At 72.7% G+C, this 55258-nt stretch carries 51 protein-coding genes and 2 tRNA genes (1 of these 53 only partly in view); 28 read left to right on the top strand and 25 right to left on the bottom strand.

The annotated features are described in order from the left end of the window. From B1759_RS10875 to B1759_RS10860, 4 genes are all read left to right on the top strand, one after another. Positions 1-381 carry the 3' end of a lycopene cyclase domain-containing protein gene (locus tag B1759_RS10875; RefSeq protein WP_095515025.1) on the top strand. Its footprint begins 441 nt before the window's first position, so only the last 381 of its 822 coding nucleotides appear in the window; its start codon lies off the left edge, out of view; it ends in the stop codon at positions 379-381. A gap of 67 nt (positions 382-448) precedes the next feature. After that, positions 449-2581, top strand: a complete 2133-nt coding sequence (locus B1759_RS19290; protein WP_143537344.1) for a PfkB family carbohydrate kinase — start codon at positions 449-451, stop codon at positions 2579-2581. A 108-nt stretch (positions 2582-2689) separates the two neighbouring features. Beyond that, positions 2690-4126 (top strand): L-serine ammonia-lyase, encoded by a 1437-nt coding sequence (locus tag B1759_RS10865; protein WP_198948816.1) that lies wholly within the window; start codon positions 2690-2692, stop codon positions 4124-4126. 74 nt (positions 4127-4200) lie between these two features. Further along, a complete protein-coding gene (locus tag B1759_RS10860) occupies positions 4201-4740 on the top strand; it encodes a hypothetical protein (protein WP_095515024.1) in 540 nt (179 codons plus the stop codon). Positions 4741-4773: 33 nt separating this feature from the next. On the opposite strand, the gene B1759_RS10855 is transcribed toward B1759_RS10860, so the two are convergent. Further along, the gene (locus tag B1759_RS10855; RefSeq protein WP_158225213.1) at positions 4774-7362 is read right to left on the bottom strand and encodes a serine/threonine-protein kinase; all 2589 of its coding nucleotides are present in this window, start codon (positions 7360-7362) and stop codon (positions 4774-4776) included. 118 nt (positions 7363-7480) lie between these two features. On the opposite strand from B1759_RS10855, the gene B1759_RS10850 reads away from it, so the two are divergent. Continuing rightward, a complete protein-coding gene (locus B1759_RS10850) occupies positions 7481-7891 on the top strand; it encodes a thioesterase family protein (protein ID WP_095515022.1) in 411 nt (136 codons plus the stop codon). A gap of 95 nt (positions 7892-7986) precedes the next feature. After that, complete coding sequence (locus B1759_RS10845) at positions 7987-8886, top strand: alpha/beta fold hydrolase (protein ID WP_095515021.1); 900 nt, start codon at positions 7987-7989, stop codon at positions 8884-8886. A 2-nt stretch (positions 8887-8888) separates the two neighbouring features. Here the strand turns inward: B1759_RS10845 and B1759_RS10840 are convergent, their stop codons facing one another. The 3 genes from B1759_RS10840 to B1759_RS10830 all read right to left on the bottom strand — a co-directional run bounded on the left by B1759_RS10840 (position 8889) and on the right by B1759_RS10830 (position 11982). Beyond that, positions 8889-9386: an ATP-binding protein gene (locus B1759_RS10840; RefSeq protein WP_095515020.1), complete on the bottom strand. Its 498-nt coding sequence runs from the start codon at positions 9384-9386 to the stop codon at positions 8889-8891. Positions 9387-9448: 62 nt separating this feature from the next. Beyond that, the gene (locus B1759_RS10835; protein WP_095515019.1) at positions 9449-11608 is read right to left on the bottom strand and encodes a M3 family metallopeptidase; all 2160 of its coding nucleotides are present in this window, start codon (positions 11606-11608) and stop codon (positions 9449-9451) included. 23 nt (positions 11609-11631) lie between these two features. Further along, a complete protein-coding gene (locus tag B1759_RS10830) occupies positions 11632-11982 on the bottom strand; it encodes an FKBP-type peptidyl-prolyl cis-trans isomerase (RefSeq protein ID WP_095515018.1) in 351 nt (116 codons plus the stop codon). A 115-nt stretch (positions 11983-12097) separates the two neighbouring features. On the opposite strand from B1759_RS10830, the gene B1759_RS10825 reads away from it, so the two are divergent. From B1759_RS10825 to B1759_RS10790, 9 genes are all read left to right on the top strand, one after another. Continuing rightward, positions 12098-12184, top strand: a tRNA-Ser gene (locus B1759_RS10825). Between the two features lie 66 nt (positions 12185-12250). Then, on the top strand, positions 12251-13726 hold the full coding sequence (locus B1759_RS10820) for a TolC family protein (protein ID WP_095515017.1): 1476 nt from the start codon (positions 12251-12253) through the stop codon (positions 13724-13726). Between the two features lie 105 nt (positions 13727-13831). After that, positions 13832-15259, top strand: a complete 1428-nt coding sequence (locus tag B1759_RS10815) for an HlyD family secretion protein (protein ID WP_095515016.1) — start codon at positions 13832-13834, stop codon at positions 15257-15259. A 48-nt stretch (positions 15260-15307) separates the two neighbouring features. Beyond that, positions 15308-16045 (top strand): ABC transporter ATP-binding protein, encoded by a 738-nt coding sequence (locus tag B1759_RS10810; protein WP_095515015.1) that lies wholly within the window; start codon positions 15308-15310, stop codon positions 16043-16045. Between the two features lie 104 nt (positions 16046-16149). Further along, positions 16150-16278: a hypothetical protein gene (locus tag B1759_RS20360; RefSeq protein ID WP_255380493.1), complete on the top strand. Its 129-nt coding sequence runs from the start codon at positions 16150-16152 to the stop codon at positions 16276-16278. A 204-nt stretch (positions 16279-16482) separates the two neighbouring features. Next, positions 16483-17112 carry a MarC family protein gene (locus B1759_RS10805; protein ID WP_095515107.1) on the top strand — a complete coding sequence of 210 codons (630 nt, stop codon included), beginning with the start codon at positions 16483-16485 and terminating at the stop codon, positions 17110-17112. A gap of 46 nt (positions 17113-17158) precedes the next feature. Next, on the top strand, positions 17159-17716 hold the full coding sequence (locus B1759_RS10800) for a hypothetical protein (RefSeq protein WP_095515014.1): 558 nt from the start codon (positions 17159-17161) through the stop codon (positions 17714-17716). Between the two features lie 65 nt (positions 17717-17781). Further along, entirely contained in the window at positions 17782-19350 is a 1569-nt protein-coding gene (locus B1759_RS10795; RefSeq protein ID WP_095515013.1) for a beta-N-acetylhexosaminidase, read from the top strand. Positions 19351-19470: 120 nt separating this feature from the next. Beyond that, the gene (locus B1759_RS10790; RefSeq protein WP_095515012.1) at positions 19471-21966 is read left to right on the top strand and encodes an alpha/beta hydrolase-fold protein; all 2496 of its coding nucleotides are present in this window, start codon (positions 19471-19473) and stop codon (positions 21964-21966) included. Between the two features lie 54 nt (positions 21967-22020). On the opposite strand, the gene B1759_RS10785 is transcribed toward B1759_RS10790, so the two are convergent. Beyond that, positions 22021-22911 (bottom strand): SDR family NAD(P)-dependent oxidoreductase, encoded by an 891-nt coding sequence (locus B1759_RS10785; protein WP_095515011.1) that lies wholly within the window; start codon positions 22909-22911, stop codon positions 22021-22023. 99 nt (positions 22912-23010) lie between these two features. Between B1759_RS10785 and B1759_RS19990 the strand changes: the two genes are divergently transcribed. After that, complete coding sequence (locus B1759_RS19990) at positions 23011-23256, top strand: MoaD/ThiS family protein (RefSeq protein ID WP_095515010.1); 246 nt, start codon at positions 23011-23013, stop codon at positions 23254-23256. A 112-nt stretch (positions 23257-23368) separates the two neighbouring features. Then, positions 23369-23441 (top strand) — tRNA-Ala (locus B1759_RS10775). A gap of 87 nt (positions 23442-23528) precedes the next feature. Here B1759_RS10775 and B1759_RS10770 read toward each other — a convergent pair. Together B1759_RS10770 and B1759_RS10765 are read right to left on the bottom strand one after the other, a co-directional pair. Further along, the gene (locus B1759_RS10770) at positions 23529-24062 is read right to left on the bottom strand and encodes a hypothetical protein (protein WP_095515009.1); all 534 of its coding nucleotides are present in this window, start codon (positions 24060-24062) and stop codon (positions 23529-23531) included. Between the two features lie 66 nt (positions 24063-24128). Then, entirely contained in the window at positions 24129-25013 is an 885-nt protein-coding gene (locus tag B1759_RS10765) for a DMT family transporter (RefSeq protein ID WP_095515008.1), read from the bottom strand. Between the two features lie 81 nt (positions 25014-25094). Here B1759_RS10765 and B1759_RS10760 point away from each other — a divergent pair, with 81 nt between their 5' ends. Next, positions 25095-27023 (top strand): sialate O-acetylesterase, encoded by a 1929-nt coding sequence (locus tag B1759_RS10760; protein ID WP_095515007.1) that lies wholly within the window; start codon positions 25095-25097, stop codon positions 27021-27023. Between the two features lie 37 nt (positions 27024-27060). On the opposite strand, the gene B1759_RS10755 is transcribed toward B1759_RS10760, so the two are convergent. From B1759_RS10755 to B1759_RS10740, 4 genes are all read right to left on the bottom strand, one after another. Continuing rightward, a complete protein-coding gene (locus tag B1759_RS10755; protein WP_095515006.1) occupies positions 27061-28722 on the bottom strand; it encodes a PP2C family protein-serine/threonine phosphatase in 1662 nt (553 codons plus the stop codon). 68 nt (positions 28723-28790) lie between these two features. Then, on the bottom strand, positions 28791-29300 hold the full coding sequence (locus B1759_RS10750; RefSeq protein WP_095515005.1) for a metallophosphoesterase: 510 nt from the start codon (positions 29298-29300) through the stop codon (positions 28791-28793). A gap of 98 nt (positions 29301-29398) precedes the next feature. Next, positions 29399-30370, bottom strand: coding sequence for a hypothetical protein (locus B1759_RS10745; protein ID WP_143537342.1), 972 nt, complete (start codon positions 30368-30370; stop codon positions 29399-29401). A 151-nt stretch (positions 30371-30521) separates the two neighbouring features. Beyond that, positions 30522-31154 (bottom strand): Rad52/Rad22 family DNA repair protein, encoded by a 633-nt coding sequence (locus B1759_RS10740; protein WP_095515003.1) that lies wholly within the window; start codon positions 31152-31154, stop codon positions 30522-30524. A gap of 221 nt (positions 31155-31375) precedes the next feature. Here B1759_RS10740 and B1759_RS10735 point away from each other — a divergent pair, with 221 nt between their 5' ends. Together B1759_RS10735 and B1759_RS10730 are read left to right on the top strand one after the other, a co-directional pair. Beyond that, positions 31376-32728: an ammonium transporter gene (locus B1759_RS10735; RefSeq protein ID WP_095515002.1), complete on the top strand. Its 1353-nt coding sequence runs from the start codon at positions 31376-31378 to the stop codon at positions 32726-32728. A gap of 201 nt (positions 32729-32929) precedes the next feature. Then, complete coding sequence (locus B1759_RS10730) at positions 32930-33541, top strand: septal ring lytic transglycosylase RlpA family protein (protein WP_095515001.1); 612 nt, start codon at positions 32930-32932, stop codon at positions 33539-33541. Here the strand turns inward: B1759_RS10730 and argH are convergent. From argH to argG, 8 genes are all read right to left on the bottom strand, one after another. After that, positions 33538-34857, bottom strand: a complete 1320-nt coding sequence (argH, locus tag B1759_RS10725; RefSeq protein ID WP_095515000.1) for an argininosuccinate lyase — start codon at positions 34855-34857, stop codon at positions 33538-33540. The genes B1759_RS10730 and argH overlap by 4 nt on opposite strands. Before the next feature lie 84 nt (positions 34858-34941). Continuing rightward, entirely contained in the window at positions 34942-36036 is a 1095-nt protein-coding gene (locus tag B1759_RS10720) for a M20/M25/M40 family metallo-hydrolase (protein ID WP_095514999.1), read from the bottom strand. A 35-nt stretch (positions 36037-36071) separates the two neighbouring features. Next, complete coding sequence (gene argB, locus B1759_RS10715; RefSeq protein ID WP_095514998.1) at positions 36072-36872, bottom strand: acetylglutamate kinase; 801 nt, start codon at positions 36870-36872, stop codon at positions 36072-36074. A gap of 4 nt (positions 36873-36876) precedes the next feature. Then, positions 36877-37896, bottom strand: coding sequence for an N-acetylornithine carbamoyltransferase (locus B1759_RS10710; RefSeq protein ID WP_095514997.1), 1020 nt, complete (start codon positions 37894-37896; stop codon positions 36877-36879). A gap of 73 nt (positions 37897-37969) precedes the next feature. Further along, positions 37970-39145: an aspartate aminotransferase family protein gene (locus B1759_RS10705; RefSeq protein ID WP_095514996.1), complete on the bottom strand. Its 1176-nt coding sequence runs from the start codon at positions 39143-39145 to the stop codon at positions 37970-37972. A gap of 98 nt (positions 39146-39243) precedes the next feature. Next, the gene (gene argC, locus B1759_RS10700) at positions 39244-40308 is read right to left on the bottom strand and encodes an N-acetyl-gamma-glutamyl-phosphate reductase (protein WP_095514995.1); all 1065 of its coding nucleotides are present in this window, start codon (positions 40306-40308) and stop codon (positions 39244-39246) included. Next, positions 40305-41441, bottom strand: coding sequence for a hypothetical protein (locus B1759_RS10695; protein WP_095514994.1), 1137 nt, complete (start codon positions 41439-41441; stop codon positions 40305-40307). Before B1759_RS10695 ends, argC begins: the two co-directional genes overlap by 4 nt. Positions 41442-41498: 57 nt before the next feature. Further along, the gene (argG, locus tag B1759_RS10690; RefSeq protein ID WP_095514993.1) at positions 41499-42710 is read right to left on the bottom strand and encodes an argininosuccinate synthase; all 1212 of its coding nucleotides are present in this window, start codon (positions 42708-42710) and stop codon (positions 41499-41501) included. A gap of 341 nt (positions 42711-43051) precedes the next feature. Here argG and B1759_RS19700 point away from each other — a divergent pair, with 341 nt between their 5' ends. Next, on the top strand, positions 43052-43537 hold the full coding sequence (locus B1759_RS19700; RefSeq protein WP_095514992.1) for a hypothetical protein: 486 nt from the start codon (positions 43052-43054) through the stop codon (positions 43535-43537). Positions 43538-43609: 72 nt separating this feature from the next. Further along, positions 43610-43852 (top strand): zinc ribbon domain-containing protein, encoded by a 243-nt coding sequence (locus tag B1759_RS10680; RefSeq protein WP_095515106.1) that lies wholly within the window; start codon positions 43610-43612, stop codon positions 43850-43852. Position 43853: 1 nt separating this feature from the next. On the opposite strand, the gene B1759_RS10675 is transcribed toward B1759_RS10680, so the two are convergent. Then, positions 43854-45314, bottom strand: a complete 1461-nt coding sequence (locus B1759_RS10675; RefSeq protein WP_095514991.1) for an NAD(P)/FAD-dependent oxidoreductase — start codon at positions 45312-45314, stop codon at positions 43854-43856. A gap of 77 nt (positions 45315-45391) precedes the next feature. On the opposite strand from B1759_RS10675, the gene B1759_RS10670 reads away from it, so the two are divergent. Both B1759_RS10670 and B1759_RS10665 read left to right on the top strand, forming a co-directional pair. Next, the gene (locus tag B1759_RS10670; RefSeq protein ID WP_158225212.1) at positions 45392-46129 is read left to right on the top strand and encodes an NUDIX hydrolase; all 738 of its coding nucleotides are present in this window, start codon (positions 45392-45394) and stop codon (positions 46127-46129) included. 66 nt (positions 46130-46195) lie between these two features. Continuing rightward, positions 46196-46681, top strand: a complete 486-nt coding sequence (locus B1759_RS10665) for an FKBP-type peptidyl-prolyl cis-trans isomerase (RefSeq protein WP_095514989.1) — start codon at positions 46196-46198, stop codon at positions 46679-46681. 1 nt (position 46682) lies between these two features. Here B1759_RS10665 and B1759_RS10660 read toward each other — a convergent pair whose 3' ends face one another. Continuing rightward, complete coding sequence (locus B1759_RS10660) at positions 46683-48200, bottom strand: bifunctional UDP-sugar hydrolase/5'-nucleotidase (RefSeq protein WP_095514988.1); 1518 nt, start codon at positions 48198-48200, stop codon at positions 46683-46685. Between the two features lie 132 nt (positions 48201-48332). Here B1759_RS10660 and B1759_RS10655 point away from each other — a divergent pair, with 132 nt between their 5' ends. Beyond that, positions 48333-48602, top strand: a complete 270-nt coding sequence (locus B1759_RS10655; protein WP_095514987.1) for a hypothetical protein — start codon at positions 48333-48335, stop codon at positions 48600-48602. 98 nt (positions 48603-48700) lie between these two features. Here B1759_RS10655 and B1759_RS10650 read toward each other — a convergent pair whose 3' ends face one another. After that, a complete protein-coding gene (locus tag B1759_RS10650) occupies positions 48701-49696 on the bottom strand; it encodes a YafY family protein (RefSeq protein ID WP_095514986.1) in 996 nt (331 codons plus the stop codon). A gap of 234 nt (positions 49697-49930) precedes the next feature. Between B1759_RS10650 and B1759_RS10645 the strand changes: the two genes are divergently transcribed. Next, the gene (locus B1759_RS10645) at positions 49931-50554 is read left to right on the top strand and encodes a porin family protein (protein WP_095514985.1); all 624 of its coding nucleotides are present in this window, start codon (positions 49931-49933) and stop codon (positions 50552-50554) included. A 173-nt stretch (positions 50555-50727) separates the two neighbouring features. Then, positions 50728-51426, top strand: a complete 699-nt coding sequence (locus B1759_RS10640) for a porin family protein (RefSeq protein WP_095514984.1) — start codon at positions 50728-50730, stop codon at positions 51424-51426. A gap of 12 nt (positions 51427-51438) precedes the next feature. Here B1759_RS10640 and B1759_RS10635 read toward each other — a convergent pair whose 3' ends face one another. Beyond that, positions 51439-52074, bottom strand: coding sequence for a 16S rRNA (guanine(527)-N(7))-methyltransferase RsmG (locus B1759_RS10635; RefSeq protein ID WP_095514983.1), 636 nt, complete (start codon positions 52072-52074; stop codon positions 51439-51441). Between the two features lie 88 nt (positions 52075-52162). Beyond that, entirely contained in the window at positions 52163-54097 is a 1935-nt protein-coding gene (mnmG, locus tag B1759_RS10630; RefSeq protein ID WP_095514982.1) for a tRNA uridine-5-carboxymethylaminomethyl(34) synthesis enzyme MnmG, read from the bottom strand. Positions 54098-54216: 119 nt separating this feature from the next. Here mnmG and B1759_RS10625 point away from each other — a divergent pair, with 119 nt between their 5' ends. Continuing rightward, positions 54217-54612: a hypothetical protein gene (locus B1759_RS10625; protein WP_143537339.1), complete on the top strand. Its 396-nt coding sequence runs from the start codon at positions 54217-54219 to the stop codon at positions 54610-54612. 19 nt (positions 54613-54631) lie between these two features. On the opposite strand, the gene B1759_RS10620 is transcribed toward B1759_RS10625, so the two are convergent. Next, positions 54632-55174, bottom strand: a complete 543-nt coding sequence (locus B1759_RS10620; protein ID WP_198948814.1) for a hypothetical protein — start codon at positions 55172-55174, stop codon at positions 54632-54634. Positions 55175-55258: the final 84 nt, after the last annotated feature.

Raw genomic sequence — 55258 nt, 5'->3', positions numbered from 1 at the left:
GTGCGGGCGATCGGGGCGAGCGTGTTCGGCGTGCTGGCGCTCCTCGGCGTCGCCTGCCTCGTCGCGGCCGGGCACTGGCTGTACCTCGGGCTGATCGTCGCCTGGGCGTTCCCCGTGCTCGCGGGCATGTGGTGGCTGGGCGGTCACCTGATCTGGGCCCGCCGCCGCCTCGTCGCCTGGGCCGTCGTCCCGATCACGCTCTACCTCTGGGTCGCCGACCGGATCGCCATCGGGCTCGGCATCTGGGACATCACCGACGCGACGCGGACAGGCTGGGAGATCCTCGGCCTGCCCGTCGAGGAGGCGCTGTTCTTCCTGGTCACCAACCTGCTCGTCGCCCAGGGGCTGGTGATGCTGGAGAGAGTCCGGAGAGACGGGTGAAGGGCTTCCCCCTCGCCTCTCGGCCATCCTCGCGAGCCCCCTGTCCCCTCACCGTTTCCCTTCACCCGTGACAGCCCTCGACCTCCTCCGCGACTCGCTGACCGAGGCGGGCTTCCTGGCGTCGCCCACCGACCGCACCAACTACCGGCGCGTCTGGGCGCGCGACGGCGTCATCTGCGGCCTCGCCGGGCTCGCCTCTGGCGACGACGACCTGGCGGAAGGGCTGCGCCGAACCGTAGAAACACTCTTCGCGCACGTCGGGCCTCAGGGGCAGGTGCCGTCCAACGTCGCCATCGGCGCCGACGGGCGGACGAAGGCGGTCAGCTACGGCGGGCTGGCCGGGCGCGTCGACGCCGGACCGTGGGCGGTGCTCGGCGCGGCGGTGTGGGCCCGGCACGCGGGCGACACCGCCTGGGCGGCACACCACGCGACGCGGGTCGACGGCGTCCTCAGACTGCTCGACGCCTGGGAGTTCAACGGCCGCGGTCTCGTCTACGTCCCCCAGTCGGGCGACTGGGCCGACGAGTACGACCTCCATGGGTACCTGCTCTTCGACCAGGTGCTCCGGCTGCTGGCGCTCCGGGCGTGGGCGCCGTTCGCCCCATCGCCCGCCTCGGTGACCGAGCGAGCCCACCACCTCCACGCCCTCATCGAAGCCACGTTCTGGCCGAGCGCCGACGGAGACGCCGCGGGCGCCTACCACCCCGCCGCGTTCGAGCAGGCGCAGGCCGACCCGTCCCCGTTCCCCTTCGCCGCGCTGACGCCCGGGGGGTACGCGCGCCGCTTCGACGCGCTCGGCAGCGCCCTCGCCGTCCTCGCCGACCTCTGGCCCGACCGACGCGACGCGCTCCTCGACCACGGGCTCACGCTGGCGGGGCAGACCGCTCCGGGCCTCGTCCCTGCCTTCGCCCCGACCGTCCGCGAGGGGGACGACGGGTGGGCGACGCTCCGCGGCAACACGCGCGACCACTTCTCGAACCGCCCCGGGCACTACCACAACGGCGGGTGCTGGCCGATGGTCAACGGCTGGTGGGTCGCCGCCCTCGCCCACGCCGACCGCACCTCCGACGCCGAGGCGCTCCTCGCGCGCACCGAGGCCGCCAACGCCGGGGTCTTCCCCGAGTACCTCGACGCGGAGCAGGGCGAGCGGCTGGGCACGACGCCGCTGGCCTGGAGCGCCGCTGGCGTCGTGCTCGGCCGCGCGGCGCTCCAGGGCGCGGGCCTCTCGGAGTGGACGGCCCCCGAGCCCCCCTCCGACTCGGCCCATGAGATCGACGGCCCGCCGAGCGTCGTCGTCGCGGGCGAGGTGCTGGTCGACTTCATCACCACCGAGACCGTCGACGACCTGGGGGCGGCGGCGCAGTTCGAGCGCCACGCAGGCGGGAGCCCCGCCAACCTGGCCACCAACCTCGCCCGCCTCGGCGTCCCCGTGACCCTGGTCGCGACCGTCGGCGACGACAGCCTGGGGCGCTTCGTGACGCGCGAGGTCGAGCGCACCGGCGTCGCGGCCCGCATGGGGACCCGCGTCGAGGACCCGACGAGCGTCGTCACGGTGGCACGGTCTGCCGGGACGCCCGACTTCGCCGTCTACCGGACCGCGGACCGCTACCTCACGCCCGACCAGTTGCCGGACCGCCTGCTGCGGCAAGCGGGCGTCTTCCACACGTCCGGCTTCGCGCTCAGCCGCGAGCCCGCCCGCGCGACCCTGTTAGATGCCGCCCGCCGGGCCGCCCGCCTCGGGGTGACGATCTCCATCGACATCAACTTCGCCCCCCGCTCGGAGGCCAGGAGGCTCGAGAAGCAGGACGCCGCCCGCCAGATCCTGGCCCTCGGCCCGCTCGTCAAGTGCAGCCACGACGACCTCGCCCGCCTGTGGGGCGCGGACGCCGCCAGCGACGACGCGGCGGCCGACCGCCTCGTGGACCTCGGCGCCTCGCTCGTCTGCCTGACCCGTGGGCCGGACGGTGCCCTCGTCGTGTGGGACGGCGGCCGCGCCGAGGTCGACGCCGAGCCGGTCGACGCCGTCGACGCGACGGGCGCGGGCGACGCCTTCTGGTCCGGCTTCCTGGCCGCGTGGCTCGGTGGGCAGACGCCCCCCGACTGTGCCCGCGCGGGCGCTCGCATGGCGGCCCTCAAGCTGGCCCGCGTCGGTCCTCTGCCGGACCGCGTCGACGCGGCCGCCGTGCTCGGGACGGGGTGACCGGCGCGCACTGACGACGCCGCGGACGGGAGGCGGCCGAAGGGCCCGCCAGTCGGGAGTTCAGCGAAAGGCCACGGCGGGCGGCCCCGCTGTGCCGACCTTGCGCGCATGACCGAGACCCCCAGACCGGAGGCGCTGAGCGTCTTCGACATGCTCAAGATCGGCGTCGGCCCGTCGTCGTCCCACACGCTGGGCCCGTGGCGGGCCGTGCAGCGCTGGCTCGGGGCGCTCGACGAGGCGGGCCTGGCCGGCCGCGTCGAGGCCGTGCAGATCCACCTCTACGGCTCACTCGCGCTCACCGGCCGCGGGCACTGCACCGACCAAGCCGTCATGCTGGCGCTCCTCGGGCACGACCCCGTGACCGTCGACGTGGACCGGATCGCGGCGTACATCGCCGACCTCCGCCTCGACCGGACCGTCGAGGTGGGCGGCCGGGCAGTGTCCTTCGATCCCGCAGCCGACATCGTCTTTCACCCGTCTGAGCGGCTGCCGGGCCACGCGAACGGAATGGCGTGCGAGGCCGTGATCGACGGCGAGAGGCAGCGGTCGGTCTACTACTCTGTCGGCGGGGGCTTCGTGGTGGCCGAGGGCGAGGCCCGGGCACAGGCCGAGGGCGTCCGCCTGCCGCGGCCTGCGCAGGTCCCGGCCGAGATGCTGGCCCACTGCCGCGACGCCGACTGCCGCATCGCCGACAGCGTCTGGGCCAACGAGCGGGCGTGGCGCACAGACGCTGAAATCCGCGCGGGCGTGCTCGCGCTGTGGGACGTGATGCGGGAAGGCGTCTTCCGCGGCTGTCACACCGACGGCGTGCTGCCGGGCGGCCTGGGCGTCGAGCGCCGCGCCGCCGCCCTCGCCCGCCGCCTCCTGCCCGACGACGACGCGACCACCGCGCACGAATGGATCTCCGCGATCCGCACGCAGACGTACCGCTTTCCACAGATCCTGCAGTGGGTGAGCGCCTTCGCGCTGGCGGTCAACGAGGAGAACGCGAACCTGGGGCGCGTGGTGACGGCGCCCACGAACGGCGCCGCGGGTGTCATCCCGGCCGTCCTGTTCTACCACGTCTGCTTCTCCGAGGAGCCCGTGACCGAGGACGAGATCGTCGACTTCCTGCTGGTGGCGGGCGAGGTGGGGACCTTCTTCAAGAAGGGGGCGACCATCTCGGCAGCGATGGGCGGCTGCCAGGCCGAGGTGGGCGTGTCGAGCGCGATGGCGGCGGCGGCGCTCTGCGAGGCCGAGGGCGGCACCCCCGCGCAGGCCTTCCAGGCGGCCGAGATCGCCATGGAGCACCACCTCGGCATGACGTGCGATCCCATCGGCGGGCTCGTCCAGATCCCCTGCATCGAGCGCAACACGATGGGCGCGGTCAAGGCCATCAACGCGGCGCAGCTCGCCCACGCCGGGATGCCGGAGCAGGCGCGCGTCTCGCTCGACGCCGTCATCCAGACGCTCCGCCAGACGGCCGAGGACATGTCCGACAAGTACAAGGAGACCAGCCAGGGCGGACTGGCGACCAACGTGTCGGTTCGCTTCACAGAATGCTAACGGAGCGCGAGCCGTCTGCCTGACAGCCGTTCGGGCGCTTCGCGGTAGAGTGGGGTAGACCTTACCCCTATCCCATGACACGGATTGCTCCCCTCCTGCTCGCCCTCACCCTTACGCTGGGCGCGTGCGACACGGCCGCCCCCTCCTCCGAGGCGGACGCCACCGCTGCCCCCGCCCCCATGGCCAACGCCAAGTCGGACGCCGTCCACCGCATCACCGAGGCCGTCAGCGTCTTCGTCGAAGGTGACCGCGTCTTGCTGGAGGTCGAGGGCCGGGTGGTCGACCTCGGCGCGGGCGAGGCCTACCTGATCGGCCAGACGCTCGCGCGCGTCGGCTACGAGACGCTCTCGCCTGAGATGGCCGAGGTGTTTCCCCGCGGTCCGCGCGGTGGCGACAAGTGCGAGCCCCCGCCGCCGGGCGCGGCTGTGCTGGCCGTCGGCGGGTCGGTCTTCGCCGGTGGTGGCGGGGGGTGCCCGCCGCCGCCGCCGCCGTTCGCCCTCCAGAAGGTCGAAGTCCTCTCGCAGTTCCTCGGCGGAGCGCCGGTCGAGATCGTCGGGGCCCCCGAGGGAGCGGAGTGGATGTCGATCCCGGGTGGCTTCACGGCGCCCTACTGATCCTCCCGCCGTCCGACTCTTGCGGGGTCGAGCCTACGACGGGCTCGGCCCCGCGTCGCGTTTGAGACCGTCGATCTGGCGCCGGACGCCGTCGGCGGCTCGCGCCTGCCCGCTGGCGTCGAGCGCCTGGGCGAGCTTCTCCAGCACACTGAGGCGGAGCCCGCCGGTCGGCTCTACCTGAGCCAACTCCGCGTCGAGCCGGCGAAGCATCGCGAGGCCCTCCGAGGCCCGGCCGGTTTGGGCGAGCGCGAGGGCACGCTGGGCGCGAGCCGCCTGCGTGCGGGGGTCGTCGGCCCCGAGATCTTCCGCGAATGTGGCGGCGCCGGTCGTCAGCAGGGGGAGCGCCTCGGTGGGCCGGTCGGTACTCAGCAAAAGGGCGCCCAGCCCGACGCGGGCGTACTCGCGCCAGAGGTGGTCGCCGTCCAGCGTCGACGCCTCGTAGGCGGTGAGGGCGTCGCGGTAGTAGCGCTCGGCGGCGGCCGGGTCGGCGGCGTGGTTGAGGACGGCGAGCGTGTAGAGGCTCCGCCCGGTGCGGTAGTCGCCGCGCCCGTAGGCGCGCTCGTACACTGCGAGCGCCTGCGCGTGCAGTTGCGACGCCTCCTCGGTGTCACCTGCGGTCTGGACGGCGTTGGCGCGGTCGTAGAGCGCATCGGCTGTGCGGGGGTCCGTCGGGCCGAAGGCCCGCACCGCAAGGCCGGTGGCCTGCCGGAACAGGGGAAGCGCAGCGTCGAGGCTGTCGCTGTCGGTGAGCTGGATGGCGAGTCCGGTGAGGGCCTCGACGCGGAGCGCAGGTTTCCGTGCATGGCGCACGGCGGACCGCATGAGCGCCGTCGCCGCCTCCGTGTCGCCGCGCCGCTCGCGGACGGTCCCGAGCACGACCTGCGCCTCGGCGAGCGCATCGGGGTCGCGCCCCTCGGCCAGCAAGCGGACGGCCTCCTCGCCCGCCTCGATGGCTTCGTCGTACCGGCGCTCGGCGATGCGCGAGCGGGCGAGGAGCGTCAGCGGGGCGGCGAGCTCGGCGTGGTCCGCCCCCTGCACGCGTCGGCGCACGTCGACGGCGCGCGACAGCACCGAGTCGGCGGTGGCGAACAGGCCCAGCCCGACGCCCAGGCGGCCCAGGCCTTCCAGCAGCGACGCCTGCACGAGCGGCTGGTCGTCCAGCGCGGCGGCCTGCCGCAGGCCCGGCGCCAGCAGGTCGGCCGGGCGGAGCTGCCCGCCCTCCAACTCGACCGGGTCGACGGCCTCGAACATGCCCAGCACGTAGTCGAGTGTGGCGTTCGCGCGGGCGGCCTCGCGCGCCGTCTCGCGCGCCTGCCACAGCACCGCCGCCGTGCCGCCCACGAGCGCGAGCGCGAGCGCGGCGGTGACCGAGACGGCCAGCGCGTGGCGGCGGACGAACCGGTTCGCGCGGTAGCCCCACCCGTCCCCCCGGGCCCGGACGGGGCGGCCCTCAACGTGGCGGCGGAGGTCGACCGCCAGTTCCGCGGCCGTCGCGTAGCGGCGCTCGGGCTCCTTGCGGAGCGCCTGCAGCACGATCGCGTCGAGGTCGCCCCGCAGGCGCTTCGGCGGCGCGGCCCAACGGTCCGGGTCCCCCCCGCGAGCGGGATTCTCGGCCTTGGGCGCGTCGGCGGGCAGAGGGGCGGCCGTGCGCGTCGTCGTGCGGACCGCCTCGCTGGGGCGCGTCGGCTGGGCCTCGCGGACGACGCGGGCGACCTCGGCCGGGGCGCGGCTCGCGAACCCGTACGGCCGCTTGCCGACGAGCAGTTCGTAGGCCATCACCCCGAGCGCGTACACGTCCGTGGCCGCGGTGACGGGCTCGCCCGCGACCTGCTCCGGCGCGGCGTAGGCCGGCGTGAGCGCGCCGCCGCCCGTCTGCGTGAGCAGTTCCTCGTCGTCCTCGTCGAGCGCCTTGGCGATGCCGAAGTCGAGCAGCTTGACCTGCGGGGCGCCGGTCTCGTCCTCGGCCACGAACACATTGGACGGCTTGAGGTCACGGTGGACGATCAGCAGCCGGTGCGCGTGGGCGACGGCGTCGCAGACGTCCAGCAGAAGCGCGAGGCGGGCGTCGGTGTCGAGGTCGTGCGCCGCGGCGTAGGCCGTCAGCGGGACGCCGTCGACGCGCTCCATGATGAAGTACGGGCGGCCGTCGGGCGTGACGCCGCCGTCGAGCAGCCGCGCGATGCCGGGGTGGTCCAACCGCGCCAGCACGCGGCGCTCCCGGGCGAACCGCCGCGCCGCGTCCGCGGTCGCCTTGCCGTGCTGGACCAGCTTCAGCGCGACCGTCTTCTCGAACGTCCCGTCGACCCGCTCGGCGGCGTAGACGATGCCCATCCCACCGCGCCCCAGCTCCCCCACCACGCGGTACCCGCCGACGCCCTCGACCGGCGGCGGCGCGAACAGCTCCTCCAAGCCCCCATCCAGCAGCGTGTGGGACTCCGCGTCGAACGCCATCAGGTCGTCGACGGCCTGGCGGAGCGCGGTGTCCTCGCCGCACGCCTCGTCGAGGAACGCCTCGCGGTCAACGGTCGGCACGTCGTAGGCCTCGCCCGCGATATCGAGCGAGCGGCGCAGGCGGTCGGAGGTCGGGTCGCGCTCGGCGACGGAGTCGTCGTCGGAGGCCATGGGGAGGACAAACCAGGGAGGCGCAGTATCGGGACGGACCGATCCCCGGACAACCGGCCGCCCCGCGGCGGAACGCGCCGCGCCGTCTCGTCGTGGAGGCGGGCCCCGCGACACCGCCATGCCAGACCCGCTCTACACCGCCCGCATCCCCGTCCGCTGGGGCGACCAGGACGCCCTCGGCCACGTCAACAACACCGTCTACCTGCGCTACGTCGAGCAGGCGCGCATCGAGTTCCTGGAGTCGCTGGCCGACGAGGGCTGGCCGGGCGCGCCGGACACAGGCCCGATCCTGGCCGCCGCCGAGTTGCAGTTTCGGCGCCCCATCCACTACCCGGCGACGGTGGTCGTGAACGTCTTCAGCGCCGGCCCCGGGCGCACGTCGTTCCCGCTCGACAGCGTCCTCACGGTCGAGGGTGACGAGGAGACGGTCTACGCCGACGTCAAGGCGACACTCGTCTGGGTCGACAGCCGGACGGGCCGGCCGACGCCGCTCCCCGACGTGATCCGGGACGCGCTAGACGGCCAGTAGCCAGCGGGGCCGGGCCAGTGGCAGACAAACGCCGCCGGCTCTGCCACTCCCCACTGCCCACCCTCCACTGCCCACTCCCTACTGGCCTCCTCCCGATGTTCGGCTTCCTCCGCGCCCTCGACCCCGTCGCCCGCGCCGTCGACAAGGCGCGCCGCGACGCCCGCGCCGCGGCCGGGCTGGAGCGCCGCGCCGTCCGCCTCGGCGACGGCCGCGAGGTGGTGTACCTCGACCAGGGCGGCGACCGTCCGCCGCTCGTGCTGCTCCACGGCATCGGCGCGAGCAAGGACCACTGGCCACGCCTGGCCAAGCGGATGCGGGAGCGCGTCCGCGTGATCGCGCCCGACCTGCCGGGCTTCGGCGAGAGCGACTTGACCGGCGACCTGTCGATGGCCGGCCAGGGCGAGGCCGTCGTCGCGTTCTTGGACGCGCTCGGGCTGGACCGCGTCCACCTCGCGGGCTCGTCGATGGGCGGGCGCATCGCCGCCGAGGTGGCCCACCGCCACGCCGACCGCCTGCGGTCGCTCTGGCTCTTGGCTCCGGCAGGTGCCGAGGGCGAGCGGCCGAGCGAGATGATCGAGGGCTTCTTCGCGGGCGAGGGCGTGCCCCTCTTCGCGCGGACGCCCGCCGAGTACACGGCGTCGATCCAGTTCACGATGCGCCGCCCGCCCGCCATCCCGAAGCCCGCGCTCCGCGTCCTCGCCGCCGAGAGCGCCGCCGCCTACGACCACACCGTCCAGGTCTTCGTCGACATGACGTACGAGTTCGCGACCGGGGCCACGACGGAGGAGTTGCTGGACGGCCTCCCCATCCCGACGCTCCTGACATGGGGCGACGCCGACCGCGTCCTCCACCCGTCCGGCGCCGACTCGATCGCGGCCGTCCTCCCCGATGCCACGGTCCACCTCATGCCCGAGGTGGGCCACCTGCCGATGATGGAGGACCCGACCGCGACCGCCCGCGACGGGCTGGCGTTTCTGGACCGGGTCGGTGCCTGAGGTCAGCCCGTCTGGACCGCCGTGGCGACCGCTCGTTCGGACTCGGTGGGGCGCTCGAACCGGCTCTCCATGAAGTCGAACATCTCGGGCGTGACCTCGAACGCAAAGGTGTCGCCCCTGGTAGCGTTTCGGTCGAGCACGCGCCTCCTGCGAAGATCGTGGGGCGCCTCGACGATGTGCAGCCGGACCGGGAGCGCGGCGGCGCGGGTCCGCTCTGCGAACTCCGTGCGGCTGGCGACGGTCGTGAACCCCAGGTCCAGCACCACGTCGCCCCCGGCCGTCGCGCACGCGGAGGCGGTCGCCCAGATACGCTGCTCGCACCGCCGGACCCTCTCCATGATCCACGCGAAGTCGAGCGGTCGCGGAAGGTCCGGTCCGTAGAGCTGGTGCATCCACTCGTCGATCGAGAAGCGGACCCCGCCGGTCTCATCGGCGAGGCGGCGCGCGTACGTCGACTTGCCAGCACCCTGCGGCCCGATGATGAGGTGGACGGTTCCCATAGGAGTCTGGGGAGTTGGCCGTCCACTCTCCGCCTCGGGGACGCCACCGAGGCGGGCGCGGGCTACTCGGTGCCCGCCGGGATCGGAAAGCCGCGGTCGCGCATGAGCGGCGCGATGTCGGCGTCGCGGCCGCGGAACAGGCGGTAGGCCTCGGCCGGGTCGATGGCGTTGCGCGGCGCGAAGAGGTACTGCACCAGCCGCTGGGCGACCTCGGCGTCGTAGAAGCCGCCCGGCGCCTCGGCGAAGGCCTCCGCGGCGTCGGAGGTGAGCACGTCGGCCCACAGGTAGCCGTAGTAGCCGGTCGCGTAGCCCTCGCCCGAGAAGACGTGCCCGAAGTGGGGCGTCCGGTGGCGCATGACCAGCTCGGACGGCATGCCCAGCTCGGCCAGCGTCTCGCGCTCGAACGCGTCCGGGTCCACCTCGGACGGGTCGTCCAAGGTGTGGAGCTTCATGTCGATCAGCGACGAGGCCAGGTACTCGGTCGTCGCGAAGCCCTGGTTGAAGGTGCCTGCCCGGCGGATCTTCTCGACCAGCTCGGCTGGCATCCGCTCGCCCGTGTCCACGTGGACCAGGAAGCGGTCGATCACCTCGTCCGTCAGCAGCCAGCGCTCCAGCAGCTGGCTCTGGAACTCGGTGTAGTCGCGCACCCCGCCGTCGAGCCCGGGGTAGGCCACGTTCGAGGCCAGGAAGTGCAGCGCGTGGCCGAACTCGTGGAACAGCGTCTCGGCGTCGTCCAGCGAGATCAGCGACGGCTCGCCGGGCGCGCCGGGGACGAAGTTGGAGTTGTTGGACGCCAGCACCGTCTTCGGGCCGTCGAACGTCGTGTGGCTGCGGTAGGTCGTCGCCCAGGCGCCGGAGCGCTTGCCGGGCCGCGCGAACGGGTCGAGGTACCACAGCCCGACCAGCGCGCCGGTGTCGCGGTTGGTGACCTCGAACACCGTCACGTCCGGGTGGAAGACGGGCACCGAGCCGTCGGTGACAGGCGTGAACGCGAACCCGAACAGCTCGCCCGCCACGTAGAACATCGCCTCGTTGAGCCGGTCGAGCTGGAGGTACTGCTTGACCTCGTCCGAGTCCAGCGCGTAACGCTCCTGGCGCACCTTCTCGGCGTAGTAGCGGTAGTCCCACGGCTCGATGGTGATGTCTGCCCCCTCGGTATCCGCGACCGCCTGCATGTCGGCCACCTCCTCGCGGACGCGGGCGACGGCGGCGGGCCAGACGGCCAGCAGCAGGTCCATCGCCCGCTCGGGCGTTTGCGCCATCCGGTTCTCCAGACGCCACGCGGCGAAGGTTTCGTAGCCCAGCAGCCCGACGCGCTCGTCGCGGAGCGCCAGGATCTCAGTGATGAGCGCGTTGTTGTCGTTCTCGTCGCCGTTGTCGCCGCGGCTGTAGTAGGTCCGCCAGACGGTCTCGCGGAGGTCGCGCTCGTCGGAGTACGTCAGGAAGGGGTCCATCGAGGACCGCGTGTTGGTGATGGCGTACTCCCCGGCGCGTCCGCGCGACTCGGCCGCCGCCGCCGCCGCCGCGACCACCGAGGCGGGCAGGCCCGAGAGTTGATCGGCGGAGAGGTAGGTCACGTAGCCCTCCTCGTCGGCCAGGACGTGGTTGCCGAACGCCGTGTACAGCTCCGAGAGCCGCTGGTCGATGGCGGCGTAGCGCGCCTTCGCCTCGGCGTCGAGCGTGGCGCCGTTGCGCGCGAAGCCGTCGTAGGTCAGCTCCACGAGCCGGACCTGATCCGGCCGCAGGCCCAGCGTCTCGCGGGCGTCGTACACGGCGCGGACGCGGTCGAACAGCGCCGCGTTCTGCGTGATCTGGGTGCCGTAGTCCGAGAGACGTGGTGCCATCCGGCCCTGGATCTCGCGGAACTCCGGGCTGGAGAGGTTGGACGACCAGATGCCGTAGTACGTGAACGCCCGCTCGATGGGCTTGCCCGCCCGCTCCATCGCCACGATGGTGTTCTCGAACGTCGGCGGCGCCGGGTTCTGCGCGATGGCGTCGATCTCGGCGAGGTGGGCGGCCATGCCCGCCTCCAGCGCGGGCTCGAGGTCGTCGAGGTCCATCGCGTCGAACGCCGGGACGCCGCCATACGGGCCGGTCCACTCGGCGAGGAGCGGGTTCGAGAGGTCGGTCGGCATGGTGTCGGGGGCCTCGGTCGGCATCTCGGCAGGGCCGGCGCAGCCGGTGGCGAGGAGAGTCAGGGCGGCGAGGAGGGTCGGGCGCATCGAGACGATGAGGTGAGGGAGGACTACTCAATGTCGAGGATGGTCACCTCAAAGGTCAGCGTCGCGTTCGGCGGAATGCCACTGCCTGGAGGCGGGTTGGCCCCGTAGGCCTGGTCCGGGGGAATGTCGAACGTCTTCGTCTCGCCGACGGCCATTCCGAGAAGGCCCGCCTGGAAGCCTGGGATAAACCCTCTGATGTCAGAGCGATACCCTGGGCTGGCACTAAACACCGTGCCATCGGCAAGGCGGCCCTCGTAGGCGATCGTGACGGTGCTGTCAGCTTCGACGAAGCCGGAGCCGCCCGAATCGCAGGCGGTGACGAAGAGGGCGAGCAAAAGGAACGGGGCGACGCGGCGCCCGGCGAGCGAGATCATGGACAAAAGAGGTGGATGGAACCCAGGACCGGGAAACTACCGAGGCGGGCCAACGGAGACGCTCCCCCCGGCGGTGCCCTCCGGCGTAGGTTTGACGCGCTCCACCCCGAGCACCGGAGAGGTGGCAGAGTGGTCGAATGCGCCGGTCTTGAAAACCGGAGTGCCTTCACGGGTACCGTGGGTTCGAATCCCACCCTCTCCGCACGCGCACCGGACGCAACCCGCCGCCGGGTCGTCCGTCAACGGGCACGCCCCCCGCTCCCGACCGATGCTGCCATTCCCGCCCGCGGGTCGTCTCGCCGTCCTCCTCGTCGTCGCCCTGGCCGCGCCCGTCCAGGCCCAGGACTCGACCACGGTCACGCTCGCCGAGGCGGTCGCGCGGGCCGTCGAGCAAAGCCCCGAGGTGCGCCGCGCCGAGATCGCCGACCGCGGGCAGGCGCTGGCCGTCCGCGTGGCGCGTGCCGGGCGCCTGCCGACGCTCGACCTCCAGGTGTCGCCCCAGCAGCGCTACGGCCTCGGCTTCGACCAGACGACCGGCGAGGTGGTCTCGCAAACCGTCGAGAGCCTCTCTGCGGGCGCCTTCGCGTCGGTGCCCCTCTACGACGGCGGGCGGACGCGCGCGGCGGTCCGGGAGGCGCAGTTCTCGCGTGACGCGGCCTCGGCGGGACTGGCACGCACGCGCCAGCAGGTCGCGCTCGACGTGGCCCAGCAGTTCCTGACGCTCCTCCTCGACCGCGAGATCGCGGGCATCGAGGCGGGCAGCCTCGCCGACGCGCAGGCCCAGCGCGCCCGCGTCGCCGAGCTGGTCGACGCCGGAGCGCGGCCTCGCGGCGACCTCCTCGCCCAGGATGCCGTCGTCGCCGAGCGCCAGACGGCGGTCATCGTGGCGCGCGGCGCCGTCGAGCGCGACGAAGTGATCCTGGTCCAGCTCATCGGCCTCGACCCGCTCACGCCGTACCGGTTCGTCGGTCCCGACCTCGCGCGGCTGGAGGCCTCGGGTCTCCTCGACGCGCCGACGGCACCGCTCGCCGAGTTGCTCGCCGCCGCCCGCGAGGCCCGCGCCGACCGCCGTTCGCAGGTGCTCGCCATCGAGGCCGCCGAGGCCGCCATCGGCGGCGCCCGCGCGGCAGGACGCCCGAGCGTCTCGCTGAGCGCCAACGTCGGCACGGGGTATTCCAGCCTCCAGCAGCGCGTCGTCGGCGCGACGCCGAGCCTGCCGGTGACCCTGGACGACGGCACGCCGGTGCTCGTTGGCGGCGCCCCGCTCACGTTCCCGGGCACGTCCACCTTCGAGACGACGCCGCCCTTCACCCAGCTCAGCGACAACCGCAGCGGCGCCCTCGGCCTGACGGTCAACGTGCCGCTGTTCGACCGCTACCAGTCCCGCCGCGGCGTCGTGGAGGCCCAGATCCGCGCCGACGACGCCCGCCTCCAACTCGACGCACTCGACCGGCAGGTGGCCTCCGAAGTGCAGCAGGCGGTCGTGGAGGCCCGGACGGCGCGGGCCCGCCTCGACGCCGCCGAGGCTCAGGTCGAGGCCGCGACGGCGGCCGTCCGCGTTGAGCAGGACCGCTACCGCCTCGGCGCGGGCACGCTGTACGACGTGGCGTCCGCCCAGACCCGGCTGGCCGAGTCGCTCGCCGGTCGCGCCCAGGCTGCCTACGGCCTCGCCTTCCGCCGCGTGCTCGTCCGCCTCGCCGTCGGCGACGTGGACCCGGGCGCGCTGGCAGGGATGCTGGAGTGACCCCCCGCTGCCCGTCCCCGGATCGTCTCCCCCACACGGTCGCCGCGTAACCTCCTCCAGGCTCACTCGTCCACCCGGACATTCGCTCACCCGTCTCGCCCCTCGATGTCCCCAACCAAAAAGATTCTAATCGGCCTCGGCGTTCTGCTGGTCGTCCTCGTCGGCGTGGCGCTGACGCTCGGTGGCGGCGAGGAGGGCATCGAGGTGGAGACGGCCGAGGCGCGCGTACGGACGATCACCCAGACCGTGAGCGCGTCCGGGACGGTCGCGAGCGAGGTCGAGGTCGCCATCTCGTCCGACGTGTCGGGCGAGATCATCTTCCTGGCCGTCGAGGAGGGCGACCGCGTCCAGCAGGGCGACCTGCTGCTGCGCGTCCGGCCCGACTTCTACGCGACCGAGGCCGAGCGCGCCCGCGCCCAGGTGGCGACGGCTCAGAGCGGCGTCGGGGAGGCGCAGAACGCGGTCACCGAGGCGCAGCAGGCCGTCGAGCAGGCCCGTGCCGACCTCGCGCGGGCGACCGCCGAGCGCGAGCGCACCGAGCGCGCACTGACCCGCCAGCAGGACCTCTTCGACCGCGACGTGGCCCCGGCGATGGACCTGGAGGCCGCTCGCGGCGCCTTCGAAGTCGCCCGCGCCGCCGAGGCGTCGGCCCGGCAGGCCGTGGACGGCGCGCAGGCGCGCGTCGCGAGCGCGCAGGGCCGCGTCCGGAGCGCCCAAACGCAAGTGCAGGGCGCCCGCGCCGGGGCCCGCCAGGCCGGGCAGCAACTCGCCCAGACCGCCATCTACGCCCCCATGTCCGGCACCGTGAGCCAGCTCAACGTCGAGCTCGGCGAGCGCGTCGTCGGGACGGCGACCATGAGCGGCACCGAGCTGATGCGCATCGCGCGGCTGGACGCCATGACGATGGAGATCGACGTCAACGAGAACGACGTGGTGAACGTCGAGCTGGGCGACTCGGCGCGCGTCGAGGTGGACGCGTACCCGAGCGAGGCGCTGCGCGGGGCGGTCGTCGAGATTGCCAACTCGGCGCGCATCCAGAACGCCGGCACGTCGCAGGCGGTGACCAACTTCCCGGTGGTCGTCCGGCTGGCCGCCGCGGGCGACGACGTGACCGACGCCGAGCGGGCGCCCGAGGAGGGCGTCCCGGCCGCGCCTGGCCCCACCCTTCGCCCCGGCATGAGCGGCACCGTGGACATCTACACCCGCTCGGTGCCCGAGGCGGTCGTGGTGCCCATCCAGGCCGTCACCGCACGCGACTTCAACGAGGTCGAGCGCGAGCGCCGCCGCCGCGCCGAGGCCCTCGGCGAGGACGTGCCGGACACCGACATCCCCGAGGGCGAGGACATCCGCCGCGTCGTGTTCGTCGTGGTGGACGGCAAGGCGGAGATGCGCGAGGTCACGACCGGCATCACCGACGACACGCACATCGAGATCCGCGAGGGGCTGACCGGCGGCGAGACCGTCATCACGGGTCCCTTCCGCCTCCTCCGCACCGAGCTCGCCGAGGGCGACGCGGTCAAGACCGACGACTAGGGACGCCCGAGCTGCCCTTCCCCGCCCTCGCCTGCCCCCCGCATTCGCATGGTCATCGACATCGCCGACGTCTGGAAGACCTACCGGATGGGCACCCAGGAGGTGCACGCGCTCCGGGGCTGCTCGCTGGGCATCGAAGCCGGCGAGTACGTCGCCATCATGGGGCCGTCGGGCTCGGGCAAGAGCACGCTGATGAACGTCATCGGCTGCCTCGACGTGCCGACCTCGGGCACGTACCGGCTCGACGGGCGCGACGTGGGGCGCCTCACCGACGACCAGTTGGCGGAGGTCCGCAACAGCCAGATCGGGTTCGTCTTCCAGACGTTCAACCTCCTGCCGCGGCAGGACTGCCTGCAGAACGTGGAGTTGCCGCTCGTGTACGCGGGCGTCGGCCGGGCAGAGCGCAAGGCCCGCGCCGCCGAGGCGCTGACGCGCGTGGGGCTGGGCGACCGGATGGACCACAAGCCGAACGAGCTCTCGGGCGGCCAGCGCCAGCGCGTGGCCGTGGCGCGGGCCCTCGTGAACCGCCCCGCCATCCTCCTGGCCGACGAGCCGACGGGCAACCTGGACTCGGTGACCTCGGACGAGATCATGCGCCTCTTCGAGCAGCTCTACCGCCAGGGCAACACCCTCATCGTGGTCACCCACGAGGACGACATCGCCGACCATGCGCGCCGCGTGGTGCGCCTGAGAGACGGTGCGGTGGAGTCCGACACCGCGGTCGTCTCCCCCCGCCTCGGCGCGCTCACCGAGGCGGAGTTGGAGGCGGCGGAGGCAGCGGCCTGAGCCCCGGCACCAGGCATCTTTCGAGCGCACCGTCGGCGCGGCGTGGGCGGCGCCTACCTTGACCGGTGTCATGGTTCGAATCACATTTCTACGAGGACTCCGTCATGGGTGACAAATCCCCCAAGTCGACCAGCAAGAAGGCCGGGCAGAAGCAGGCGAAGGTGACCAACGACGCGCGCCTGAAGCGAGCCGCCGAGGACGCGAAGCACATCTTCCTGCCCAAGAAGAAGTAGGCGGCGGTGAGGGAGAGGGCGGCTCCCCACGGGGCATGCGGCCGGGACCGGGTGGAGACGGGCCGATCGGGGAGCGCGCGTGAACGCCCGGTAAGAGTTTGACGCGGCGCGGCATGGCGCGAAACATCCGGGCCGGGTGGGCGATACTCGCGCGCCTCATTCCCCTTGCCGCGCACCGTCGCGCGTCTGCCCGTGCCTGATTTCGTGACCGCCCTCATCGCGGCGTTCCTCCCGCTCTTCGTCGCCATCAACATCCCCGGCATCCTGCCGCTCTACATCGGGATGACGGAGACGTTCTCCGCGGACAACCGGCGCCAGTTGCTCGTCCGCGCGCTGCTGGCGGCGGCCGTGCTCGCCGTGCTGATGCTGTTCGCGGGGCAGGTCATCTTCGACACGCTCGGCATCACGCTCAACGACCTGCGCGTCGGTGGCGGCCTCATCCTGCTGGTGATCGCTGTGACGGACCTCGCCTTCGGCGACGTCAAGGAGCGACGTGGCGGCGGCAAGAAGGCCCGCGCCAAGCTCAAGGACCACCCCGTCGACGAGCCCGTGGACCTGCCGGTGGTCCCGCTCGGCATCCCACTCATCATCGGGCCGGGCGCCATCACGACCATCCTGATCACGGACGGCCAGTACGGCTGGATCGTGACGCTGGCGGCCATCGTGATCAACATGGCGCTGGTGTTCGTGTCGTTCACGTTCGGCCCGGCGATCCTGAAGCTGGCCGGCCGCGGCACCTCGAAGGCCGTCGCGAAGGTGGCGAGCCTGTTCCTGGCCGCCATCTCGGTGGCCATGATCCGGGCGGGCATCCTGGGCATGGTGGCGGCGGTCTAGGCGGCGCCGGGAATCAGGAATCCGGCGGCGGGCGTCTGACCGTGCCATGACCGATCTCCTCCGCACCACCGAAGTCCGCTGGTTTCTGGCGGGGCCACTCCCGCCTGCGGCGGATGCCTGGTTCGCCCGCCTCGGACCGCGCATCGAGGGGGAGACGCGAACGGACCACTACCTCGCCCCCACCGACGACGCGCTGGGGCTCAAGCTTCGCGAGGGCGCCCTCGAGCCGAAGCGGCGCGACGCCGTCGGCGGCCCGCTCACGGCTGGCCGCGCCCACGCGGCCGTGGAGACGTGGACCAAGTGGTCCTTTCCGCTCGCGGCCGACGCCGGGCCCGAGGCGGGCTGGGTCGAGGTGACGAAGACGCGCCGCCAGCGCGAGATCGTGACCGGCGCCGGTCGCTGCCGCCTCGACGTGTCGGAGGTGACCGTCGGCGGGGCCGTCTGGTGGTCGGTCTGCCTGGAGGCCGAGGGGCCGAACGACGACGCGGCCCGGTCTGCCCTCGGCGCAGGCGCGGCGCGATGGCTCGCCCGGACCGACGCGCCGGCGCTCCCGGCCGAAGCGGCGATGGGGTACCCGGCATGGCTGCGGTCGCAGGTCGGGTAGTCGCCGAGACGGGCGCACTCAGATGCGAGCGGTTCTATCCTCAGCGTCTCTCCCTTCCGTCATCCATGCGCCTCGCCCTCCTCGCTCTCGCCCTGGTGGCCGCCGTCCCCGCCGACGCCCAGCCCGCTCTGATTCCGCTCCCGGCCGAGATGGCGCTCCTGGGCGGGGCGCCGTTCGAGATGACGGGCGCCACGCCGATCCGTTTCGACGCGACCGACGCCGAGGTGGCCCGCATCGCCGCGATGCTGGACGCGCTGGTCGGCCCGTCACGCGGGGAGGTCACCAACCCACCCGGGGTCCCCGCCGATGGCCCCGACCCGCGCGCGGGCGTCGTCTCCCTGACGCTCGCCGAGCGGCCCGACCTCGGGGCCGAGGGCTACGACCTGGAGGTCACCGCCCGCGGCGTCGAGGTGGTGGCCGCCACGCCCGCGGGGCTGTTCTACGGCGTCCAGACGCTCCGCCAGCTGATGCCGCCGCGCGTCGAGTACGGCGCGGCCCTGCCGCGCGGCTTCGAGGTCCCGGCCGTCCGCATCCGCGACCGGCCCCGGTTCGCGTGGCGCGGCATGATGCTCGACGTGAGCCGCCACTTCTTCGGGGTCGAGGACGTGGAGCGGGTGCTCGACCTGATGGCGCTCCACAAGCTGAACCGGCTCCATCTCCACCTGTCCGACGACCAGGGCTGGCGCGTCTCCGTGCCGAACCGTCCGCGCCTCACGTCCATCGGCGGGCTGTCGGCCGTGGGCGGCGGGCCGGGCGGATTCTACACGGTCGCCGACATGGAGCGGATCGTGGCGTACGCGGCCGAGCGGTTCATCACGGTCATCCCGGAGATCGACCTGCCGGGCCACACGAACGCGGCGCTGACCTCCATCGCCGAGATCAACTGCGACGGCCGGGCGCGGGCGCCGTACACCGGCACGCGCGTCGGCTTCAGCTCGGTGTGCGTCGAGAAGGAAGAGACGTACGCGTTCGTCGAGGACGTGGTGGACGCGCTGGCGATGCAGGTGCCGGCCGAGGTGGTCCACCTCGGCGGCGACGAGGTGCAGCGGCTCTCGGGCGCGCAGTACGCCGCGTTCATGGCGCGCGCCCAAGAGATTGTGGCCGCCCGCGGCAAGACGTTCATGGGCTGGGACGAGATCGCCGAGGCCGACCTCGACCTGATCCCGGGCAGCATCGTCCAGGTCTGGCGCCCGCAGTCGCCGGAACGCGCCCGTCACGTCGCGGACGCCGTGGCCGCGGGCGCGCGCCTGGTCCTCTCCCCCGCCGACCGCATCTACCTCGACATCAAGTACGACGCCTCGACTGTCCTGGGGCTGACGTGGCCGGGCCTCAACGGCGTCCGCGACGCGTACGAGTGGGACCCCGGCACGCTGGTCCCCGGCGTGCCCGAGGCGGCCGTGCTCGGCGTGGAGGCGCCGCTGTGGTCGGAGACGCTGTCGACCGTCCGCGACATCGAGTTCATGGCGTTCCCGCGGCTGGCGGGCGTCGCGGAGCTCGGGTGGACGCCGCAGGCCGAGCGCTCGTGGACCGGCTACCGTGCCCGCCTCGGCGCCTTCGGCCCGCGCTGGGACGCCCTCGGCGTCGCCTTCTTCCGCTCGCCGGAGGTGGACTGGACGCTCGGCGGGGTAGAGTAAGCCCCTGGGGAGACGCGGCGCAGACTGGGGCTGGCCCCGGGATCGCGAGACGGACGCCGAAAGCGCTTGCGATCGAGGCTGCAGACGGCGACCATCGGAGAGAGCCCTCTCCAGATCCCGATGCGATCCCCTCTTCTCGTTCTCCTCGCTCTCCTCGTCGCCGGGGCGGCGTCCGCCCAGTCCGAGCTGTTCGAGCGGCTGGAGCGGACCTCCAACGGCGTCACGATCAAGTACGGCCTGTACGTGCCGGCCGACTACGACCCGGAGGTGGCCTACCCGCTCGTGATGGCGCTCCACGGGGCGGGCGAGCGCGGCTCCGACTACCGCAACCTCACCGTCGGCGACGCCGCGTCGAACGGGCTCACGACCTGGGCCACGCCGCAGGTCCAGACCGAGCACCCGGCGTTCGTGCTCGCCCCGCAGGTCCCGTCCGGCCTCCGCTGGAGCGCCGAGACGGACCCCACCAGCTCCGACTTCACGCCCGTCCAGCGGACGACGCTGGAGATCCTGGCGTCCGTCGAGGCCGAGTACACCATCGACCCCGACCGGATCTACGTGGTCGGCCTATCGATGGGGGGCCACGGAACCTGGGACTTCGCGTCGCGGCTGCCGGGCCGGTTCGCGGCGGCCGTCCCGATGAGCGGCGAGGGCTTCCCGTCGCAGGCCGAGGACCTGCTCCCCCTCCCGATCTGGGCGTTCACCGGCGAGGCGGACGGCGTCGTGCCGGCGGGCGAGACGCGCCGCGTGATCCAGCGGCTCGAAGACCTCGGCCGCGACGTGATCTACACGCATTGCCAACGCTCGCCCATCGGCGCCAGCGCCTTCGACTGCCCGGGATACATCGGCAGCGACTCGCTCGCGGCGGCTCTCGACGCCAACGCCGACCTGATCTACTGGAGCGAGCCGACGGTCGGGCACGGACCGTGGGGGCCGTGGTTCCGGAACGGGCTGATGCAGGACTGGCTGTTCTCGAAGGTCCGCCAGGACCCGGACGCCGTCGCGATCACCGCGCCCGCCTCGGGCGACCGCTGGACGGGCGCCGAGACCGTCACCTGGACCACGACGCGGACCGCCGAGGACACCGTCGAGGTCTGGATCAACCCGACTGACGACCCGACGGGGTGGAAGAAGGTGGGTGAGGCCGGAGCGACCGTCGGCGCGCTGGCCGTCGACACCGAGGCGATCGCCGACGCGGGGCTGGCGCGCGTCCGCCTGTACGTGCGCACGCCCGCGGACCGCATCGTGGGGCGCACCACCAGCGCGCCGTTCGCGCTCGACAATGCGGGCGACGCCGCGCCCGACCTCCGGCTGGATACGGAGGCCCTCCGCTTCGACCCGCGCCTCCCGGCCGCCACCTACGACCTGACGTTCATCGCTGCCGACGCCGAGGGCGACGCCCTCACCGCCGAGGCCTTCTACAGCGTCGATGGAGGCGCCACCTACGTGTCGCTCGGCGCGACGGCCATCCTCGGGAGCGCCGAGCCGCAAACGATCTCGCTCGACATGGCCGCGCTGCCGAACTCGCGCACGGCCCGCCTCCGCCTCGACCTGAGCGACGGCACGTCGACCGTCTCTGACGAGACGGTCTCGTTCCTGAAGCAGACCCCGCGCGACGTCAACACGTTCGTGCAGCAGGTCCAGGGCGAGGGCGAGGGGTCGGTGGAGCTCCACTTCGTGGACGAGGGCGCGCTCACGAACCACCGCTACCGCATCACGCTCGACACGTCCGGCGAGGCGAAGACGTACTCGGTGACCGACCTCGACGAGGGCACGCAGGTGCTCACCGGCATCCCGCTCTCGGACGGCATCCAGGAAAGCCCCGTGTTCGACGGCATCGCGCTGGTCGTGACCGACCTGGAGGAGGGCCGCGCCGACGCCGACGCGACGGGCTGGGTCGTGGGCGACACCGACCTGGCCGTGGCTGTCTCGGGCGGCACGACGCGCATCTCGATCCTGACCATCCAGCTTCTGGCGACCGAGACGGACTACGAGATCGAGATCGCCGACGACGTGGTCGGCCAGTCGATCCGGCTCTACAACATCCCGGTCACAGACCTCCGCTTCACCGTCACCGGCGGCGACGGCCAGCCGCGCGACGTGGTGTTCGTAGACGGCAACGATGATGGCCTGCCGGGCGACGGCGACAAACTCTACCTCGTCGAGCCCAACGGTGACGGCGACCCCGCGCTCGCATGGGCCCTGGAGTTCGACGCGACCACCGACACGGTGCTGCCCGAGGCGGGTGACGTGTTCCGGCTGGTGCCGGTCCGCTCGCTGAGCGGCGAGGACGTGTTCGAGTTTGAGGGCCGCTTCAACACGTCGGTGCCGGTGGCACCGCGCGGCGGGCTGTCGCTCCAGACGTACCCCAACCCGTCCACCGGGCCGATCACGCTCGCCTACGAACTCACCGAGGCGGCCTCGGTGCGCCTGGAAGTGTTCGACGCACGGGGCCGCCTCGTCGCCACGCTGGCCGACGGCCCCGCCGGGCCGGGTGCGCACCGGACGACGTGGGCCGCCGAGGCGGCGAGCGGCGTGTTCCTGGTCCGCCTGAGCGCGCAATCGGCCGACGGCGTGACGGAGAGCGTCCGCCAGTCGGTCGTGCTGGTGCGGCGGTAAGCGTGAGGCGGGGGTCCCGATGTCGGAGACGCCCCGCCCCACATGCCTGCCGTGCTACCCGGCCGGGACGGCGCTGGGGTCGGACGACCGCTGGAACCGAAGGTTGAGCACGCCGGTCGGCTGCGTCTGCGCGGCTGCGTCGGCATCCTTGCCCGGCATGCCGTGGACGATGGTGGTCGCGCCGTCGACCAGCCAGAGGGCGCCGGTGACGTAGCTGGCCTCGTCGGAGGCGAGGAAGGCGTACACGTTGGCGACCTCCTCGGTGGTGGCACGGCGACCGAAGGCAGTCGAGTAGGTGACCGTCTCCTCGGCGTCGGCGTCCATCGGGCCGGTCTCCTTGTGCGTCCACGATGTGTCGATGGGGCCAGGGCAGACGCAGTTGGCGCGGACCCCGTGGCCTCCCTGCTCGCCCGCGACGCCCTTCATGAAGGCGTGCATCCAGGCCTTGGTCGGGCCATAGGGCGTGAACTGCGGCGAGCCGTTCCACCCGGCCTCGGACCCGGCCGAGACCACGTTGCCGCGCGTCTCGCGCAGGTGCGGGATGGCCGCGCGGGTCATGTAGAAGGCCGTCTTGATGTTGTTGTGGATCAGCTTGTCGAAGTCCTCCAACGGATACTCGTCGATGGGCGCCAGCTTCGGGAGCACGCCCGCGTTGTTGACGAGCACGTCGAGGCGGCCGAAGGCCTCGATGGCGGCCTCGACGCAGGAGGCCGCGGTGTCGGGGTCGCCGAGGTCCCCGGCGTAGGTGCCGACCTCGGTACCGTACTGGTCGGTGATGTCGGCGGCGACCTGATCGAGCGGGTCGCCGGGGAGGCCGGCCAGCAGGAGGCCCGCGGCGCCCTCGTAGGCGAACTTGTGGGCGATGGCCTCGCCGATACCCTCGGCGGCGCCAGTGATGAGGGCGATCTTGCCGTCCAGGCGGCCGGGACGAGTGGGGGTAGACATGAGAATGGAGGGGAAGAGAGAGGGGGTTGTTGGATCGGCCCCGCGCCGGACGCGTTCCGAGGCCGCCCCTCCTCTCCTTTCGTTCAGGCCTCTCCCCACGTGACCGTCCGCGTCCTCCTGTTCGACGTACTGCGCCGCGAGGTCGGGGCGAGCGAGGTGACAGCGGAGGTGCCCGACGGCGGGACCGGGGCCGACCTGCTCGATCAACTCGCCGAGGCGCACGCGCCCGTCGCGCGGCATCGTCCGGTGGTGCGGCTGGCGGTCAACCGCCGCTACGTGCCAGCCGAAACGCCGCTGGCGGACGGGGACGAGGTGGCGCTGATCACGCCCGTCAGCGGGGGGTGAGCGCGAGGGCGGGGCAGCCGCCTTTACCGATTGTCCCCGGAGCGACGGTTGCGCGGGGTCTGGTCGAGGCGGTATTCTGGTCTCCTGCACGGTGGTCCGCCGCCGACCCTGAGGGGCTATAGCTCAGTTGGTAGAGCGCTGCAATCGCACTGCAGAGGTCAGGAGTTCGAATCTCCTTAGCTCCACGTTTCCGGCCGTGACGCCCTGCGCGTCGCAGCCGGTCTGCGTTCGGCCGCCTCGGTCCCACCGTCGGCAGCGTCGCCGAGGCCGGGCTACTCGACCGGTGCCCCGGCGGCGACCCACGCGCGGATTGCGTCCGCGCCCGCGGCCTCGAAGCGGTAGGTCGGCGCGGTGGCCACGATGGAGGCGGCACTCGTGACCTCGCGCTCGTAGACCAGCACCGACGGGATCGCGATCTGGCGGCTCTCCAGGCCATCCGGCCGCCAGAGGTGCGTCAGCGCCGCCGCGTTCTCCCAGTTGCGCCCGATGGCGACCTCGTCGAACCGGCCCGAGCCCTGGAGGAAGGCGAAGCCCTCGGCCACGTCCCAGTCCATCGCCACGCCGACGACGGCGAACCCGCGCCCGGTGGCAGCGGCCTGCTCGGCGAGGAGACCCTTCGCGCGCTCGAGGTCGGCCTTGAAATCGGGGTCATGGCACGGCACGCACTCGGTCATGCCGAAGTAGACGAGGACGAGTTCCGGCCCCCGCCCGAGAGCCCCGCCGTGGGTCTCGTAGGCAGGCTGGTAGCTTTGGGCGAAGGCGGCAGGCGCCAGAACGAGGACGAGGAGAAGCAGGACGACGCGCATCGGACCGGAAGAGTGAGGCCGGCATCCTACCCGCGTCCGCATGGCTCCGCAAGTCCCCGAGCCGGGTCACCCGTAGAGGCCGACCAGCGCCGCGCCGAGGGTGACCAGCGCTGCGCCCGTCAGCCGGGCCCGTCCGGCTTCGCGCTCGCCGAGCCAGACCAGGCCGATCACCACCGACAGCAGGAGACTCGTCGACGCGAGTGCGATCACGTAGCCCGCCGGGGCAATCGCCAGGGCAAACTGGAGGCCGACTTGCTGGACGGCGTACAGAAGACCTGCGAGCCCGGCCCACCAGAGCCAACTGCGCCGGGTCGGCGGTCGGTCGGGGACGGTCCGCAGGGCGCGGGGCAGGAGCGGCGCGACGACGGCCAGCGCCACCGCCGAGCCGAGCGCCAGCGTCACCGCCCACGGCATCGGGCCGGACGCGGCGATGCCGATTTTGTGAAGCACGGTGGTCACGCTCCAGGCGAGGATGGAGAGGCCCGCCCAGCGTCCGGCGGGGTGCATGGCGAGGGCGCGCAGTGGCGCCCACCAGCCGCGGCCATCGCCCAGGGCAAGGACGTAGACGCCCGCAGCGACCAGCACGATGCCCGCGACGGCACCCGGCGTCGGCGTCTCACGGAGAGCCACGGCGGCGCCGAGGGTGACCGTCACGGGGAGCAACCCGAACAGCGGCTGCACGAGCGAGAGGTCGCCAGCGCGCAGCGCCAGCGTGAACGCGACCGTGCCGATGACCTCGAACGGGATCGCGAGGGCCACCGCGCCCAGGTAGCCGGGCTGCATGGGCCAGCCGAGCCCCGCGCCGACCACGAACGCCAGCAGTAGGCCGCCCCCGACCAGCCGGTACGCGACCGTCGCGCCGACCGCTCCTGCGCCGTCCAGCGCACGCTTCAGGCCGAAGCTGGTGCCGGCGCCGCCGAGGGCTGCGAGCAGGGAGAGCCAGATCCACATGGGCCGCAAGGTCCGGCGCGGGAGCCAGACGCCCCGCCTACATTGGATGGAGACCTCTCCCCTGCGGGTCCGACCGCCCTCATGCGCACGTTCATCCTCTCTCTCGTGGCCCTCACGCTCGCGTCCGCTGCCCAGGCCCAGCTTCGCCTGCCGCTCGTGCTGAGCGATGGCGCCGTGCTTCAGCGCCACCACCCGATCCCGGTGTGGGGGTGGGCCGCCCCCGACGCCGCCGTCTCCGTCCGCCTCGGGGACGCCACCGGGCAGGCGACCGCCGACGCAGAGGGACGCTGGCGCACGACCCTGCCTGCCCGGTCTGCCGGGGGGCCGGTCGATCTCATCGTCACGTCGGGCGGCGAGCGGGCCCAAGCGACCGACCTCCTGGTCGGTGACGTGTGGGTCCTCTCCGGTCAGTCCAACATGGAATGGACGCTGGCGAACGCCGATGGCGCCGAGGCTGTGGTCGCGACGGCAGACGATCCCGGCCTCCGTCACTTCCTCGTCCCCAAGTCGTTCGCCAGCATGCCGCAGGACGAGTTGGCGGGCGGATCGTGGGCGGTGGCCTCGCCCGAAACCATCGGCGGGTTCTCGGCAGTCGGGACCTTCTTCGCGCGCGACATCCGCGCCCACCACGACGTGCCCATCGGGCTGCTCCACACGTCGTGGGGCGGCAGCCGCATCGAACCGTGGATGAGCGCCGACATGCTGGGCCTCTCCACTGCCGAGGTGGACGCCCTCCGCGACCAGGAGGCCGCCCGCGTCAATGCGCTCGCCGCCCGCCTGCGCGGCCTCCTCGGCGGCGACCTGCCTACCGAGGACGCCGGGCTCGGGGACGACGGCCCCCACTGGGCCGCCCCCGACCTCGACACGTCCGACTGGGTGCGCCTGCAGGTACCAGGGCTGTGGGAGGCCCAGGGCTACGACGGATTAGACGGCGTCGCCTGGATCCGGACCTCGTTCACACTCTCCGCCGCCGAGGCCGCCGAAGGGCTGACCCTCGGCCTCGGCATGATCGATGACTCGGACGAGACGTGGGTCAACGGCGTCGCGGTCGGAGGGATGACCGACGCCTGGAATCAGGTCCGCCGCTACCCGGTCCCGGCCGAGGCGCTGCGGGTGGGCGCCAACACCCTGACGATCCGCGTGACCGACACCGGCGGCGGGGGCGGAATCGCAGGCGACGCGGACCTCGTCTACCTGGAGTGGCCGGGCGGAGGTCGCCGGTCGCTCGCAGGCGCGGGCTGGCACTTCAGGCCCGCCGTGGTCCGCCTGGACGCCGACGCGCAGAAGAACCAGGTGCCGATGGAACTCTGGAACCAGATGGTCGCGCCTCTCACCGCGCAGCCCGTCGCGGGGGTGCTGTGGTACCAGGGCGAGTCGAACGCCAACACGCCGGAGGATGCCGCGGCGTACGGCGCCCAGTTCCGCGCCCTGATCCAGGGCTGGCGCGAGGCCTGGAACCAGCCCGACCTCCCGTTCTTCTGGGCCCAGCTCGCGTCCTTCCACGCGCCGCCCACCGGCCCCGACGACACGGGCCTCTGGCCGACGCTCCGCGAGAGCCAGAGCGCGGCGCTGGCCCTCGACCGCACCGCCGAGGCGGTGCTGCTCGACGTAGGCGAATCGGACGACATCCACCCGCGCGACAAACGCTCCGTCGGCGAGCGGCTGTCGCGAGCGGCCCGCGCGATGGTCTACGGCGAAGGCGGGCTCGTCGTCTCCGGACCGCGCTACCGCCGCCACACCGTCGGCGGCGGCGAGGTGACAGTCACGTTCGGCCACGTCGGCGACGGGCTGGGGACCCGCGGCGGCGGTCCGCTGGGCGGCTTCGCCCTCCGCGGCGCCGACGGCGCGTGGCACGACGCCGAGGCGCGCATCGTAGGGCATCGGGTGGTCGTATCGAGCCCGTCGGTACCCATCCCCGTAGCGGTCCGCTACGCGTGGGCCGACAACCCGGTCGCGGCGACGCTGGTGAACGCCGAGGGCCTGCCCGCCGCACCGTTCCGGGCGGAGTGAACGGAACGCGCGACGGAGGGGCTCGCGGCGGACACCCTCACCCCATCTCCGGCCCTCCTCCCGGCGCGCGACACACCGCGACGATGGTCAGGTCGTCGGCCTCCATGTCGCCCCCCTCCGCCCAGGCGTCGACGGCGAGGACGACGCTTTCGACGAGCGCGGCGGCATCGCGGGGACCGGCTGCGAGGATGCGGTCGAGGCCGTCGGTGTCGAGTTCGGTTCCGTCGGCGTCCTGCGCCTCGGTGGCGCCGTCGGTGTAGAAGACGAGCGCGTCGCCGGTGGCGAGAACCGTGCGAGAGGCGGTGAACGTGGCGCCCGGCAGCACACCCAGCAGCGGGCCGCCCGGCGGCAGCGGCTCCACGACGCCGTCGGCCCGGAGCAGCCGCGGCGGCGGGTGCCCGGCGACGACCGACCACACCGCTCCGGTTTCGGGCTCGATGACGGCCCACGCCAGCGTCACGAACTGGTGCGCCTCGGTGCTCGCGTGGACGAGGCGGTCGAGGCGCGCCGTGGCGGCCTCCAGCGCCGCGCCCAAGTCCTCGGCGTCGAGCAGGTCGGGCTCGACCATCCGGAAGCCCGCCTGGAGCGTCGCCATCAGCAGCGACGCCCCGATGCCCTTGCCGACGACATCGGCGACGGCCACGAGCAGACGCCCGCCGAGGTCGGCGGCGTGGTACGTGTCGCCCGAGACATCCCGGCTGGGCCGCCAGCGCGCGGCTACGTCGAGGCCTGGGAGCGCGGGGAGCGTCGCCGGCAGCAGCCGCGCCTGGACCTCGCGCGCCAGACGGACTTCCTCCCGCAGCCGCTCGCGGTCGACCCGCTCCTCGACCCGATCAGCCGTCTCCAGCGCGCCGACGGCGAGTGCGGCCAGCGCGGCCGTGAAGTCCGTCGTGTCGGCATCGGGCGTCCAGTCGTCCTCGGCGAAGGCGGGGGGGCCGAGCAGAACGGCGCCGCGCGTCACGTCCCCCGCGCGGAGCGGGACCACCCACCGCCAGCCCTCGGCGCGCAGCGCGGCATCGTCCAGGGGGACGGGCGCCGTGAGGGTACAGAGGGCCAGGGGCACCTCAACCGCCTCGGCGCCGCGGGCGAGGACGAGGTCCATCGGGCCATCGGCAGACTCGCAGAGAGCGACGGCGACGCGACGGATCATGAGCTGCCCCATGAGCGCGTAGGCGAGGCGGCTGACGATGGCCTCGCGGTCGAGCGCCCGGCCGAACGCCTGTGCGAGTTCGAACAGCGTCCGGAGGGCGTGGGCGCGGGCGGCCAGGGCGCGGTGCGCCGCGGCGAGGTCGCGCGCCGAGGCGCGGGCGGCCAGCGAGGCGGCGGTCGCCCCCGCCAGCGACCGCGCCAACCCGATCTCGGCGCGGGAGTACGGCTGGCCGGTCAGCTTGGGCCCGAGCGCGACCCAGCCGACCACCTCGGGGCCGTGGCGGAGCGGGAGGCCGAGCGTCAGCCCCGCCTCGGCGAGCGCCTCGGGCAGGTCGCCCTCCCCCATCGCCAGCCGGTCGCCCGCAGACACGCCGAGGCGGCCCTTGACGACCTCGACCCGGAGCCCGTCGCCCTCGGCCACAGCGCCGACCGCGCGCGACGCCAGGAGGCGGCTCATCAGCGCGAGCACGAGCGCGCCAAGCGGGTCGGCGAGAGTGAGCGCGGCGTCGGACGGGTCGTCGACGGATCCGAGCGGGGCGGGAGCGGCCATGCGACGAAGCTAGGAACGAGAGGAGAGGACGTTTTCAGAGTTGGTCCCGGTGCCCCCCCTTTCCCCTCTCATCCCGCCTGCGGTCCCTCCTTCTCTAGGTGGATCACCTCAGCCTGGCTCATCTTCCCCTCCTCCACGGTCAGTCGCACGCACGTCTTGACCTGGTGGAACCCCTGCCGACCGGCGGCGCCGGGGTTGATGTACAGCATCCGGCGGAGCGACGGCACACGCTCGATCCGGAGGATGTGGCTGTGCCCGCAGACGAAGAGATCCGGCGGGTCGGCGCGGAGAGCGGGGCCGATGCCCTTCGCCCAGCGCGCCGGGTGCCCGCCGATGTGCGTCATCCACAGGCGCACGCCGCCGATTCGGATCTTGACGTGCTCCTTGAACCGTCCGCGCACCGGAGGCCCGTCGACGTTGCCATACACGCCGACGACCGGCGCCAGCTTCTCCAGCCGCTCCACGACCTCGACTGGCCCCACGTCGCCCGCGTGCAGGATCACGTCCACGTCCGCGAACACGTCGTCCAGTTCGGGGTGGTAGAAACCGTGGGTGTCCGAGACGATGCCGAGGCGCACGAGGAGAGGGCGAGTGATGGAGGAGCCCAGTGTACGAGCAGCCCCACTGGCTCCCTCCCGTCCCGCACCTCACCGGACGTCCAGCGTCCCGTCCACGTCTACCGGAGCGTGATCCGCAACCCGACGCGCAGCTTCTCGACGCGCGGGCCGTGACGCACCGGATCCCCCTGCACGTCGGCCAGGGTGAACAGGGGCAGGCTCACGAATGGCGCCAGCTGGTAGTAGGGGCGGCTGAATTCCATGCCCACACGCGCCCACCCGACGGCGCTGCGGACGCGGTCGGACGGTCTTTCCTCGGCAGGCCCCTCGGCATCGCCGGAGAAGGAGTCGGTCCCCTGCGCCTGGAGGATCGAGTAATCGGCCGCCTCGGCGACGAGGCCGAACGCCAGCCGACTCCCGGCCGGGTCGAACAGGACGTTGTAGCCCCACGACCCACGCACCGACTGCCCGACGATGCGCGAGCGGACGAGGCCGGTGGTGCCCACGTTGAGACGGCTGTCCGGGACGACAGGCTCGCCGTCGGTTCCGATCTCTAGCTCCGCCGGAGCGGGGTCGCTGTAGCCCGTCCGCAGGCGCCGGATGCCGATGGACAGGTCGCTGGTCACGGTCGGCGAGAGCGCCGTCGTGGAGAGGAACGCCACGTCGGTCTGGCGGAACCCGAGGCCGCCCTCACTGACCGGGTCCACGGCCACTCGGATGGCGTAGTCGGTACCCTCGTTGTTCCAGTAGGGCTTCACGACCACCCAGCTGAGACCCATGCGACCGTTCTGGGCGGCGCCGGTGAGGTCGGCCACGAGCGCGAGATCCACCTGGGGGAGCAGTGCGTAGTCGAGGCGGGCGGCGAGCGAGAGGTCGCTGGGTGCCGGAGCGCCCGTCTCGATGCGGTCGAGCAGGTCGGCGTCGCGATAAGCAGCCTCGCCCGAGACCGCGAACCCCCCGTAGAAGCCGCGCCGCGCCGTCTCGCCGCCGTACGACGGGTCGAGCGACTGGAAGGTGCCCTGCGCGGAGGCCATCGGTCCCAGGCCCAGCGCGAGAGCGACCAGCGCTCCTCGAATCGCAGCAGGGGTCATGGGCGTCGGGGCAGGTCTCGCTCTAAGTACGTGTGCAAGACCCTCCAACGCAAGGGGTCGCCCGGGAATCAGGGAGGCGCCTAGGCATCTGATGTAGCCTCCTCCTCAGCCGTTGAAGCGCCCGGCCGGGGAACGGCCTCGACGAACCGCCTCAGGCCCCGAGATCGGCCGCGCGCGTGTCGCCGTCCCCGGAGGCCGCAGGCCGGACGATCCGCCGCTGGCCGCTTCGGGGCGTCGGGCGGGGGCTCTTCGCGCGTCCCTCGCTGTGGCGCTCCTGGGAAGGCGCCGGCGTGCGGGCCGCCGGGGCCCCTGCCCCGTCGTTCCCGGGGAGATACTGACGGGGGATGCGCGGCTCCTCTGCGAAGCGGCCGCGGTCGTCGAGACGCACCCACGTCGCCGGAAGGTCATAGAGGTAGCGCCCGACGCCCCACTGCACGGCGGCGCGCTTCATCGCTCCCGAGAGCCCGCCCTTGACGGCCTCTACCTGGGAGTTGTCGGCCCCGTCCCACTTCGTGACCCACTCCGCCTCGGTCACGCCGTCGGGACGCTCGCGCTCGACGCGGACCGAGATGCCACAGAGAACGCCCCCACCGGGGCCCTCTGTGAACTCGTTGCGCCAGTCGGCCGGACCGCAGACCTCGTCGAACCGCTGCTGGACCACGCGGCTGCTGAGGTAGGCCATCGCGAGGCCCTTGGTCTTGTCACGGGTGGTGGCTCCAGGCTTCCACTCGACATCGGAGGGGGGGAAGGGAGCGGCGAGGCGGGGCAGGTCGGAGGCCTTCATGGGAGTCAGCGGCAGGTACGCGCCCAAGGTCACACACGCCAGTGACACCAGAATGACACAGCGACGCAGAGGCGGAAGCGCTCCCGTCCCGAACTCTGAGCAAGAGAAAAGCGCTACCATCTAAAAATATCAGGTCGCGAAGCTCGCGAGCCTTGACGCAGCCGACAAAGAGGAGATAGCCTCTCGGTTCCTGAGCCCCATCCCCCGCTTCGCCTAGATCCATGAGGAAGCTCCTCCCCCTCCTTCTCCTCGCCCCAGCCCTGGCCGCGGCCCAGGACGCCACGGCCGCCGACGTGCAGACCAACCTCGACTTCGTCTGGGTCGTGGTCGCGGGCGCGCTCGTCTTCCTGATGCAGGCCGGGTTCGCCCTGCTCGAGACGGGCCTGACGCGTGCCAAGAACGCGGCCAACATCATTATGAAGAACGTCATGGACGCCTCCGCCGGGGTGGTCGTGTTCTTCCTGGTCGGCTTCGGGCTGATGTTCGGCACGAGCGCCGGCGGTTGGGTCGGCACGGACGGGTTCGCGCTGCTCGGCGTCGAGGGCCAGACGCCGGAGTGGACCTACGTCTTCTTCTTCTTCCAGGCCGTCTTCGCGGCCACCGCCGCGACCATCGTCTCCGGTGCCGTCGCCGAGCGGGTCAACTTCAAGGCCTACCTCGTATTCTCCGTCGTGATCGTCGCTGTGATCTACCCCGTGTTCGGGTCATGGGCGTGGGGCGGGTTGTTCAACGGCGGAGGCTGGCTGGAAGGGCTGGGCTTCCTCGACTTCGCCGGCTCGACGGTCGTCCACTCGGTGGGCGCGTGGGCGGCGCTGGCGGGCACGTTGGTGGTCGGCCCCCGCGTGGGCAAGTTCATCGACGGCAAGCCGGTCGACATTCCGGGCCACAGCATCCCGCTGGCAGCGCTGGGCGTGTTCATCCTGTGGTTCGGCTGGTTCGGCTTCAACGCTGGCTCGACGACGGCGGGCGGACCGGGCATCGCCATCATCGCGGCCAACACGTTCCTGGCGGCCGGCGCGGGCGCGCTCGGCGCGATGGCCCTGACCTGGTTCCGTGACGGCATCCCGAGCGTCACGATGACGCTCAACGGCGTGCTGGCCGGGCTGGTGGGCATCACGGCCGGATGCGACGCCGTCCTCCCCATCGGGGCGCTGGCGATCGGCCTGCTCGCGGGCATCATCGTCGTCTTCGCGACGCTGTGGCTGGAGAAGTACATCGACGACCCGGTCGGCGCGGTCGCGGTCCACGGCGTCTGCGGCGCCTGGGGCACGCTCGCCGTGGCACTGTTCGCGGCCGACGGGTTCTCGCTGAGCCAGCTCGGCATCCAGGCCATCGGCGTCGGCGCGGCGTTCCTGTGGACCTTCCCGGTCTCGTACGCGCTCTTCAAGGCGCTCGACCTGACGATGGGCCTCCGGATCTCCGGCGAGGGCGAGTCGGCCGGCCTCGACGTGCACGAGCACGGCACGGTGGCCTACCCAGAGTTCCAGCTCATGACCGCTACCGACGTCCCCTCCGGCGACTCGGCCTACGGCATCGAGGAGGCGCCCCAGATCGAGGCTGCGCCGGCGATCTAGCCTCTCGAGGCCTTCCCCTCTCCTGCCGAGCCCGTGCCGTCCTGGCGCGGGCTCGGTGCGTTCAGGCCCGACAGACCGGCACGCAAACGCGCCAGATCGGCGGAGAACGCCGTGTGGAGGTGAGTCTCGGATGAATCGGCGTATCCTTTCCGGGCACGGAACGGTTCTGGCGCCTTTCGGGGCAGACAGAGCCCGAACGCCATGAACACACCGACTGCCCCCGCTCTCGCCAGCGTTCGCCCCCGACGGTCGGGGCGCGTGCGCGGTCTGCGCTCCCGCCTCTCGGCGGCAAAGCGGCGCGCGGCCGTCGTGACGAGTGTCGCGCTCCTGGCCGTGGGCGGCTCCGCCTGTACGTCGGCGCCCACATCGGACGCTCCGGTGCGGACGGTCGCCCTCGTGGCGGCGCCTGCCCCGCCCGCGACGTTGCTCCCGCCCCCTGCGCCTCCGACCCCGCCCGCCGTCCCGATCCACCTGACCGGCGACGTGTCCGAGACGGGCACGCCCATCGAGGGCGGACGCGCGAGCTACTACGGCCGCGAACTGGCGGGCAACCCGACCGCCTCGGGCGAGCCGTTCGACCCGTCCGCCCTGACGGCGGCGCACCGGACGCTTCCCCTCGGCACCCGGGTCCGCGTCACGCACGCGCGGACGGGCGAGAGCGTCGTCGTGCGCGTCAACGACCGCGGGCCGTTCCACGGCGACCGCGTGATCGACGTGTCGCGCGCCGCCGCCGACGCCATTGGCCTGACCCGCGCCGGGACCGCCGAGGTGGAGCTGGAGCGGTTGCCGAGAACCGGCGGCGCGCGCGGCTAGCTGCCGGCTCGGAGCCGTTCGCGGAGCATCTCCACGTCCACATTCCCCGGCGTCCCGTCCGACGTGTAGGCCGCGAGCGCGTCCGCCTCGGTGGGCACGGTGAGCGAGCCGAGGTCGGTGCCGACGGCGCGGTAGGCGTCGCGGAAGGGCGTGCCGTCGGCGACCAGACGCAGGGCCTCCGCGGTCGCGAACAGGTCGGGCGAGAGCGCCGCACGCATCCGGTCGGCCTGCCAAGTGACGCCCGGGAGCACGGCGGCGACGGCGGTCACGAGATCCTGCGACGCGAGGACGGCGCGCATCGTCGCCTCCTTGGTCAGTTGCAAATCGCGGTGGTAGCCGCCGGGCAGGTTGGCCGGCAACGTCAGCAGGACGTGCAGTTCGGCCGTCAGCCGGTGGGCCGTGGCGCGGGCCAGTTCCAGCACGTCGGGGTTGCGCTTCTGGGGCATGATCGACGAGCCCGTCGTGTGCTCGACGGGCAGCGTCACGAACCCATACTCCGAGGTCGCGAACAGCGCCAAGTCGCTCGCGAGCCGGTTCAGCGTGAGGCCGAGTTGGACGAGCGCGTGGACGACGGCGCCCTCCAGCTTGCCGCGCGAGAGCTGCACCGCCGCGATGGCCTGCGTCCGCTCGAAGCCGAGGCGCTCGGCGACCGCGTCGCGCGGCAGATCCAGGACCGGCACGCCGTAGCCCGCCGCGCTCCCCCACGGCGACGTGTTGGCCGACCGCCGGGCCGCTGCGAGCGTGGCGAGATCGTCCGCCAGCAGGTCGACGTAGCCCGCGGCCCAGACGGCGACGGTCGTCGGCATGGCGCGCTGGCCGTGCGTGTAGCCCGGCATCAGGAGCGCCTGCCCCGTCTCGGCGTGGCCGACGAGCGCCGCGCCCACCTCGGCGGCCCCGTCGGCGATGCCGGTGAGCGCGTCGCGGAGCCACAGGCGGAGCGCCGTCAGCACCTGGTCGTTGCGGCTGCGCCCGGCGTGGATCTTCTTGCCCGCGTCGCCCAAGCGAACCGTCAGCTCGCGCTCGATGACGGTGTGCATGTCCTCGTCCTCGGGGCGGACCGTGACGGCGCCCTCCTCCCATTCGCGCCGGATCGCGTCGAGCGCCTCCCCCACCTCGCCCACCTCGGCCTCGGTCAGCACGCCGACCTGGCCGAGCGCCCAGGCGTGCGCGCGCGTCCCCTCCAGGTCGTACGGCAGCAGGATCGTGTCCCACCGCCAGTCCTCGCCGACGGTGAAGCGCGTCACCCAGTCCTCGGCGGCGGTGCCCTTGTGCCAGATCGGGGTTTGGGCCTGGGGAGTCGAGTCGTGGGAGGCCATGGGGGGTTGGGTAGTGCGTGCCGGGCGCCGTGTCGCGTGCGGATCACGCACCCTGAAGGGGCGCCGCACTCAACGCGAAACAGGCTATGTGGCGAAGTAGGACCGAGCGATCTCGCTGTACACGTCCACCGCCGCTTCGAGTTGGGCGATCTCGACGTGCTCGTCGGGGGTGTGGGAGAGCTCGCTGCGACCGGGGCCGATCTTGACCGTCGGCACGTCGGCGACGAAGATCCAGTCCGACGCGGTGGGGCTGCCGAAGGGCTCGGCGTCCAGCCCCAGGCTGGACACGGCGGCGACAGCGGCCTGCGCGACCCGGCTGTCGGGGTCGGTGGAACAGGGGATGATGCGCTCGGAGTGGACCTCGACGCGGCTCTCCAGCGCCTCGCGCACGAGTGCCGTCAGTTCGGGGTGCGTAGTCGCGGGCGTCGAGCGGATGTCGAGCGTGATCCGGCACCGGTCCGGGACAACGTTCTTGGCCGTCCCGCCCTCGATCATGGTCGCCGTAATCGTCGGCGTGCCGAGCAGCGGGTCGCTCTTCTCGAACGTCATCGCGTCGATGGCGAGCAGGTCGCGGGCGGCGACGGTGAGGGCGTTCTTCCCGAGGTGGGCGCGGGCGGCGTGCGCCGTCTCGCCCTGGGCGGTCACGTTCAAGATCAGCAGGCCCTTCTGCGCGAGGCACGGCCGCAGCTCGGTCGGCTCCCCGACGAGCGCCGCCGTCGGCTCGGGCAGCGCGTCGCCGAAGACGCGGTCGCGCATCTTCTCCATGCCGTTGTTCTCGGCGCCGGTCTCCTCGCACTCCGTCAGCGCGACGACGAGCCGCCCGCCCGCCGGGGGCCGCCAGCCGGACGCCGCGAGGTCGGCGAGGGCCGTCAGCATAGCTGCGCCGCTGGCCTTGGCGTCGACCGCGCCCCGCCCGTAGACGGCGCCGTCGACGGTCGTGGGCGAGAACGGCGGGTACGGGTGGCCCTCGCTCGGCGGCACCACGTCGAGGTGCGAGCAGAGCAGCAGCACGTCGTCCGTGCCGTCCCCGAGGCTGGCCCAGACGTTCTCGTCCAGCCGCCCGACCTCCAGCCCGTCGACGCCGCGCAGGAACGCCTCGACGTGGTCGGCGGCGGGCTTCTCCTGGAAGCTCAGCGACGGGATGCGGACGAGGTCGGCGTGGAGGGAGAGGACGGACACGGAGCGGGATGCGAGAGGAAGAGGATGCGAGGCGGTCACGCGGTGACGACCGTGCCGCCGTCGCCGCCGAGGTCGGCGGGGGCACAGACGCGGACGGACGGGACGCCGCGGCGGAGCGCCGCCAGCGCCGTCTCCAGCTTGGGCCGCATGCCGCCCGCGATCCAGCCCTCGGCGACGCCCGCGGCCACCTCGGCCTCGGTCAACCGGGGGAGATGGCTGGACGGGTCGGCGGCGTCGCGGCGAACGCCCCCGGCCTCGGTGACGAGGTCGAGACGCGGCGCGCCGAGCGCCGCCGCCAGGTCGGCCGCGACGGTGTCCGCGTTGACGTTGTAGAGCGCGCCCGCGGCGTCGGCGCAGACGGTGGAGACGACCGGCACGAAGCCCGCGCCGAGCAGCGTCTGCACGAGCGTCGGGTCGACCGACTGGACGTCGCCGACGTGGCCGAAGTCGACTCGCTGCCCATCGACGTGGATGGGCGGACGCTTCGCGACCGTCACCAGCGCCCCGTCCGCCCCGCTCACGCCGACGGCGCGGAGGCCCGCCGCCCGCGCCGCGCCGACCAGCCGCGCGTTGAGCGCGCCGCGCAGCGTGTAGAGCGCCACCTCCAGGTCGAGGTCGCCCGTGACCCGGCGCCCGACGACGATCGTCGGCTCGTGGCCCAGGCGCCGCGCCAGCGCCGTCGCCTGCGGCCCACCGCCGTGGACCACGACCACCGGCTCCGCCATCACGGCGACGCCCGCCCAGACCGCCGCTGTCGCCTCGGCATCGGCGAGAATCGCCCCGCCCAGCTTGACGACGACCGGGGCGGGGGCCTGAGGAATGGACTCGTTCTGCATCTCTCTACCCCTCGGCACCCAATCCCCAGACCCACTCCAGAATCGCCTTCTGGGCGTGGAGCCGGTACTCGGCCTGGAGAAGGTGGATCGCGCGGTCGCCGTCGAGCACGTCGCCGTCCACGACCACGCCACGGCGGACGGGCAGGCAGTGCATGAAGGCGGCGCGGTCGGTCTGGACCAAGTCGTCCGACGAGAGGCGCCAGGTGTCGGCGTGGGAGGCGCGCTGTTGGGCCTCGTGGTCGGGCGAGCCGTAGACCCCGCTGCCGGCCCAGGCCTTCGCGTAGACCACGCTGGCGCCGGAGAGCGCGCCGACCCGGTCGCTCGATTCGGTAACCGACCCGCCGGACCGCCGCGCGGCGTCGCGGGCGAGGTCGAGCACGTCGGCGTCCAGGCCGAAGCCGTCGGGGCGGGCGACGATCACCTCCATGCCCAGCCGCGCGGCCATCAGCAGCGCCGAGTTGGGGACGGCGCGCGGCAGCGGCTTCGGGTGCGGCGCCCAGTGGAGCACCAGCTTCTTGCCCCGCACGTCGCCGCCCAGGTGGTCCGTGATGGTCGCGGCGTCGCCCAGTTCCTGGCACGGGTGCCACCGCGCCGACTCCAGGTTGACGACCGGCACCGTCGACGCGTCCACGACGGCGCGGAAGGCGCGGTCCTCAGCGTCGGCCTCGGGGTCCGTGAGCGTCGCGAAGGTGCGGACGCCCAGAGCGTCGACGTAGCGGCTCAGCACGCCGAACGCCTCCTTGACGTGCTCGGCGGCGAGGCCGTCCATCGTCACGCCGTCGCGCGTTTCGAGGCCCCACGTCCCGTTACCCGGGGTGAGGGTGACCGCGTGCGCGCCGAGGTGGGCGGCGGCCAGGTCCATCGACGCGCGCGTCCGCAGGGACGGGTTGAAGAAGACGAGCCCGAGCGCCTTCGCCGCGGCCGACTGGCTCCACGCGCGGTTCTGACGGTGCCAGAGCGCCCGGTCGAGGCAGGCCCGCCACGTGGCGTCGTCGAGGTCGGTCCAGGAGGTGAGGTGGTTCATGGGGGGCGTGGTGCGTGGTGCATGTCCCGCGCCGGGCGCCGCACGCGGCACGCAGCACGACACACGCGACACATCATGGACGGAGGACGGTCGCGATGCGCTGGAGGAAGTCGTCCACGTCGGCATCCGTGGTCGTGAGCGGCGGCATCAGGCGGAGCGTCTGGGCCTGGCCCGAAGTGCCGACGATGACGCCCGCCTCGCGCAACGCGCCGACGACCGGCCGCGCCTCACGGTCGAGCTGGACGCCGATCAGGCAGCCGCGCCCGCGCACCTCGACGACGCCGTCGACCGCGCGCAGGCCGTCCGCGATCCGGTCGAACAGCTCCAGCGAGCGCGCCATCAGGTTCTCGTCGGCGAGTTGGCGAAGCGTGGCGTGGACGGCCGCCATGGCCAGCATCCCGCCGCCGAACGTCGTCCCCTGGTCGCCCGCCTTGACGGTCGCCGCGATGGCGTCGCTCACGAGGACGGCGCCGACCGGGACGCCCGCGCCCAGGCTCTTCGCCAGCGTCACCAGGTCCGGCGTCACGCCGACGTGCTCGCCGTAGAGGAACGTGCCCGTCCGCCCGACGCCCGTCTGGACCTCGTCGAAGATCAAGACGGTGCCGGTCCGGTCGCAGATCTCGCGGATCGCGCGGTAGAAGTCCGGCCGCGCCTCGGTGATGCCCGCCATCGACTGCATCGGCTCCAGGATGAGCGCGGCCACGTCCTCGCTGCCGAGCGCCGCCTCGACCGCCTCGGCGTCGCCGAACGGCACCCAGGTCGTCTCGGGGAGGACGGCGCGGTAGGGCGCGTGGTACTTGTCGCCGTGCGTGGCCGCGAGCGCGCCCAGCGTCCGCCCGTGGAAGCCGTCCGAGAAGGCCACGACGCGGCTCCGCCCGGTGACGGCGCGGGCCAGCTTGAGCGCCGCCTCGTTGGCCTCCGTCCCCGAGTTGCACCAGAAAACGCGGTTCAGCGTGTCCGGCGCCAGGTCTACGAGCGCCTGCGCAGCCTCGGCGCGGACGGGGCTGTAGACGGCGTTCGAGTAGAACAGCAGTTCGCCCGCCTGCTCGCGGATGGCCTCGACCACGCGCGGCGGGCAGTGCCCCAGCAGGGCGACGCAGTGACCGCCGTAGAAGTCGAGGTACTCGCGCCCCTCGGTGTCCCACACGTGCGTCCCCTCGCCGCGGACGAGCGCGACGGGCGGCTTGCTGTAGGTCGGCAGCGTGACGGCGTCTTCGAGCGCCATCGGGTCGAGCAGGGTCTCTGTCATGGGGTGAGAGGGAATCGAGTGGGTTGCGAGTGGCGCGAGGGCCGAGCACGGGCGCGGCTCGTCATCCTGAGCAGAGCGAAGGATCTCGATGCGGACGCTCAGGACGACACGAGGCCGGAGTCGGACAGGGACGGCACCGCCACGCCGGGGAGCAGGCCCAGCGCCTCGGGCCAGCCCAGGGCGAGGTTCAGGTTCTGGACGGCCTGCGAGGCCGCGCCCTTCATCAGGTTGTCCAGCGCGAAGCCGACCACCAGGTGCCCGTCGCGAACCACCCAGCCGAGGTCGCAGAACGGCGTCCCGACCGTCGGCAGCAGCTCGGGCAGCACGCCGGGCGACAAGCGGACGAGCGGGCGCCCACCATACGCGGCCTCGAACGCCTCGGTCACCTCATCGAGGCTGATGCCCTCGGGCAGGGCGACGTGCGCCGTTCCCCAGATGCCGCGCGTGAACGGGCCGGAGACGGGGACGAAGTGGACCGTCGCGCCGTCGCCCAGCACCTCCTGCACCTCGGCGAGGTGGCGGTGCGCCAGCGGCTTGTAGGCGCGCACGTTGCCGTCGCGGCGCGGGTAGTGGGTCGTCGCCGACGGACGGGCGCCCGAGCCCGACGCGCCGGTCAGCGCGGTCACGTGCGCCTCGACCTCGCCCAGCAGGCCGACGAGCGGGTAGAGCGCCAGGCTCTGGCCCGTCGCGAAGCAGCCCGGGTTGGCGACCAGCGTCGCCCCCGCCACGGCGTCGCCGTTGACCTCGGCCAACCCGTAGACCGCCGCCCGCATGGCGTCCGGGTCCGGGTGCTCCAGGCCGTAGACCGCCTCGTAGGTCGCCAGCGAGTCCAGCCGGTGGTCGGCCGACAGGTCGACGATCAGGCCCTCGAAGCCCGACCCGCGGAGCGACTGGACCGCCGCGGCACCCTGGCCGTGCTCGGCACAGATGAACGCGACATCGGCCGCCTCGGCGTCGAGGTCGGCGGGATCCGAGTAGACGAGGTCGGACTGGCCGCGCAGGCGCGGGTGCGTCGTCCAGACCGGCTGCCCGGCCTGGCTGCGGCTGGTGACGACGACGGGGTCGACGAGCGGGTGGGCCAGCAGCAGCGCCAGCAGCTCGCCACCGGCGTAGCCGGCGCCGTGCAAGACGGCTGCGCGGAGCGGAGCGGTCGGGGAGGTCATGAGCTCGGGGTGAGGGGCCGGCGGGGACCGTTGAACGTCGGGAGCGGGCTCGGGGCCTCGTGCCACGCCTTGCGCTCCAGCACGTCCTCGGCGACGAGCGAGACGAGCGCGTCGGGCTCGGAGCGGGCGTTGAGTGCGGGGATGCCGAGCGAGGTCTGGAGGTAGCGCTTGCCCACGTCCGTGTCGGTCGCCGGGCCGACGACGACGCCGATCTCCGCGCGGTACCGATTTCGGAACAGCTGGTCGCACGCCCACGCCCCCGCGAGGTCCGTCGCCGCGAGCACGTGGACGGCCGTCAGCCGCTGCAGCTCCATGTCCTCCAGGATCTGGTCGACGCCGTACGGGCCGATCACGCCGTCGCCCAGTTCCAGCACCAGCACGTCGGCCGGGGCCCCCTGCGCCTCGGCGGCGCGGTTGAGGTGGGCGATGATGCCCTTGGCGACCGGCACCATGTCGCGGCCCGTCGTCGCGACCGCGCCGGCCTCGATGAAGCTGGCCGACGCGATCGCGCCCTGCGCCACCATCGCCCGCACGTCGCGCTGGAGCGCCGCGCCGGTCAGCTTGGCCGCGGCCACCCGGAGCCCGCGCGCCGTCAGCCCGCCGACCAGGGCGGCGGCGGCGAACGTCTTGCCGGTGTTCATGGCCGTGCCGGACACCATCACGAGGGGCGCGCTCGTGGCCAGCGTCTCGACCGGCTCGATGGCGGTGTCCTGGATGCGCGCGTGGCGCGGCGGCTCGCCCGTCAGCACGGCGCCCAGCACCTCGACGCGGAGCGCAGGCCCCAGGTCGGGGTGCGGCGCAGCCACCTTGCCCAGGATGCCACCCATGTTCTGGATGTGGAGCTCATCGCCCACCGACACGTGCCGCGGGATCCGCCCCGAATACCCCTTCAGCGCCTGCCGCTCGCCGAGCGCGCCGACCAGCGTCTGCCCTTTTTCGATGGTCCGGAACACGCCGTCGGCGCCCTCGAGCTGGTTGTAGACGTCCTTGGCGTCGAGCGCGCGGACGGCGAGGCAGTACCCCTCCTCCGCGACGACGTAGGGCGAGATGCGGACCTCGTGGTCCAGCCCGCACGGCCCCGTGCTGCTGGCGACGTGGTCGACGGTGAGCGTCGTGATCGTTCGGGTGGGCATGAGTCGGGGGATGGAGAGGAGTGAGGAGTGAAGGGTTCTCCCCTCACCCTGTACTCATTACGCGCCCGCGCGGGCGGCGAGGCGGGCCTGCAGCCCGTAGATCTGGGCGAAGCCCTCGGCGTCGCGGCCGGACCACAGGGCGTTGTCCTCGCCGTAGCGGGCGACCCCGGCGTCGAAGAGCGAGTGCGGCGACGTGGCGCCGAGCACACGGATGCTTCCCTTGAACCACTCCACGGTCACGTCGCCCGTGACGCGCTGCTGGCTGCTGTCGAGGAACGCCTCGATGTCGCGGCAGACAGGGTCGAAGAACAGGCCCTCGTGGACGAGCCGCCCGTACAGGTCGCCCAGGCTGGCCTTGTGAACGAGTTGGAGCTGCGTCAGCACCAGCTTCTCCAGCTCGCGGTGGGCGGCCAGGAGCGTCAGCGCGCCCGGCGCCTCGAACGCGATCCGGCCCTTGATGCCCAGGATCGTGTCGCCCACGTGGATGCCCCGCCCGACGCCGTGCGCCGCGCCGTCGCGGTTGAGCGTCTCGACCAACGTCACCGGGTCGAGGGCCTCGCCCGCCACGGCCACCGGCACGCCCGCCTCGAAGCGGATCAGGAAGCGGTGCGGCTGGTCGGGCGCGTCGGCCGGCGCGATCGTGTCGGGCCACGCCGCCTCGGGCAGGACGCCGTCGGTGTCGTGCGTCTCCTTGCCGCCGATGGTGGTCCCCCACAGGCCCCGGTTGACCGAGTACTCGGTGGTCTTGGCCTCGACGGCGAAGCCGCGCTCCTGCAGGTAGGTCGTGGACGCCTCCCGCGACAGTTCGAGGGCGCGAATGGGCGTCAAGATCTCCAGCGGACCGCCGTCGCCCGCATCGGCCAGCAGACGGAGGGCGGCGTCGAAGCGGATCTGGTCGTTGCCTGCGCCGGTCGATCCGTGGGCGACGGCCGTGGCGCCGAGGTCACGCGCCGCCGTCGCCAGCGCCGCGGCCTGCACCACGCGCTCCGGCCCGACGCACAGCGGGTAGACGCCCCCGCGCAGCACGTTGCCCTTGACGAGGTACTGGAGGACGCGGTCCCAGAGGTCGCGCCGGGCGTCCACCATCTGGTGACCGGCGGCGCCCAGCTCTTCGGAGCGCGCCGCGATGGCCGCCTTCTCGGCCTCGTCGAAGCCGCCCGTGTCGACGGTCACGGTCTGGATCTCGCGGCCCGTCTCCTCGCGGAGGTACGGGACGCAGAAGGAGGTGTCGAGGCCGCCGGAGAAGGCGAGGGCGATGGGATCGGGCATGGGAGGGGGAGACCAAAAAAAACGCCGACTCTGGGAAGAGTCGGCGTCGGAGAGGGCTGATCCGCTGGGGTGGGAGCGGTGCCGTCCGTCTATGCCTCGTCTCCCTGGCCGGTGAGGGCCGGTCGGCGTCGGGGACGTCGGAGGGAGGCGAGGGGCATCAACACGAAGTCAGAGCGGATGGCAGAGGATAGGCGCGGCGCGGCCCATCCGTCAACGGAACAGGAGGATGGTAGCGCTTCCGGTCGTCTAAAACACACGAACCGACGCTCGGGGCCTCCCCTTCGGCCTTGCCCGCCCCTCCCCCGCGCGCCCATCCTGCCCCCTTCTCGTCCACGCCTCCGATGCGCGCTCTGCCTCTCGCCCTGCTCCTTCTCACTCTCGCCGCGTGCGACACCGTCGGCACCGATGCGGTCATCGTCCGCTACACCGGCCCCGCGATCACCGAGGCGGACGCGGCGGTCCCCAACCCGCCGCTCGGGGCCGCCGGGTGGGAGGGCTCGGGGTTCTTGGGCCGGACAGGCACGAGCGTCTCGGTCGACCAGCGGACCCTCTGCGGCGACGAGTGCTCGCAGACGGTTCGCTTTACGTTCCAGACCGCGCACGAGAACACCCTGCCCCAATCCGTCCGCGGGAGGGTCGAGATCGTGAGCAGCAACCCGGACGGGTACGAGACGCAGGAGGTCGGGATCGGCCGGGTCGAGATCCAGGACTGGGGGCCGGAGGTCTACAGCGGCATCGTCTACCCCGCGGGCCCCTTCGCCCCGAACGTGGACCCACCGCCGCCGACCGTCTTCTGGGCCGACGACCTCTCGTTCGCAGTGGAGTGACCCGAGAGGCCGCCGGGCACCTATAGCCCGGCCGTGGATCTGCCGATGCCGGAGAGGATCTGCGCGACCGCCATGCTCACCCCCCGCTCCAAACTCGAATTCCGGTTCGTCTGCCCGAAGTGCAGCAACAAGGGTGCGGCCGTCAAGACGGTCTCGATGTCCGGGGGGACGCTGTCGCGGATGTTCAACTTCCAGCACAACCGCTACCTCGCCGCGACATGCGAGTGGTGCGGCTACACCGAGTTCTACGACGCGAGCGTGCTCGGCGAGAAGGGCGGGACGGCCAACGTGTTCGACCTGCTCTTCGGCGGGTAGCTCACAGCACGCGGTCGGGGTCGGGCGGCGGCGGCGTGAGGCCGCGGTAGCCGAAGACCCGCTTGACGAGGTCGATGGCCTTCGGGAACTGCTTCTGGATGTAGTACTGGTCGGCCGCGCGCCGGGCCCCCAACGCGTAGGTCGGGTACGGGATGATGGTGTCCGAGACCGTCCGCAGCGGCACGCCGCCCTTCTTCGCGACCGCCAGCATGCCGATCAGCTCGCCGGCGCGCTCCCCGATGACGCTCGCGCCGAGGATCTTGCCGGTCCACCTCGTCGCGTGGACCTTGATGCTGCCGACGGTCGCGTGCTCGGTTACGGCGCGGTCCACCTTGGTGTAGGGGAAGCGGTAGGTCACGAAGCTCGTCCCCTGCTCACGCAGGTCGTCCTCCGTCGGCCCGAGTTGGGCCACCTCGGGCGTGGTGAAGGTGGTCCAGGCGAGGCCCTTCCGGTCGATGGGCGCCGGGATCTTGAGGATGGCGTGGGTGGCCGCCTGCTTGGCCATGTGCTCGCTCATGTGGGTGAGCGCGTACTCGCCGGTGCAGTCGCCCGCGGCCCAGATGTGGCGCTGCGAGGTCCGGCACTGGTCGTTCACGGTGACGCCGCGCTCGGTGAAGGCCACGCCCGCCGCCTCCAGCCCCAGCCCCTCGATGTTGGGTTTGCGGCCGGTCGCGATGAGGAGCACGTCGCCCTCGACCGCCTCGGTGGCGCCGTCGGCGGAGATGTGGACGGTGACCGCGCCCTCAGTGCCCTCGACTCGCTCGATATCGGCGCCCATGCGAAAACGGACGCCCTCGTCTTCGAGGACGCCCTGGAGCATCCGCCCGTGGTCGGCGTCGTCCTTGCCGAGCGGGCGGTCGGCCCGGTCGATGATGGTGACCTCGGAGCCGAGGCGGCGGAAGGCCTGTCCCATCTCGCACCCGATGGGCCCGGCGCCGACGATGACGAGGTGGCGCGGCAGTTCGGTGATCTCGAACAGTCTCTCGTTGGTGAGGTGCGGCGTCGCGTCCAGGCCCGGGATCGGCGGCGGGGCCGCCCGGCCTCCCGTCGCGATGATCGCCATCCGGAACGTCACGTCGCGCGCCCCGTCGGCGGTCTCGATGCGGGCCGCGTGCGGACCGGTGAAGGCGGCGTCGCCCGAGACCACCTCGATGCCGAAGCCCTCGAAGATCTCCGGCCGGTCGGCGTCGTGGTAGACCTCCTCGCGCGTCGTGTGGACGTCCCCGATGACGGCGGCGAAGTCGACCGGCCCGGGGTCGGCGCCCGCAGCCACCGCAGCGGCGCGGAGGTCGGCATGGTGGAGAAGCGTCTTGGACGGCACGCAGCCGGTCCACGTGCAGTCGCCGCCGAGGCGGTCGCGCTCGACCATCATCGTCTTGGCGCCGAGGTTGGCGGCGGTGCCCGCAGCGGTGAGGCCAGCGGCACCGCCGCCGAGCACGAGAAGGTCGACGTCGTAGGCCATGGAGAGAGCGAGGGCGAGGGATGCGGTAGAGACGCGGATCGGCGACGATCTTACTGTCCTCGTCTCCCCCCGGTCCCGTGCTGCTCTTCCTCCCGACGTTCGTCCGCGACCACGACCCCGTCCCCGCAGAGGGCTGGCACGCCGACGGCGAGCCGTTCCGCCTGTACCGCGCCCTGGAGGACGCCGAGGCGGCGGCGGTCGCGCCCGACGGCCACCTCGGCCGCGTCCTCGTGCTCGACGCCGCCCGCCTCACCCTCCACGGCGACCCGCCGACGACGGCCCACGTCGCCCGCGAGGCCGTCCTCAACGTGGACCTCGACGGCGACCTCTGGCGCCCGGCGCCTGTGGTGGCGGCCGGCGGCGTCGTCGTCCGCCCCGGCGCCGACGGGCCAGAGGTGCTGATGATCTTCCGCCGCGGCGCGTGGGACCTGCCGAAGGGCAAGCAGGACCCCGGCGAGAGCCACCGCAAGACGGCCCGCCGCGAGGTGGCCGAGGAGGTCGGCATCAAGAAGAAGAGGGTCACGATCACCGCCGACCTCGGGACGACCGTCCACGGCTACCCGTGGGCGCGGAGGGACGTCTACGCCATCAAGACCACCCACTGGTTCGCCATGACGACGACGGCGACGCGCTTCAAGCCCGAGACGCGCGAGGGCATCGAGGCCGTCGCCTGGGTGCCGTGGGCAGAGGCCCGCGAGCGGCTCGGCTTCGAGACGCTCCAGGCGCTCCTCGACCGCCTCGACCCCGAGGCCCTCGGCGTCGAGGCCGAGGCAGACGGCCCCGCGACGGGCGACGGCACGGCCCAGACGGGGTGAAAAGGCGTCCCGGCCGCAGACGGCGCAGGCGAGGCCTCTAGCTTGCGAGTCGCTTCCCCCCGGCCCATGCGACTGTCCCGCTTCCTCCCCCTGCCGATCCTGCTCGGCTTCCTCGCGCTGGTCGCCGCCGCGCCCACGCTCTCCGGCTGCGACGGCACCGGCAACTGCGACGTCACCACCCCATTCTCCTTCGAGAACATCTCGCCCGAGGGCACGGAGCTGGGCACGGCCGTCGCGTCGGGCGACTGTGTCAGCATCGACTACGTCGGGCGTCGCGCGGTGGACGATAGCGTCTTCGCGCGAGGGACCGACCGGGCGTTCTTCTTCCCGAACGGCCTCCAGGGCGTCGTGACGGGGTTCGTGTTGGGCATGGCGGGGCAGCGCGTCGGCGAGACGCGCCTCGTGACCGTCCCTCCCGACCGGTCGATCGGGTACGGCAACTTCGAGAACCCGCCCCTGGCCGAGGGACTGGTCGGCATCCCGGCCTGCTCGGTCGTCGAGTTCGAGATCAAGCTGCGGGCGATCTACCAGGACTCGCGCCCCTGCCAGTGAGCTACTCGTAGGCCCGCAGCAGCGCGTCGATGAGGGCCCGCCGGACATCCCCGTGGCGGCCCACCTCGGTGAGGTCGGGGCCGGACACGTCGAGGAAGCCCAGCCCGGACTCGCGGCCCGACACCAGGAAGTCGTTGACACCCACGAGGTAGGTCCGCGCCGGGTCGATGGGGGTTCCGCCCGCGGTCCAGGTACCGTCGGCGGTACGGGCGAGGCCCGCCGTCTGGAGGTAGCCGCCCGTGCCCGCGTTGGCGAGGCCCTGGTCGAGCGCGCGGACGAGCGTGGCGCCCGTCATCTGGACGCTCAGCACCTCGCCGCCGAACGGCAGCACGCGGATGGCGTCGTACTCGGTGAACGGCCCGGCCGAGATCACGTCGTCGATGCGGATCGAGCCACCGTTGAGGATCGCCACCTCGGCGCCCGACGCCTGGCGGAAGCCCTCCGCGATCAGGATGCCCAGGTCGGCGGGCCGCGTGCGGACGGTGCCCTCGCGCCCGTCGAGCGGACTCGTGGTGGTCACGACCACGTTCTCGGGCTCGAAGCCGTCGGCGCGGAAGCCTGCGTAGGCCGCCTCGACCCACTCGGCCACGACGGCGGCGGTCGCCGGGTCCTCCGGCGTGTCGGGCGTGACGAACACCAGCTCCGACTCCAGCGACACGTCGCCCGAGCGGCGGTCCAGCGTGACGTGGTGGACGAACACGGTCCGCGCGTTGGCATCGGCCTTGAGCACCGGCACCATGCGGGGCCCACGCAGCGCGCGGACGTTCTCGTGCTCGTGGCCACCCAGCACGGCGTCGATGCCGGGGATCGTGGCGGCCGCGGTCGCGTCGTCGGCGAAGGCCTGGTGGGTGAGCGCCAGCACCACGTCCGTCTCGGCGTCGAGGCGGGCGACCTCGGCCCGCAGCGTCGAGTCGGCGTCGAGGTAGTGGATCCAGTCCTTCACCGTGGACGGCAGCACCACGCTCGCCAAGCCCACGCGCACCGTGTCGCCGGGCGCCACGACGACCGGCAGGACCGCCCGCCTGGCGACGTTGGGGAACGGCGTGCCGTCGGCCTGGAGCGCGTTCGCCGAGATGACCGCGAAGTCGGACTCGGCCATCCGCGCCGCGAATGCCTCCTCGCTCACGTCGAACTCGTGGTTGCCGAGTGCGGCGGCGTCCAGCCCGAGCGCGTTCAGGACGGCCACCATCTGCTTGCCCGCCAGCCGCTCGCCGTCGACGCGCGCCGTACCCAGCGCGGACGGGCTCAGGTAGTCGCCCGCGAGGACTGTGAGCGTGTTCGGATCCTGCGCCAGCAGCTGCGCCCGCAGCCCGGCGACGCGCGCCAGCCCTCCGGCCTGCCCGCCCTCGACGGGCGTGATCTCGTACACGTCGTTCATCTGGAGCACCGTGAACGTGACCGCGTCCGGCGATGGCAGGACCCCGGCGACACCGGACGACATCACGGGCGCGGGAGAGGCACACCCGGCGAGGACGACGGCGAGAACGGCGAGGAGGCGAAGGAGGGGCGGCTGATTCATGGCGTGGGGGAAACTCCGGTGTGTGTCGAACCATACGATGATAGACCGGCGACGCTCGCCCACGGCCCTCCCCCGACGGACGGGCTGCGGACGCGCGCTCGCCTCGTTGTCTCCCACATACCGAGGTTTGATTTGGCGCTCTACGAACTCCACGACGCGACGCTCGCCGGCATCGAAGGCCAGGGCTACGTCTTCCCCGTCGACACCTTCGAGGGCAAGCAGTACCGGGGCGTGTTCTTCGCCAACGACGACGACGCCGAGATCTCGACCGACATCGACGAGGCCACGTTCGAGGGCATCATCTACCACAAGACGACCTCCGGCCCCGGCGACGTGCAGGTCAGCGTGACCAACATCGTCAAGACGGCCGTCGGCACCCGCGCCGACTTCGAGGTCCTCTAGCCTCCCCCGACCGTTTGCCCTGAGCGGGCCTCGGCCAGACGGTCGGGGCCCGCGTCCTGTTTGTCTCCTCCCCCGACGCCCGACCGAGGCGGGGCGGCTCAGGCCGGGACGGCGCCGTACATCTCAGCGACCGCCCGCGCCTGCTCGGCCACCTCGGTGCGCAGCGCGGCCGGGGCCACCACCTCCGCGTCGGTGCCGTACCGCAGCAGCCACTTGGCGACGTAGGCGAGGTTCTCGAACTCGAACGTGACCTCCGTCCAGCCGTCGCCGACGGGCAGCTCCTGTTCCACGTCCGCGGGCACCTGGCGGCGGGCCCAGCGCCACGCACGGTTCCGGAAGCGGACCGTCATGCGGACGTTCTCGGGGCTCGTGCCGCGCTCGCGGAGGTGCTCCTTGAGGTCGAACCCGGCCGGCGGCGTGAACGTGTCGAAGCGCGTCCGGAGCTTCTTGATCTGGTCCAGCCGGAAGTTGCGGATGTCGTCCCGGAGGTGGTCGTAGGCGATCAGGTTCCAGTGGTCCGAGTAGTAGACCAGCCCGAGCGGGTCCACCTCGCGGACCGTCTCCTCGTCGCGGCTCGCCACGTAGTACGTCATCTTGACGACGCGCTGGCGGGCCATCGCCTCCGAGAGCTCAAACCACAGGCCCTGCTCGTCTTCGGTGGCGCCGCCGCCCCCCTGGGTCTCATTGAACGGGGCCAGCACGGTCAGCTCCTGGAGACGGTCGATGTAGTCGCGGACCGGCTCGGGCAGCACGTTGCGGATCTTCATGGCCACCGCGTCGGCGTCGGTGCGGAGGCTGGCGTCGGGCTGGAGCTTGGTGAACCCCGTGCCGACGAGCAGCGTGGCGGCCTCGCGCGCGCTGAACATGAGCGGCGGCAACTGGTAGCCCTCCAGAATCTCGTAGCCCCCTGCCTCGGCGTACGTCAGCGGGACCCCGGACTCGCCCAGCGTCCGGAGGTCGCGGAAGATGGTCCGCCGCGAGACGCCGAAGTGGTCGGCGAGGTCGCGGGAGGTCATGTTCGGCCGGTTCTGCAGGAGCAGCACGAGGGCGAACAGGCGTTCGGTCTTGTTGAGCGAGCGGTCGGAGCGGGGCATCCAGTAGGACCGGGGCGGTCCGGGAAGGGGTGACGACGGCGGCGGGCAGGGGCGTCCGCAGGATCGGACGGGTGACAGTCGTTTGTCAACGCCAGACTCGCAGAAACCGTTCGATTTCGGGCTCGAAGACGCGAGGAAGGCGAGACCTGCGGCGATTGGCCCGCGGCTTGAGAGGCGCCCCGTGTGTCCGACTCTCCGGGCACCGCGCACTGTCCCCCACCACTCTCCAGATCCATGCGCCTCTCCCTTCTTTCGACCGCGCTCCTCGCCCTCGCCTTCTTCGCCGCACCCGCCAGCGCTCAGACCACCGTCGTGCTCAAGGGTGGTCTGAACACGGCCTTCCTGAACGGAGGCACCAGCACAGACGGCCTCGATCCCCGCCTCGGCGCCGTCGGCGGCGTGGGGATCCGCTACGACGTGACGCCCTCGCTCTCGCTTCAGGCCGAGGCCCTCTACAGCCAGAAGGGCGCCGAAGACGGCCTCGTGACCGATCCGGGCACGTATCGGCTCGACTACCTCGAAGTCCCCCTTCTCGCGCGCGTCGCGATTCCCGTGAGCCCCTACGCCGACGCGGGCGTCTACGCAGGCCCGTCCATCGGCGTCCCGCTGGCGGCCGAGTTCCGCTCCGACAACTCGTCCGCGCTCGACATCGATTACGACGGCGACCTCAAGACCGATGTCGGCATCGCCGTCGGCGCGGACTTCTGGTCCGGACCGTTCGGCGTCGATGTCCGCTACACGGCCGGACTCCAGGACGCGTTCGAGGATGGCCGTGGCCTGAACGACGCGCGCAACGGCGCCCTCTCGCTGACGTTGGGCTACCGCTTCGGCGGCATGACGGGCCGGAGCCGCTACTAGGCCGTCCCCCCGGCGCGGCGGTCCGCGCACCCCGCCGCACCGCTTCCGCGCCCGCCGATCCCACCCGGCGGGCGCGGTTCGTTTGTGCCATACCGCCCGTCCGATCTAGTGCGGCCGGACCACAAGTCGCAGCGACGAGCGAGGTACCCTGAGGGCTCGCTCCTCCCCTCTCGATGCGCCTGTCTCTGCTCGCCCTCCTCACCCTGCTGGTGCTTCCCGCCAGCGCCCAGCCGACGGCTGGCCTCCGCCTCGGCCTCACTGTCTCTGACCTCGACTTCGGCGAAAACAGCGGCTTCGAGGACGCCGAGGGCATCGATCAGCAGCCCCGCCTCGGCCTCGCGCTGGGTGTCGTCGCCGACGTGCCCCTGACCCCGGCCCTGTCGTTCCGCCCCGAGGTGCTGTACGTGCAGAAAGGCTACGTCCTGGAGGTCGACATCAGGACCACCGACCCCGTATCCAGCGAACCCGTCGCGCTCCAGGGGACCCAACGGGTAGAGATGGACTACGTCGAGGTCCCGCTGCTGCTCGCGGTCCGCGTCCCGACCGGAAGCGCGCTGGACGTCGCCGTGGAGGCCGGACCGTCGTTCGCCTACCGAACGCGCTTCCACCTCGACTGCGACGGCGACGCCGAACTGGTGTCGGCCTGCGACACGATCAACGCAGAGGACGATCGCGAGGAGGCCGACGACTCGGGGACCCTCCGGAAGGCCGACCTCGGCGCCTCGCTGGGGCTGACCGTCGGCGCGGGCCCGTTCGACGTGGGCCTGCGGTACACGCACGGGCTGACCTCGCTCTACGACACGGAGACCACCAGCATCTCCGCCAAGAACCGGGTGGCGTCAGTCAACGGGACCTACCGCTTCCGGCTGTGACCGTGCGCGGCGTCAGTCCGTGACCGTCACGATGGCCTTGTCGGCCCACTCTTCGCCCAGCAGGTCCGTCAGCGGCGCGTGCGTCGCGACGGCCTCGGGGAACTGGCGGGCGAGGTCGGCCATCTCGCTGCCGAGGTCGCCGCCCTTGAGGCAGACCAGCCCGGCGGGCCAGCCGCCTTCGGGGATCTCGTCCAGCGGGGCGCGGACGCGCGTGTGCCACGCCCAGAGCGACGCGAGGGGCGCAGTCGCCCGGCTCACCGAGAGGTGCGGCGCGGGTCCGTCGTAGGCCTCGGCGCGGCCGTTCCACACGTCCACGTTCTCGATGCCGAGGCGGCGCGCGAACAGCTTCACTGCCTCGGTCTTCTTGCCGACCGCGTCGACGGCCATCATCTGGATCGACGGGAAGGCGATGGCGAGCGGGATGGCGGGCAGCCCACCGCCGGTGCCCCAGTCCACGACGACCGCGCCGTCCGGGAACGGCCGCGTCGCCAGCGTCAGGCAGTGGCGGACGTGCCGCTCCAGATCCGCGCGGACGGCCGGGCGCGCGACGAGGTTGACGCGCTGGTTGACGCGCTCCATCTGGCCGACGTAGGCGTCGAGGGTCTCGCGCTGGGATGGGGCGAGGACGACAGGGAGGTCGGAGATCATCAGGCGGGGCGAGGAGAGCGTGCGATGGAGGAAGGCTGAGCGTGAGAGCCCATGCTCCACGATCTACGGGCGATGGGCGCGCAGAGGCTCACGACGGCGCGACGATCTCGGCAGCGGCCCCGTCCCCGCTGGGGGTGCGGTACCGCTTCAGGAGCACCATCAAGGCCTGCACGTCGGCGGGGCTGACGCCTGAGATGCGGGAGGCCTGCCCGAGCGTGTCCGGGCGGATGCGGGCCAGCTTCTGGCGGGCCTCGTGCGAGATGGCCGTCACCGCCGCCACGTCGAAGCCCGACGGGATGCGCCAGCGCTCCAGGCTCCGCATCTGCTCCACGAGCGCCTGCTCGCGCTCGACGTAGCCGGCGTAGCGGATCTCGATGGCCGCCAGTTCGGCGGTGCGCTCCATCCCCGGTCCGGGCACGACGAGGCCGCGCTGGCCGGTCGCGTCGAGCATCGCCGCGAGGTCCACCTGCGGGCGCAGGGCCAGCTTCGCCAGCCGGGTGGGCTCCGAGAGGGGCGCGGTGCCGACGGCGTCGAGGTAGCCGTTGACGGCCTCGGGCGTGGCGTTGGTGGCCTGCAGCGCGGCGAGGGTCCGGGCGAGGGCGTCCTCCTTCTGTTCCAGCCGCGCGAGGCGCTCGGCGGACGCCAGCCCGAGGTCGCGGCCGAGGCGCGTCAGGCGGCGGTCAGCGGTGTCCTGGCGCAGCAGCAGGCGGTGCTCGGCGCGGCTGGTGAACATGCGGTATGGCTCGTCGGTGCCCTTCGCGACGAGGTCGTCGATGAGGACGCCGAGGTAGGCCTGGTCGCGGCCCAGCACGAGCCCGTCGGAGCCGCCCAGCGCGCGGACGGCGTTGATCCCGGCCAGCAGCCCCTGCCCCGCGGCCTCCTCGTAGCCCGTCGTCCCGTTGATCTGGCCCGCGAGGAAGAGGCCGCCGACGGCCTTCGTCTCCAGCGTGTAGCGCAGCTGGTACGGCGGCGCGTAGTCGTACTCGATGGCGTAGCCCGGCCGGAGGACGTGGGCGCGTTCGAGGCCGGGGATCTGGCGCAGCGCGGCCGTCTGCACGTCCTCGGGCAGGCTCGTCGAGAAGCCGTTGACGTAGACCTCGTGCGTGTCCCAGCCCTCCGGTTCGAGGAAGAGCTGGTGCCGGTCGCGGTCCGCGAACCGGTCGATCTTGTCCTCGATGGAGGGGCAGTAGCGCGGCCCCTGGCCCTCGATCCGGCCCATGAACATGGGCGAGCGCTCGAAGCCGGTTCGCAGCGTGTCGTGGACGTCGGGCGACGTGTAGGTGACCCAGCACGAGCGCTGCTCGGTGGGGAGTGCGTCGGTGAGGTGTGAGAACGGGCGTGGGTCGGCGTCGCCCGGCTGCTCCTCGCAGACGCCGTAGTCGATGCTGCGCCCGTCGATGCGAGGCGGGGTGCCGGTCTTGAGGCGGCCCAGCTCCAGGCCCAGCCGCTCCAGCGCGGCGCTCAGGCCGACGGCGGCGCGGGCGCCCGCGCGTCCGCCCCCGAACTGCTGCTCGCCGAGGTGGATGGTGCCGTTGAGGAAGGTGCCGGAGGTCAGGATGACGGCTCGCGCGGCGATCTCGAGTCCGGTCTGGGTCACGACCCCGGCCACCTCGGGCGTGCCGTCGGCCCCCGGGCGGGTGACGAGATCGACGACCATGTCCTGGCGGAAGAGCAGCCCCGGCGTGTCCTCCAGCGCGGCGCGGACGGCCGCGGCGTACTGCGCGCGGTCGGACTGGCAGCGCGGGCTCCAGACGGCCGGCCCCTTGCTCGTGTTGAGCATCCGGAACTGGAGGCCTGTCGCGTCGGCGAGGGTGCCCATGAGGCCGCCGAGGGCGTCGATCTCGCGCACGATCTGGCCTTTGCCGACGCCGCCGATGGCGGGGTTGCAGGACATCGCGCCGAGCGTGTCGAGGTTCATCGACACGAGCAGCGTGCGGGCGCCGAGGCGGGCGGCGGCGTGCGCGGCCTCGGCCCCGGCGTGGCCGCCGCCGACCACGACCACGTCGTAGGAGTCCGGGCTCATTCGTCTGTGCAGGGAATCGTGCGCGGAAAGGATAGCCCGACGCACGCCCCGCATCCCTGGATTCGGTGCGAAACGCCCGGCCCGGTGGGCCGTACCGGGCTGCCCCATCCTCGCTCGCCGTGTCTCACCGCGCCGCCCAGCATTGCCCCGACTGCCGCGTCGAGTACGTGGCCTCGGCGACCACCTGCGCGGACTGCGGCAGCGACCTCGCACGGGGTCGGGCGCCCGTGCCCCCGGACGACCGCGTCGTGCCCTTCGAGGACATCGCCGACACCCTCGGTCCGCCGGACCGCCAGAGCCTCCGGGACTGGGTGCGCGGCGCCATCATCGCCCCGGCAGCCCTCGGCGTGCTGCTGCTGCTCTGCGCCCCGTTCATGCCCGCGGGGCCGTTCCTGGGACAGGCCGAGGCATCTGAGGCCGCGCGGGGCCTCGGGTGGCTTCTGCTCGCCGTCGGCGCCGCGCTCCTGTTCTTCGCGGCCCAGATCCCTCACTCCGAGGACCTGGACTCCGACTGAGCGCGTCGTGGCGGACCGGTCAGTCCTCGGGCAGGTAGGGCGCGGGGATGGGCGTGTCCTCGGTCTCCTGGTGCCAGAAGATGGACATGACGTGCCAGCGGGTCCCGTCCCAGAGCAGCTGGAACGAGTTGATGCCGCGGGCGAACGGCGCCTCGTCGGGGTCGAGGCGGCTCTCGTAGGTGCTCCAGACGTGGGCGATGGTCCCGTAGCGCTCGACGCGCCGGGCGGACTCGACCTCGTAGAAGCCCTTGCCCTGGAACATGGGCGTGTCGCGGAAGATGGGCCCGGCCGCTTCGGCATAGCCGCGGGCCGTCATGACGCGGACGAAGGTCGTGCCGTCCGGCCGCGTGCCCGTGGGCATGAGTCGTGCCTCGGGGTGCATCATCGACAGGAACCGGTCCCAGTCGCGCGGCTCGTCCGCCGGGCCGGAGATGACGTGGTAGACCGACGTGAGGATGGCGTCGATCGACTCCACGTCGGCGGGGTCCGCCTCGGGCCAGTCTTGCGCCGAGGCGGGGAGGACGAGCAGGAGCGCGAGGGCGGCGAGCAGCAGGCGGGGCATGGCGAGGACGGCGGGTGGTGAGGGAGGATAGCGCCCGGCGGCTCCCTCCACCTCAGCGCTGAGGCGGGTGGGTTCAGGTGTCGG

This window comes from Rubrivirga sp. SAORIC476 (assembly GCF_002283555.1).
In the GTDB taxonomy this organism is placed as follows: domain Bacteria; phylum Bacteroidota; class Rhodothermia; order Rhodothermales; family Rubricoccaceae; genus Rubrivirga.
Note: the sequence above shows the minus strand (reverse complement) of the source record. Positions and strands in the feature narration are given on the sequence as shown.

Excerpts from the sequence above, each read along its gene's own strand:
- B1759_RS10865 (WP_198948816.1), top strand. The coding sequence starts at position 2,690 with ATGACCGAGACCCCCAGACCGGAGGCGCTGAGCGTCTTCGACATGCTC.
- B1759_RS10860 (WP_095515024.1), top strand. The coding sequence starts at position 4,201 with ATGACACGGATTGCTCCCCTCCTGCTCGCCCTCACCCTTACGCTGGGC.
- B1759_RS10855 (WP_158225213.1), bottom strand. The coding sequence starts at position 7,362 with ATGGCCTCCGACGACGACTCCGTCGCCGAGCGCGACCCGACCTCCGAC.
- B1759_RS10850 (WP_095515022.1), top strand. The coding sequence starts at position 7,481 with ATGCCAGACCCGCTCTACACCGCCCGCATCCCCGTCCGCTGGGGCGAC.
- B1759_RS10845 (WP_095515021.1), top strand. The coding sequence starts at position 7,987 with ATGTTCGGCTTCCTCCGCGCCCTCGACCCCGTCGCCCGCGCCGTCGAC.
- B1759_RS10840 (WP_095515020.1), bottom strand. The coding sequence starts at position 9,386 with ATGGGAACCGTCCACCTCATCATCGGGCCGCAGGGTGCTGGCAAGTCG.
- B1759_RS10835 (WP_095515019.1), bottom strand. The coding sequence starts at position 11,608 with ATGCGCCCGACCCTCCTCGCCGCCCTGACTCTCCTCGCCACCGGCTGC.
- B1759_RS10830 (WP_095515018.1), bottom strand. The coding sequence starts at position 11,982 with ATGATCTCGCTCGCCGGGCGCCGCGTCGCCCCGTTCCTTTTGCTCGCC.
- B1759_RS10820 (WP_095515017.1), top strand. The coding sequence starts at position 12,251 with ATGCTGCCATTCCCGCCCGCGGGTCGTCTCGCCGTCCTCCTCGTCGTC.
- B1759_RS10815 (WP_095515016.1), top strand. The coding sequence starts at position 13,832 with ATGTCCCCAACCAAAAAGATTCTAATCGGCCTCGGCGTTCTGCTGGTC.
- B1759_RS10810 (WP_095515015.1), top strand. The coding sequence starts at position 15,308 with ATGGTCATCGACATCGCCGACGTCTGGAAGACCTACCGGATGGGCACC.
- B1759_RS20360 (WP_255380493.1), top strand. The coding sequence starts at position 16,150 with ATGGGTGACAAATCCCCCAAGTCGACCAGCAAGAAGGCCGGGCAGAAG.
- B1759_RS10800 (WP_095515014.1), top strand. The coding sequence starts at position 17,159 with ATGACCGATCTCCTCCGCACCACCGAAGTCCGCTGGTTTCTGGCGGGG.
- B1759_RS10795 (WP_095515013.1), top strand. The coding sequence starts at position 17,782 with ATGCGCCTCGCCCTCCTCGCTCTCGCCCTGGTGGCCGCCGTCCCCGCC.
- B1759_RS10790 (WP_095515012.1), top strand. The coding sequence starts at position 19,471 with ATGCGATCCCCTCTTCTCGTTCTCCTCGCTCTCCTCGTCGCCGGGGCG.
- B1759_RS10785 (WP_095515011.1), bottom strand. The coding sequence starts at position 22,911 with ATGTCTACCCCCACTCGTCCCGGCCGCCTGGACGGCAAGATCGCCCTC.
- B1759_RS10770 (WP_095515009.1), bottom strand. The coding sequence starts at position 24,062 with ATGCGCGTCGTCCTGCTTCTCCTCGTCCTCGTTCTGGCGCCTGCCGCC.
- B1759_RS10765 (WP_095515008.1), bottom strand. The coding sequence starts at position 25,013 with ATGTGGATCTGGCTCTCCCTGCTCGCAGCCCTCGGCGGCGCCGGCACC.
- B1759_RS10760 (WP_095515007.1), top strand. The coding sequence starts at position 25,095 with ATGCGCACGTTCATCCTCTCTCTCGTGGCCCTCACGCTCGCGTCCGCT.
- B1759_RS10755 (WP_095515006.1), bottom strand. The coding sequence starts at position 28,722 with ATGGCCGCTCCCGCCCCGCTCGGATCCGTCGACGACCCGTCCGACGCC.
- B1759_RS10745 (WP_143537342.1), bottom strand. The coding sequence starts at position 30,370 with ATGACCCCTGCTGCGATTCGAGGAGCGCTGGTCGCTCTCGCGCTGGGC.
- B1759_RS10740 (WP_095515003.1), bottom strand. The coding sequence starts at position 31,154 with ATGAAGGCCTCCGACCTGCCCCGCCTCGCCGCTCCCTTCCCCCCCTCC.
- B1759_RS10735 (WP_095515002.1), top strand. The coding sequence starts at position 31,376 with ATGAGGAAGCTCCTCCCCCTCCTTCTCCTCGCCCCAGCCCTGGCCGCG.
- B1759_RS10730 (WP_095515001.1), top strand. The coding sequence starts at position 32,930 with ATGAACACACCGACTGCCCCCGCTCTCGCCAGCGTTCGCCCCCGACGG.
- argH (WP_095515000.1), bottom strand. The coding sequence starts at position 34,857 with ATGGCCTCCCACGACTCGACTCCCCAGGCCCAAACCCCGATCTGGCAC.
- argB (WP_095514998.1), bottom strand. The coding sequence starts at position 36,872 with ATGCAGAACGAGTCCATTCCTCAGGCCCCCGCCCCGGTCGTCGTCAAG.
- B1759_RS10710 (WP_095514997.1), bottom strand. The coding sequence starts at position 37,896 with ATGAACCACCTCACCTCCTGGACCGACCTCGACGACGCCACGTGGCGG.
- B1759_RS10705 (WP_095514996.1), bottom strand. The coding sequence starts at position 39,145 with ATGACAGAGACCCTGCTCGACCCGATGGCGCTCGAAGACGCCGTCACG.
- argC (WP_095514995.1), bottom strand. The coding sequence starts at position 40,308 with ATGACCTCCCCGACCGCTCCGCTCCGCGCAGCCGTCTTGCACGGCGCC.
- B1759_RS10695 (WP_095514994.1), bottom strand. The coding sequence starts at position 41,441 with ATGCCCACCCGAACGATCACGACGCTCACCGTCGACCACGTCGCCAGC.
- argG (WP_095514993.1), bottom strand. The coding sequence starts at position 42,710 with ATGCCCGATCCCATCGCCCTCGCCTTCTCCGGCGGCCTCGACACCTCC.
- B1759_RS19700 (WP_095514992.1), top strand. The coding sequence starts at position 43,052 with ATGCGCGCTCTGCCTCTCGCCCTGCTCCTTCTCACTCTCGCCGCGTGC.
- B1759_RS10680 (WP_095515106.1), top strand. The coding sequence starts at position 43,610 with ATGCTCACCCCCCGCTCCAAACTCGAATTCCGGTTCGTCTGCCCGAAG.
- B1759_RS10675 (WP_095514991.1), bottom strand. The coding sequence starts at position 45,314 with ATGGCCTACGACGTCGACCTTCTCGTGCTCGGCGGCGGTGCCGCTGGC.
- B1759_RS10665 (WP_095514989.1), top strand. The coding sequence starts at position 46,196 with ATGCGACTGTCCCGCTTCCTCCCCCTGCCGATCCTGCTCGGCTTCCTC.
- B1759_RS10660 (WP_095514988.1), bottom strand. The coding sequence starts at position 48,200 with ATGAATCAGCCGCCCCTCCTTCGCCTCCTCGCCGTTCTCGCCGTCGTC.
- B1759_RS10650 (WP_095514986.1), bottom strand. The coding sequence starts at position 49,696 with ATGCCCCGCTCCGACCGCTCGCTCAACAAGACCGAACGCCTGTTCGCC.
- B1759_RS10645 (WP_095514985.1), top strand. The coding sequence starts at position 49,931 with ATGCGCCTCTCCCTTCTTTCGACCGCGCTCCTCGCCCTCGCCTTCTTC.
- B1759_RS10640 (WP_095514984.1), top strand. The coding sequence starts at position 50,728 with ATGCGCCTGTCTCTGCTCGCCCTCCTCACCCTGCTGGTGCTTCCCGCC.
- B1759_RS10635 (WP_095514983.1), bottom strand. The coding sequence starts at position 52,074 with ATGATCTCCGACCTCCCTGTCGTCCTCGCCCCATCCCAGCGCGAGACC.
- mnmG (WP_095514982.1), bottom strand. The coding sequence starts at position 54,097 with ATGAGCCCGGACTCCTACGACGTGGTCGTGGTCGGCGGCGGCCACGCC.
- B1759_RS10620 (WP_198948814.1), bottom strand. The coding sequence starts at position 55,174 with ATGCCCCGCCTGCTGCTCGCCGCCCTCGCGCTCCTGCTCGTCCTCCCC.